Here is a 51,930-nt window from a genome sequence, read left to right as displayed (position 1 = left end):
GTCCGAGTTCAGTTATATAAGATGTGAAGCCGTTAAAAAAACGAACGAAAAATAGGAGACTGACGAGGTGTTCGATGAACACAAGGAAGTCTATCTTTTTTCCGAGGTTTTAGGCTGAACTCAATTACCCAAGATACGAGAGCGTTTGACACGAGGACACTCGTTCTACCTGCTCCAACAATCTCTTCCTAGATTGGGTTGACGAAAACTTCGTTTTCTTTATTTCCAACCTTCACCAGTCTATTCCTAGACTGGTGAAGCAAATAGAACTCTGTTCTTTCTTGTTTTAAGGGAACAGGCTAAAAACCTCCACTGGAGCTTTTTACTCAGCAAGGTGAATGAACGACGTCAGAATTTGATTTTTGACGAGTATTAATACATTAAACGCCCTGTCAATAAGGGCGTTTTAATTATTTATAGGCGTATGATATTGTTTTTTTGACTGCTGTCTGAGATGTGCTATAATAAGAGCATGAAAAATAGAATGAATGAACTTGTAAAACAGCTTAATCAGTATGCAGATGCCTATTATCGTTTGGATAGTCCGCTTGTTTCAGACGCGGAATATGACAAGCTATACCGCGACTTAGTTGAACTAGAGACTGCCCATCCTGATTTGGTCTTACCAAATAGTCCCAGTCACCGTGTGGGAGGCAAGGTCTTGGAGGGATTCAGCAAATACCAGCACCAGTATCCCTTGTATAGTTTACAGGACGCTTTTTCTTTTGAAGAATTAGCGGCATTTGACCGCCGCGTCCGCAAGGAATTTCCTCATGTGACCTATATCTGTGAATTAAAAATTGATGGCTTATCGATTTCTCTAACCTATGAAGCAGGACACTTGGTCGTGGGAGCGACCCGTGGTGATGGAAGCATTGGCGAAAATATCACCGAAAACCTCAAGCGAGTGCAGGATATTCCGCTGACCCTACCAGAGCCTCTAGACATCACTGTTCGTGGGGAGTGTTACATGCCCAAGGCTTCATTTGGCAGGGTGAACCAGATTCGCCAAGAAGCAGGTGAGGTCGAATTTGCCAATCCCCGAAATGCGGCAGCAGGAACCCTGCGCCAATTGGATACGCGGATCGTTGCCAAACGTGGTCTAGCAACGTTTTTGTACCAAGAAGCTAGTCCGACAGAAGCGGACAGCCAGTCCCACGTACTGGAAAAATTGACCAAACTTGGATTTGTGACCAATCAGGACTACTATTTGGCAGACACGATGGAAGATGTCTGGCATTTTATTGAGGACTTGGCAGGTCGGAGACAAAACCTGCCCTACGACATTGATGGCGTTGTGATTAAGGTCAATAACCTAGCGGTTCAGGAAGAACTAGGCTTTACCGTTAAAGCACCGCGTTGGGCGATTGCCTATAAATTCCCTGCCGAGGAAAAAGAAGCGGAGATTCTTTCTGTTGACTGGACAGTCGGGCGGACAGGCGTTGTGACACCAACCGCTAATCTAACCCCCGTTCAGCTGGCAGGCACAACGGTAAGTCGGGCAACCTTGCACAATGTCGATTACATTGCAGACAAGGATATTCGCCTGCATGATACGGTCATTGTCTATAAGGCGGGGGATATTATCCCTGCTGTCTTGTCTGTTGTTGAAGCAAAACGTGACCAGCAAGAGCCCCTGCTCATTCCGACAGCATGTCCAAGTTGTGGCAGCGAGTTGCGCCACTATGAGGACGAGGTAGCCCTGCGCTGTATCAATCCGCTCTGCCCTGCTCAATTAAAGAGTAAGCTAGAGCATTTTGCAAGTCGTGATGCCATGAACATTGCAGGGCTTGGCCCGTCAATCGTAGAAAAGCTCTTTTCAGCCAATCTAGTCCATGATGTGGCAGATATCTATCAGCTATCTATCGAGGATTTATTGACCTTGGAGGGCTTCAAGGAAAAATCGGCAACCAAGCTCTACCAAGCCATTCAAGCATCAAAAAGCAATTCAGCAGAACGCCTCTTATTTGGTCTCGGTATCCGCCATGTAGGGAGCAAGGCCAGTAAGATCGTCCTTGAAAACTTTGTGACTGTTCCAAGGCTGGCGGAAGCAAGCCTTGAGGAAATTGCTGTCTTAGACGGTATCGGAGCAGTGATTGCCGAGTCCTTGACCACCTATTTTGGAAGCGAGGGAGCCAAAACCCTGCTAGCAGAATTAGAAGCCTCGGACGTTAACCTCTCCTATCTGGGGCAGAAAGTTTCATCAGACGCACAGCTGGCTGGTATGACCATTGTCTTGACTGGGAAATTAGAACGCCTCAAGCGAAGCGAAGCCAAGGCCAAACTGGAGAGCTTAGGAGCTAATGTGGCAGGCTCGGTCTCCAAAAAAACAGACCTTGTCGTGGCAGGAAGTGATGCTGGAAGTAAGTTAGCCAAGGCGCAGGAATTGGGGATTGAAGTACGAGATGAAGCCTGGTTAGAAAGTTTATAGGTGCAACAGATGGAACGAAGAAAACGAGCACGATTGATTTACAATCCTGTTTCTGGACAGGAAATCATGAAGAAAAATGTAGCAGACGTTTTGCATATTTTAGAAGGGTTTGGCTATGAAACGTCAGCTTTTCAGACAAGTCCTGAACCAGATTCCGCAAAAAATGAAGCGACGAGAGTAGCCAAGGCAGGGGTGGATCTGATTATTGCGGCAGGAGGTGACGGGACGATCAACGAAGTCGTCAATGGCATTGCCTTTCTTCCAGAACGCCCGCAAATGGCGATTATCCCGACTGGAACGACCAATGACTACGCCCGTGCCTTGAAGATTCCACGGGGCAATCCGATTGAAGCTGCCAAGGTGATTGGAAAACAGCAGACCGTTCTTATGGACATCGGTCTTGCTAAAAATCAAGCAGCTGGCGAGAGCTACTTTATCAATATTGCAGCAGCTGGAACCTTGACCGAGTTGACGTACAGTGTTCCGAGCCAACTCAAGACCATCTTTGGTTACCTAGCCTATGTCGTAAAGGGGGCAGAGCTATTACCGCAGGTGCAATTTACACCCGTTCGTGTGACACATGACCAAGGAGTATTTGAGGGAAAAATTTCAATGATTTTCGTTGCCCTGACCAATTCGATCGGTGGTTTTGAACAGATTGTTCCAGACGCTAAGCTAGACGACGGTATGTTTACCCTGATCATGGTCAAGACAGGAAACCTCTTTGAAATCCTACATCTGATTCGTCTCGTTATTGATGGTGGTAAGCATGTCGATAGCGATAAGATCGAGTATATCAAGACGCGGCAGTTAACTGTCGAATCCTTGGACAGCAACAATCGGATGATGTTGAATCTCGATGGTGAGTACGGAGGAGATGCCCCTGTTGAATTGGTCAATCTTGCCAATCACATTGCATTTTTTGCAGATACGGATAAGGTGGCTGACGAGGCCATTACTCTTGATATGGAGGATACCAGTCGAGAAGACATGACCAAACGATTTATTGAAGAGACAGATCATCTGGAAGATACTATTAAATAGGAAGAAAAGGTGTAAAATCTTTTCTTTTTTTCTAGACACTCCAAGCGAAAAACGTTTTCAACTACTGTCTTTTCTTGACAAAAGCATTTTTTAGGAGTATCCTATCATGGTATAAAAATTTTAAAGGAGAATTAAAAAATGGATGTATCTGCATTAGCTTTAGGTATTGCCTGTTTAGGTGTTAGTGTTGGTGAGGGACTTCTGGTTGCTAGCTATCTTAGCTCAACAGCACGTCAGCCTGAACTACAAAGCAAACTAATGACAGGAGTATTCATGGGCGTTGCCTTTATCGAGGGGACCTTCTTCGTAACCCTAGCGATGACACTTTTCTTGCGTGGATAAGGAATGCCTCAGAATCATTAGAAAGGGGGAGTAATCGTGGAAGGAACTGCAGCTCCAACTATTACTCTAGGTCCTGTAACCTTTGATGTAACCATGATCATTGTCACAATGGTTACTATCACCAGTATATTTTTACTTGTATTTTGGGCAAGTCGCAATATGACATTGAAACCAAAGGGGAAGCAAAATGTTTTGGAATATGTCTATGAGCTAACCATGAACTTTACCAAGGGAAATTTGGGCGATACAGAATCAAAAAGGTACGCTCTTTATTTCTTTGTTCTGTTCTTATTCCTCTTGGTGGCGAATAACCTCGGCTTGATGACCAAGCTAGAGTCATCAGAAGGTGTGAACTTTTGGACTTCTCCAACTTCTAATATGGCATACGACTTCGGACTAGCCATCATGGCAGTTGTCTTCTGCCATGTAGAAGGTGTGCGCCGCCAAGGATTGAAAAATTACTTAAAAGCATTTGTGACCCCTTGGGCGATGGCTCCGATGAATATTCTGGAAGAAGTGACCAACGTAGCTTCTCTTGCACTTCGTTTGTACGGAAATATCTTTGCCGGTGAAATTCTAGTGACCCTCTTGGTACAGATGTCGCAAAAAAGTGCATTTGCTTATCCAATCGCCTTCCTACTGAATGTCATCTGGACTGGTTTTTCAGTCTTTATTTCCTGCTTGCAAGCCTACGTGTTTGTCATGCTGGTTTCGATGTATTTGAACAAGAAAATTCAAGTTGAAGGTGAATAGGAAAGGATTAGGTATTCATGATTACAGGACTAAGTATAAACAGTACCATGCTTGGTAATTTTATTCTAGTAACGGCTTCATTTGCCGTATTGATTGTGGCGATTCGCCTTTTTGCTTGGGATAAGATTACAGGTATTTTTGAAGAACGTGCTGCTAAAATTTCAAGCGACATTGATGCTGCCGAAGAAAAATTGGCAGAAGCCTCAAGTCTTGTCGACCAAAGAGAGCAAGAGTTGGCGCAAGGTCGTATAGAGGGACAAAAGATTGTTCAAGATGCTGTTGATCGGGCAAAATTAGAGAAAAAACGCATGTTAGAACAAGCTAAAGTGGAAATCGAAGCCTTGAAGAAGAAGGCGGATTTAGAAATTGAAGCAGAGAAGCGTGAAGCTCAAGAGAAATTGCATGTTCAAGTCGCGGATTTAGCGGTCGATTTGGCAAGTAAAATTATCTTGGAAGACTTGGATCAGCAGGCACATAGCGAGTTGATTAACCGCTATCTTGATAGGCTAGGAGAAGAATAATGAATGCTAGAGAAACTGCCCTAGTGCAAAAATATGCTCAATCATTCGTTGATAAGGTATATGATCGTGAGGATATCTGGACGATTTATGACCAAATCTCGGCTATTCTCACAGTGATTCATGATAGTAAATTAAATCGAATTCTCTTATCCGCAACGGTTTCTCAAGCCGAGAAGGCGGAATTTGTTCATGCCATTCGTCAGTCGACCTACCGTCAAGTCAATGATTTGATCGAAGCCGTAGCGCGAGACGGACATGCCGACTTGCTCGTTGAGACACTAGAAGCAACCCTGATCTTGATTAGCAAGAGCAAGCAGGAGTTTGATGCGCATGTCGTGTCTGTTTACCCATTAACAGATGAACAAAAAGAAAGAGTGCGCCAGCTAGTGGAGAGCCGTTTTTCATTGAAAGTTCGCAATATTGTAGAAGAAATTGACAAAGAGGTACTCGGTGGCTTTATCATTACGGTTAACCACAAGGTGCTTGATGCCAGTGTGCGGACGCAATTGAAAGAAATTCGAAATAGACTTTAGAAAATAGAAAGTGGTGTTCTTTTGGTGATTAATGCACAAGAAATTAGCGCTTTACTAAAACAACAAATTGAAGGGTTCCAACCTGATTTTGACTATACCGAGACAGGGGTCGTGACCTATATTGGTGACGGAATCGCCCGTGCCCACGGTCTGGATAATGCCATGAGTGGAGAGCTTCTTGTTTTTGAAAATGGCACGATCGGAATGGCACAGAATCTGGAAACCGTGGATGTGGGGATTATTATTCTAGGTCCCTTTACCGATATTCGAGAAGGTTCTGTTGTGCGCCGGACAGGAAAAATCATGGAAGTGCCAGTCGGTCAATCCTTGATTGGTCGTGTGGTCAATCCGCTTGGACAGCCGGTAGACGGACTCGGTGAAATTCGGACAAGTAAAACAAGACCGATTGAGTATCCAGCGCCGGGTGTAATGCAGCGGAAATCTGTGAATGAACCCCTGCAAACAGGCTTGAAGGCCATTGATGCCCTCGTGCCAATCGGTCGTGGTCAGCGGGAACTGATTATCGGAGACCGTCAGACAGGGAAAACCTCGCTTGCGATTGATACGATCTTGAACCAGAAGGATCAGGATATGATTTGTATCTATGTAGCAATTGGACAGAAAGAATCAACCGTGCGTACTCAGGTAGAAACACTTCGCCAGTACGGGGCTCTTGATTACACAATCGTGGTGACAGCTTCAGCCTCTCAACCATCGCCTTTGCTATTTTTAGCACCCTATGCAGGTGTTGCCATGGCAGAAGAATTTATGTATGAGGGCAAGCATGTCTTGATTGTCTATGATGATTTGTCCAAACAAGCGGTAGCCTACCGTGAACTATCCCTGCTTCTTCGTCGTCCACCCGGTCGTGAGGCGTATCCGGGAGATGTCTTTTACCTACACAGTCGTTTGTTAGAGCGCTCTGCAAAGGTATCAGATGAATTAGGGGGTGGATCCATTACTGCCCTACCATTTATTGAAACCCAGGCAGGGGATATTTCAGCCTATATCGCAACCAACGTTATCTCCATCACAGATGGACAAATTTTCTTGAAAGATGATTTGTTCAACTCAGGGATTCGTCCAGCCATTGATGCCGGATCTTCCGTATCCCGTGTCGGTGGTTCAGCCCAAATCAAGGCCATGAAAAAAGTAGCAGGGACGCTTCGGATTGACCTTGCCTCTTACCGTGAATTGGAGGCCTTTACCCAGTTTGGTTCGGATCTAGATGCAGCAACGCAGGCTAAGTTGAACCGCGGGCGTCGGACAGTTGAAGTTTTGAAGCAGCCGCTTCACAAGCCATTGCCAGTTGAGAAACAGGTTTTGATTCTTTATGCCTTGACCAATGGCTTCTTGGACTCTGTACCAATCGACGATATTTTGACCTTTGAAGCAGAACTGTATGCTTACTTTGACTTGCACCATGACAATCTTTTAGATACTATCCGTATCACAAAAGACTTGCCAAATACAGACGACTTGGATGCTGCGATTCAGGAATTCAAAGATCAGTCTGTCTTTAAGTAAAGGAGAAGTGTTATGGCAGGTTCTCTCAATGAAATTAAAACAAAAATTGCCTCTACAAAGAAAACCAGTCAAATCACAGGTGCTATGCAGATGGTATCAGCTGCCAAGCTAGCCAAGTCAGAGCAGTTGGCTAAATCTTTTCAAATTTATGCCAGCAAGGTTCGAAAAATCACGACGGATTTGCTTCGTGGCGAATTGATAAAGGGTTCGACCAATCCGATGCTGATTCGGAGACCGATCCAAAAATCAGGTTATATCGTGATTACCTCTGATAGTGGCTTAAAAGGTAGCTACAATGCAATGATTTTAAAAGCAGTGATGGAAATGATTGAACAGGACCATGCGAGCAAGGACGAGTATGAAATCATTGCGATTGGTGGAATGGGGGCAGATTTCTTTCGGGCGCGCGGTATTCAGCCCATCTTTGAATTAAGCGGTCTAGCAGATAATCCAAGTTTTGACGATGTTCAGAAAATCATTTCAAAATCGGTGGAGATGTACAAGAATGAAATCTTTGATGAATTGTATGTCTGCTACAATCACCATATCAATAGTTTGAGCCGCCAAGTTCGGGTACAGCAGATGTTGCCCGTAGAAGACTTGGATCACAATGAAGCAGATGGCTATACGGCTACCTTTGAATTAGAGCCAAGTCGGGAAGCGATTTTGGGGCAACTCTTGACCCAGTATGCTGAATCGACGATTTACGGTGCGATTTTGGATGCCAAAACAGCTGAAAATGCGGCGGGTATGATCGCCATGCAGACAGCGACAGACAATGCTAAATCAGCCATTGATAATTTGACCATCCGTTACAATCGCGCCCGTCAGGCAGCCATTACGCAAGAAATTACAGAGATTGTTGCAGGAGCAAGCGCCCTTGAATAATGAGTGGCAATACTCAATAAACATCAAAATAGATGAGCTTAGCGCAACTAATTTCCCCACTATCTGGGATAGTGGAAGATTAGAAGTAAAACGAGTGTCCTCGTGTTATAGTCATTTAGTTTATATTTTTATTACTTCGTTAACTCGTCTTGCTGTACTATTGAGAAAAGTTATACTTTTCTTATCTATCACTTGAAATAGTTATCAACTATTTCAACTACCTGCGACTCGTTGCCTAGTACTAAAAATAAACTAAACGGCTATAACAGCTCTCGTATCTTGTGGAATTGAATTCGAGCTACAACTCACTGACAAAGCAAGCGTAGTCAGAAAGTTGAGTACCCCTAGATAAGACACAGTAGGCATCTGATTGTCGCTACCACGCCAATCTAGTTGCCTTTGTGGGGGTCTCACAACGAAGCTATTCGCTTCTGTTCAGCCGCCTATTTTGTCTAGGAGTTGCTTCCACAGTCTAGGGATAGACTGTGGAAGGTTGGAAATAAAACGAGTGCAACTCGTGTCAAACAAACAGTCTAGGAATAGACTGTGGAAGGTTGGAAATGAAACGAGTGTCCTCGTGTCAAGAAGAAGCTTTTATATCTTGTGTAATTGAATTCGGACTACGAGCTGTGCAAAAAAGATAGTTTTTCCTAGAACTTGAAGTTCTTCGTCAAAACTCCTATTTTTGCTTTGCTCGCTTAACGTCCTCATATCTTAATAAAGGAGAAAAAATGAGTTCAGGCAAAATTACTCAGGTTGTTGGTCCGGTCGTTGATGTGGCATTTTCGGCTGACGATAAACTTCCTGAGATCAACAATGCACTTGTCGTTTATAAGAACGATGAATCAAAACAAAAAGTCGTACTTGAAGTTGCCTTGGAGCTAGGTGATGGTGTCGTTAGAACCATTGCCATGGAATCAACAGACGGCTTGACTCGTGGCATGGAAGTGCTAGACACTGGACGTCCAATTTCTGTCCCGGTTGGGAAAGAAACGCTGGGTCGTGTCTTCAATGTCCTAGGTGATACCATTGACCTAGAAGCACCCTTTGACGAGTCGGTAGAACGCCAGCCGATTCATAAAAAAGCTCCGACCTTTGATGAATTGTCAACGGCAACAGAAATTTTAGAAACAGGAATTAAGGTTATTGACCTCTTGGCTCCCTATTTGAAAGGTGGTAAGGTTGGTCTCTTTGGTGGTGCGGGAGTTGGTAAAACCGTCCTCATCCAAGAACTGATCCACAATATCGCTCAAGAACACGGTGGCATCTCTGTATTTACCGGTGTTGGAGAACGAACCCGTGAAGGAAATGACCTTTACTGGGAGATGAAAGAATCTGGCGTTATCGAAAAGACAGCTATGGTCTTTGGTCAGATGAATGAGCCACCGGGAGCTCGGATGCGGGTTGCCTTGACCGGACTGACCATTGCGGAGTACTTCCGTGATGTGGAAGGTCAGGACGTGCTCTTGTTTATCGATAATATCTTCCGTTTCACGCAGGCTGGTTCAGAAGTATCTGCCCTCCTTGGACGGATGCCATCAGCCGTTGGTTATCAACCGACCTTGGCGACTGAAATGGGACAATTGCAGGAGCGGATTACCTCAACCAAGAAAGGTTCGGTTACCTCTATCCAAGCGATCTACGTCCCAGCTGATGACTATACCGATCCAGCGCCAGCAACAGCCTTCGCCCACTTGGATTCGACCACCAACTTGGAACGGAAGTTGACCCAGTTGGGAATTTATCCAGCCGTAGATCCCCTTGCTTCCAGCTCTCGTGCCCTCGCACCTGAAGTCGTAGGAGAAGAGCACTATGCGGTCGCTATGGAGGTCAAACGCGTCTTGCAACGTTACCAAGAATTACAGGATATTATTGCCATCTTGGGTATGGATGAATTGTCTGAAGAGGAAAAGACCTTGGTTGGTCGCGCTCGTCGGATTCAATTCTTCCTATCACAGAACTTCAACGTTGCTGAGCAGTTTACTGGCATGCCAGGTTCTTATGTACCGGTTGCAGAAACGGTGCGTGGCTTTAAAGAAATCTTGGATGGGAAGCATGACCAGTTACCAGAAGATGCCTTCCGTAATGTAGGATCTATTGATGACGTGATTGCAAAAGCAGCCAAAATGGGATTTTAGAGGTGTTTTATGGCACAAATGACAGTCCAAATTGTAACGCCAGATGGTATTCGTTATGATCACCATGCGGCTTTCGTACTGGTTCGGACAACAGAAGGTGAGCTAGGAATCTATCCGGGACACGTTGAGCTGATTGCTGTTCTGGCGATTGATGAAATCAAGGTGCGCCGGATTGATGATGAAAACCATGTAGACTGGATTGCAGTCAATGGTGGGATTATCGAAGTTTCTAAAGACCTGATTACCATTGTTTCGGATTCAGCAGAACGGGCGCGTGATATTGATGTCAGTCGTGCGGAACGAGCGAAACTCCGTGCGGAAAAAGCTCTGGAAGAAGCCCAAAATGCCCATAATATTGACATGGAAAAACGGGCAGCCATTGCCTTGCAACGCGCGATTAACCGAATCCGTGTCGGGAATAAGTAAGAGTAGACTGACTAGTCAACATCATCCCTACACACATCAAAAGCAAACAGTTGGTTTTTGGAGAGTAGAAAGAGAAGAGAGGTTAGGAAATAGCCTCTTTTTCCTCGTTGTCGAACTACGGTATTTTTTTTGAAATTTTTGGTATAATAGAAACATGGTTTTATCATTAGTAACGATTTGTAGCCATCTCTTGTTTATTTACCTAGCTCATCATCTGCTACTGTCAGTAGTAGACTGGTCGAAATGGTTAAAAGGGACGGCGGAGCAACAGCGAAATATTCAACTCTTTATGATATTTTTAGCGATTGCCTTGGGCTACTTGGTATCGGCTTTCTTTTTGGATCTTTTATCCATCGGCCGAAACATAGCGGAAGTCTTTCGCTAGGACTATTATACTCAGAGAAAATCAAAAATGGACGCTCGTCAACTATATGGAGATAGTGGAAGATGGGAAATGGGATTAGCGTAGCTAATTTCCTCGCACAGGATCATTTTGGCTTTCAAGAGTCTTATACATGTATTTAGACTTGTTGCGAAAAGACAGTCGATTAGAAAATAGAATTAAAGGAACGATCAATGGATAAAATTATTGTTAGAGGTGGAAAGATGCGTCTGGAAGGTCAAGTGGTTATTGAAGGGGCTAAGAATGCAGTATTGCCCTTGCTAGCGGCTACTATTCTAGCCAGTGAGGGGCAGTCACGACTATCGAATGTCCCCATCTTATCAGATGTTTTTACCATGAATCATGTGGTGAGTGGTTTAGGTGCTAGCGTTGCCTTTCACCAAGAGGAAAATGAGATTATCGTTGATGCCAGAGGGGATCTTGGCAGCGAAGCGCCCTATAAGTATGTCAATCAAATGCGGGCTTCTATCGTAGTTTTGGGTCCTATTTTGGCGCGCAATGGCTACGCCAAGGTATCTATGCCCGGTGGCTGTACCATTGGTAGTCGGCCGATTGACTTACATTTAAAAGGTCTGGAAGCCATGGGTGCCAGTATTCATCAGCGGGCTGGTTATATTGAAGCGCGTGCAGAACGTTTGCAAGGGGCTCATCTCTATATGGATTTTCCAAGTGTAGGGGCAACGCAGAACTTGATGATGGCAGCAACTCTGGCTGAGGGGACGACCGTGATTGAAAATGCGGCGCGTGAACCAGAAATTGTTGATTTGGCTATTTTCCTAAACAAAATGGGAGCAAGAGTGAAGGGGGCAGGTACGGAGACGATTACGATTAAAGGTGTTTCGGTACTACATGGTGCTGATCACCAAGTCGTTCAAGACCGTATTGAGGCAGGAACCTTTATGGTGGCAGCTGCCATGACGGGTGGGAATGTCCTGATCAAGGATGCCATTTGGGAGCACAATCGTCCCTTGATTTCTAAAATGCAGGAAATGGGTGTCGAGGTGAGCGAGGAAGAAGCAGGTATTCGTATCCGTTCATCCGTTGAAAGATTGAAGCCGGTGACAGTTAAAACCCTACCCCATCCAGGGTTTCCGACGGATATGCAGGCTCAATTTACAGCCCTCATGGCGGTGGCTAAGGGTGAGTCAACCATGATTGAGACTGTGTTTGAAAATCGCTTCCAACATTTGGAAGAATTGCGCCGCATGGATTTGCACTCTGATATTCTGCGTGATACAGCTATTATTACAGGGGGAAATCCACTTCAGGGAGCAGAAGTCATGTCCACAGACTTGAGAGCCAGTGCAGCCTTGATTCTGACAGGATTAGTCGCAGAAGGTGTTACAACGGTTGGGAAACTGACACATCTTGATCGTGGCTACTATCATTTCCATGAAAAGCTAGCGGCTCTAGGGGCAGATATCGAACGTATCGAGGGAGAGGGAGAAGACTAATGGATCAGAAAGAAAGTCTACGCTTTATCAGCAACCAATTATTGTTGATCCTCCTTATTGTTCTTTTAGCGCTCATCATGTTTGCGATTGGCCTGATGGTTGGTTATGGCGTGATTGGCGACGGGGACAATATCTGGGCTATTTTATCTGCCGAAAAATGGCAGGAATTGATCGGAAAGTTTACAGGAAAGTAGGAGCGAGCGAGAAGATTGGGAAGAGTTCTTGCTTCTATCGGGCTGTTGAAGGCAGAGTTTAAAAGGCAAAAGCTGCTGACATCAGCTGATGAGAATCCACTCAACCTAAACGATCCAAAAACATTGAGAGGCGAGGATATTTGTTCTAGCCTCTTTACTCGAATCTCAATAGGAGAATTATGGCAAAGAAAAAAAGAAAAAAGCAGAGTATTAGTCTGGTCAGTTTTCTGCTTACCCTTTCACTGATCGTAGGAGGCTATTTTCTAACAGAGAATCCAACTCAAGTCGCACATGAGCAGGTCACAAGGACGGGAAGTAATGCCCACGTGCCTCCAGAGGAGTTGGCTAGTTCTGTTTTGACCGATACGGTAAGAAAACAGCTAGGTACAGATGTCGTCTATAATGGAGCGGGTGCCTTTATCGTCAATGGGAATCGAACCAAACTTGATGCTTCTGTGGCAAGCAAGCCCTATGCGGAGAATAAGACCAAGACTGCACAGGGTAAAATAGTTCCAACAGTGGGGAATGCCCTATTAAGCAAGGCAACCCGTCAGTATCAAAAGCGTGAAGAGACCGGAAATGGGACCACTAGCTGGAAGCCTGCGGGCTGGCATCAGCTCACAAATTTAGAAGGTGAGTACAATCACGCTGTTGACAGAGGGCACCTGCTAGCCTATTCCTTGGTCGGTGGGCTGAAAGGCTATGATGCCTCTACCAGCAATCCTAAAAATATAGCTGTTCAGACTGCTTGGTCTAATCAATCCAATCGCCACGATGCAACAGGGCAGAACTATTTTGAAACTCAGGTGCGTAGAGCCCTCGATCAAAACAAACGAGTGCGGTATCGTGTGACCCTGATTTATCAATCCGCAGAAGACTTGGTGCCTGTCGGCAGTCACTTGGAAGCCAAGGCAGCAGATGGCAGTCTTGAGTTCAACGTCTTTGTCCCCAACGTACAACAAGGCATAACGATCGACTATTACAGTGGGAAAATTAAGATACGAGAGCGTTAAGCGAGCAAAGCAAAAATAGGAGTTTTGACGCAGAACTTCAAGTTCTAGGAAAAACTATCTTTTTTGCACAGCTCGTAGCTCGAGTTCAGTTACATAAGATACAAAGCCCGTAAAAAACTCAAAGCGCACTCCTTTATGTAATAACAGTCACTTCCCTGACTGTTATTACTGTACCTGTAAAGCAGGCATAGCCTGCAACAGCTACGGCAAACTAGGAAATCTGACGCAGACACTAGATAGTTTGCTTCACAAACTTCTATTTCCCGCCTCTAAAGGTATCCTATACCTTTAGAGCTAGGAAGATTTATACCTAAAGGTAGCCATACCTGTAATCAGCTAAAGCTGAAACAGTTATGTCTCTTTTTCGCACAGAGTTTAGGGCGTGTTCAGTTAAGATACGAGGACGTTAAAAAAGCGACAGAAAATTAGGAAACATGACGAAGAAGTGTAGCTTCTAGGAATGTTTATCTATTTTCCGAGCTTTTAGTCCGAGTTCAGTTACATAAGATACAAAGCCCGTAAAAAACTCAAAGCGCACTCCTTTATGTAATAACAGTCACTTCCCTGACTGTTATTACTGTACCTGTAAAGCAGGCATAGCCTGCAACAGCTACGGCAAACTAGGAAATCTGACGCAGACACTAGATAGTTTGCTTCACAAACTTCTATTTCCCGCCTCTAAAGGTATCCTATACCTTTAGAGCTAGGAAGATTTATACCTAAAGGTAGCCATACCTGTAATCAGCTAAAGCTGAAACAGTTATGTCTCTTTTTCGCACAGAGTTTAGGGCGTGTTCAGTTAAGATACGAGGACGTTAAAAGCACACAGTGAAAATAGGAGTATTTATACCTAAAGGTAGCCACATCTGTAACTAGCTAAAGCTAGAACATCTGTGTCTCTTTTTTCCGAGCTTTTAGTCCGAGTTCAATTCCAAGTTACGAGAGTGTTTGACACGAGGACACTCGTTTTATCTCCCACCTTCAACAGTCTATCCCCAGACTGTTGAAGCGAGCAAAGCATACCCCCTTTATGTAATAACAGTCACTTCCCTGACTGTTATTACCATATCCGTAAGTGGACATAGTCCACAACAGCTACGGCAAACTAGGAGTTTTGACGCAGAACCTAGAGGGGAGTTTGCTTCGCAAACTTCTATTTCCCGTCTCTAAAGGTATCCCATACCTTTAGAGCTAGGAAGATTTGTACCTAAAGGTAGCCGTATGACTATAAAACCAGCCCTTGCAAAGCAAGGGCTGGTCAATTGCTTAGATTAGTATCTAATGGTATATGCAGTGGTGTGAGAAAGGCTAGAAATTAATCTTTACTCAATTTGAAAGCATCTTTTATCGATGCTTTTTATTTATTTTATCTGCATAGTCACAAAGCAGCAAACCGGTACTTAATAAAAGACCTCCAAATAGTAAATCTCCTTTTAATACATAATATGCTGCAAGTAATTCAATGAGAATTCCTACCAAGGATAAAATATCAAAAAAAGAATGTTTCATAGCTACACGCCCATAAAATAATCATCAAAACCTAGTGCACCTAAAGGACTAATTGTTCTAGCTAATTGTCCTCTAAGCATAGGAGCCATTCCCAAATAAACTGCTTTTGTCATACCTAATCTTATTTCACATTGACGCGCAACATATCTTCCTAACTCATAATTAGCCTTACCTAAAGTAATTGCTCCAATGGCTATTCCAATTACTGCACTTATCGAAATACTTCTATCTTCACCGACAGGTGCTATCATATTATTGAGCAATAAAGCTTGTTCATCATCAGAAAGTTCATTATTACGTGCCCTTCTTAGTATTTCTTCAGAAAGACCAAAATGAGGTTCAAATGAAGAAACATATGTTTCCGAAGTAACAACATCTTGATGAACAACCTCGTTAGCATATACAGCCATAGCGCTAGAAGAAATCATCGGAAAAATAGTTATTACCGCAACTAAAATTGTAAAACATTTCATTTTCAAATTTTTCATCATTCTTTCCTTCTTTATTTTTAATCGACTCCCAAAGCTACAACCCAACAAATAACCTCCTTTCTAACATAATCTTAGTTTTAACATCTCCAATATACCATAAATATATTTTAATACAAGTCTATTTTTTAAAAAATATTTATGTTATAATGGAATAGTTGGAGCTTTAAGTGTTGAAACCAAAGATTCTAAGATAAAAAAGGTGGGAGGATTGTAAAGTCCTCCTACCTTTTTATAATAATCAGATGAATTTAGCCTATTTTTTGAAAAAAATGCTAGTTTTGGCGAAAAAAGCGGAAAAATCGTTGACAAAACATCAGATGAATTATACAATAAAGATACAACAAAAGCGCTTTCAAAAAATGTTGTAGAATCATTAAAGAAAACAGGAGATTTTCCCATGGATAAAACAGTTGAACAAAGAACAGCTGATGTTACCTACAACCGTGCGAAAATGTGGCAGATTATTTTATTTGCTATGAACAATACCTCAACCAATATTTATTTGGTTGCCTTTAGTTTTGTAACGTATTTTTCAACGGGTGTCCTTGGCCTAGCCGTGCTTTTTGTAAGTCAGTTGATGGGCTATATTCGGATATTTGATGGCTTTATTGACCCTGCAATCGGTGTTTTAATTGATAAGACCGATACGAAATTCGGGAAGTATCGTCCCATTTTGATTTTGGGAAATGTGATTACTGCCCTATCATTTGTCTTCTTGTTTAATATTCATCATTTTGGAAGTGCGTTAACCATGCCCCTGTTTGTCGCTGCCTTGCTTGTCCATAAGATTGGTTATTCCTTGCAGCAGACCATAACCAAGGCAGGTCAAACAGCCTTGACAAATGATCCCAAACAACGTCCGCTGTTTAATGTGGTTGATGGGATTATGACAGCTGTACTATTTTCCGGAAGTCAGATTATCATTTCGAGCTTCCTAGTTCCAAAACATGGTGGCTTTACAGAAAGTTTCTTCACGGAATTGATGCTAGGTGTCATTTTGATCTCGGCAGTCTTAGCAATTCTTGCGGTTATCGGAATCTGGCAGAAAGATAATAAAAAATTCTTTGGTCTGGGAGAGGAAAAAACACAAAAAACAGCCCTTAAAGACTACTGGAAAATTATCAAGGGGAACCGCCCCTTGCAAGTCTTGTCTCTCTCAGCGGCTCTTGTCAAATTCGTTACGCAGTTGCTTAGTGATTCGGTTGTCATTGTGATGTTGTTTGGGATTTTATTTGGAAATTACGCCCTTTCAGGAGCGATTTCGGGTCTGATGGTCATTCCAAATATTCTGGTTATCGTTTCAGCAGCAAGCATTGCTCGGACAAAGGGCTTGCGTAGAGCCTATGTGACCTGTTTACAAATTGGGATTGTAGTGATGTTATTGCTAGGAGCCTTGCTTTACTTTGGTGATATTAAATCCCTTGACCTCGCCAAATGGAACCTCTACACGATTGCCTTTGTTGTCCTGTATGCTTTGCGCTACTTTGCGACAGCACCTGCTGGTCTGGTCTTGACTATGGGGGCAGATATTTCCGACTATGAAACATCTGTTTCCGGTCGCTATGTGTCTGGGATGATTGGAACCATCTTCTCCTTGACGGATTCGATTGCTTCTTCATTTGCCCCAATGGTAGTTGGATTTGTCTTAGCAGGCATTGGCTTTGCAAAAGAATACCCAACCGCTGATACACCTCTAACCCCAAGTTTGAAAGGTGCGATTATTGCCCTGCTAGTCTTTATTCCAGTAGCCATGCTTGTCATTTCATTGATTTTGATGAAGTTCTACAAGCTGGATCAAGTGACAATGGCACAGGTTCAAGAAAAAATCCATGTCATGAAAGCAGCCAAAGACGAAGAACGCGTCAAAGCAATTGGGAAAAATGTACCGCTGTCAGATATGGACTATGTAGATATAACACAGTATGAAATATAAGATACGAGGGCGTAAGCAACTCCTAGACAAAATAGGCGGCCGAACAGAAGCGGTTCGCTTCGTAGTGAGACCCCCACAAAGGCAACTAGATTGGCGTGTTAGCGCCAATCAGATGCCTACTGTGATATTTATCAATTTACTAAACTTTTTGACTACGCTTTGTCAGTGAGTTGTAGCCCGAGTTCAGTTATATAAGATACAAAGCCCGTTAAGAACTCAAAGCGAAAATAGCAAATTTGACGCAGAAACTTTAGTTTCGAGGAGAATTTGTACCTAAAGGTAGCCCCACCTGTAAGCAACTAAAATTGCAACAGTTGCGTCTCTTTTTCGCACAGAGTTTAGGGCGTGTTCAATTTCAAGATACAAAGGGCGTAAAAAGCGACCATACCACATCTACACAAGAAACAAGCCCGCAACAGCTACGGCAAACTAGCAAATCTGACGCAGAACCTTTGGATAAGAGTTCGCCGTGCTCCCTCTTCTTATAGAAATAGGAGGAAAGAATGAAAAAAATCGTAGGATTAGGAGAGATATTACTACGCCTCTCTCCTCCAAATTATCAGACAATGGTTCAAGCAAGTCGTTTAGAATGTCAGTTTGGCGGGTCGGAATTAAATGTCTTGGCAACCTTAGCCCAGCTAGGACATGCTACGTCCTTGATTTCCGCAATTCCGGATAATGAACTGGGAAAGATGGCGGAGCATTTTTTATTTGCCCGTCAGATTTGTCAGGACTATCTCATCAAAAGGGCAGGACGTTTGGGGCTGTATTATTACCAGAAAGGATTTTCTGTCCGAGCCAGTCAAGTCATCTATGATCGGGATTTTTCATCTTTTTCCCGCTCAAGCTATGACGACTATCACTTCGATCATGTGTTTGATCAGGTGGACTGGTTCCATGTCAGTGGGATTACGGCAGCGCTGAATGAGGCAACCTACGACTTGACCTATCGCTTGATGACCTTAGCGAGGGAAAAAGGAGTGAAGATTTCCCTAGATCTCAATTATCGGGCAACCTTATGGGCTTCCTTTCAAGAGGCACGGGAACGCCTTTCTCCTCTGGTGCAACTAGCTAATATCTGTATTGGACTAGAACCGATCCTCTTGCTGGATGAACAGGGGCGCGATCTGAAAGATGAGTTGCAGCTACTGCCTCCCTATGATGATCGAGCTAGTTTGAGAAAAGTGTTAGCAGCCATTGAGGAGCGCTATCAGCTGGATGGGATTGCCTTTACCCAAAGGGAGATGGGCTATTCAAATCAATACCAACTCAAGGCCTTTTTATACCAGAATGGTAGCCTATACGAAACAGATAAGGAGACGATTCAAGTTTTGGATAGGGTTGGAACGGGTGATGCCTTTACGGCAGGCATTATCCACGGCTGTGTCAATGAGCTAGCTAGTCAAAAAGTAGTAGAGATTGCCATGGCAAGTTTTGTCTTTAAGCATACCATTGAGGGGGATGTTAATGTGATGACGCCGTCTGATATTGACCGATTGCTCGCGCATGAATCCTATGAAATCAAAAGGTGATTTTCCCTATAACCACATTTGACGCTGGAAATGCTAGCTAGAGCAAGACCGATTGCTCATCACTAGAAATAGAAAGAAGGTAGAATATGTTATATCCGATCAATACAAAAACTAGAAGAGTGCAGAGTTTGAATGGTGTCTGGCGCTTCAAGCAAGGGAGTGGCGATCCGCAAGTCGCTTTGGACAACAATGAAGTTATGGTAGTACCAACCTCTTTCAATGACGTGCTAGTAGACAAAGAGAAGCGTTCCTATATTGGGGACAGCTGGTATGAGACAGATTGCGTAGTTCCGAAAGTGGGAGACCAGGAAGAATGGGTACTGCGCTTTGGCTCTGTCACCCATCATGCGACTGTCTATGTGAATGGCATTCTCCTTGGAGAGCATAGGGGTGGGTTTACACCATTTGAGTTGGTCGTTCCAGCAAGATTCTATCAGGAAGAAAGTATCCGGTTAACCGTTTGCGTCAACAACGAATTGAATAATAGAACCTTGCCGGTTGGAAATCTGATGGAAGAAGTCCAAGAAGATGGATCTATTCGGAAAAGAATGCTGGAGAATTTTGATTTTTATAATTATGCAGGTATTCATCGAAATGTCCATCTCTTTACACGTCCGAAAAACCATATCCGAGATATTGTGATTACCAGTCAGCTATCAGATGATTTGTCGGAAGCCTCCGTAGAGGTGATGGTCGAGACGGTAGAGGCAGTGGATACCGTTCGGATTCAGATTTTTGACGAAGAAAAACAAGAGGTTGCGGAGCTAGAAAATGGTCGGGTTACTCTTAAACAGCCACGCCTCTGGGAGGTCTTGGACGCTTATCTGTACACTGCGCGTGTAGAATTGTGGGCAGATGGTCAGCTCCTTGATACCTATACAGAACCTTTTGGTATCCGTAGTGTCACTGTGAAAGATGGGCAGTTTTTCATTAACCACAAACCCTTCTACTTTAAGGGCTTTGGCAAGCACGAAGATACCTATATCAACGGACGCGGGCTGAATGAAGCAGCCAATCTGATGGATTTGAATTTACTAAAAGCGATCGGTGCTAACTCCTTTAGGACATCACACTACCCCTATTCTGAAGAGATGATGCGCTTAGCAGACCGCATGGGGATTGTCGTCATTGACGAAGTTCCAGCAGTCGGTCTGTTCCAACAATTTAGCGCAGCCTTGGATTTGATGGGAGAAAATAAGGAACGACAGAACACATGGGAAGTAATGCAGACAAAGGCTGCCCATGAACAGGTCATTGATGAGCTAATAAAGCGAGATAAGAACCACCCGTCAGTGGTCATGTGGGTGGTGGCAAATGAGCCAGCCAGTCATGAAACAGGAGCGAGAGCCTATTTCAAACCATTGATTGAGCGCATGAGAGATAGCGATCCACAACGCCGTCCTGTTACACTGGTCAATATTATGGTCGCGACACCCGATAAGGACGAGGTGATGGATCTGGTTGATGTGATTTCCTTAAACCGCTACTACGGCTGGTATGTACATCATGGCGATTTGGCAAAAGCAGAGCAGGGGCTAAGCGCTGAATTAAAGCAGTGGCAAGACCTATACCCAGACAAACCTATTTTAGTAACGGAGTATGGTGCGGATACCTTACCAGGTTTGCAGTCAATGTGGGATATTCCCTATACAGAGAGTTACCAAATAGATTACTATGAAATGAATCATCGGGTATTTGATACAGTTCCCAATCTGGTGGGAGAGCAGGTCTGGAATTTTGCGGATTTTGAGACCAATGTCATGCTGATTCGAGTGAAGGGAAATCACAAGGGACTCTTCTCAAGGAATCGTGAACCAAAACAGGTGGTCCGTGAATTTAAAAAACGCTGGACTGCTATTCCTAACTACCATTATAAGTCAAAATAAGCTATAATGAGGGTGGGACAGAAATCAGTAATGATACTTTAAAAAATCTTTTCAAACGTGGTCGGTCTTGGCTTGCCTTACCAAGGCTTACTTCTTAACTTGTTCTTTGGGGTTTAGTGAGTATAAAGTCTAGATTTCGTTGTCTTTCCCACAAGGTTAAGAGGGCTTATCGGCGAGAGATAGTGATCGTCCATAAACCAACGATTCTGAGTTTTAATGGTTGGATTTTGGTATCCAGTAGTGCTCATTTGATGCTGGAACACTAGATTAAACGAATCAAGCTGTAAAATAGACCGAAGTGGGGATTTTTTCCAGTCTCAAGGAGGAATAGGAATGTCAAAACCTTTGGTTGAAAAAACAGCAGATCGCTTATTGGAGTTAATTTTGGAACGTGGCTATGTTGTAGGAGATAAGCTACCCAATGAGTATGAATTGGCGCAGGATTTGGAAGTTGGGCGTTCGACGATTCGAGAAGCTGTTCGGAGCCTAGCAACACGCAATATTTTAGAGGTGCGTCAGGGATCAGGAACCTATATCAGTTCTAAAAAGGGAGTTTCCGAGGATCCTCTAGGCTTCTCTCTGGTTCGAGATCGTATCAAATTAACGACGGATTTGTTTGAATTGCGCTATCTTCTGGAGCCTCGAATTGCCGAGAGAGTAGCACAGTTTGCCTCTGATGAGGACATTGCCCGCTTGGAAGAGGTCGTGGATGCTATCGAAGATGCCGTTCATCGTGGTGATGAAGCCCACTTGGAACTTGATGTCCAGTTCCATAGCATGTTAGCAGAGATGAGTGGCAATATTGCCATGATGAGTTTGATACCGGTTATCAATCAGTCCATTCATCTGATCAATGAAAATTATACAAATCGTCAGATGAAATCAGAGAGCCTAAAAGCCCACCGCAATATTTTGTCAGCAATCCAGAACCGGCATCCAGTAGCGGCGTATGATAGCATGATAGCCCATATAGTCGCTGTCAGACAGAGTGTTTTGACGGAATGGTTTGATAAAGATTTAACGCTTCATGGTTTAAATCCAAAAGAAAAATAGGATAAAAGATAAGTCTTCAAGTAAGGATTGAGGACTTATCTTATTTTTTTATGATCTTTTTCTTGACAAATCATCAGATGAATTATATACTGTAATCATAGTGATAGCGTTTTCTGGTGAAAGGAGAAACCATGTTACAACAGTTAAAAGAAAATTACTTTTTCGCAGTCATTCGCGGAAAAGATGAGAATGACGCGCTAGAGATTGCTCGGCATGCCATTCTTGGTGGAATAAAAAATATAGAAATAACCTTTTCAACTCCCAATGCAGCTAAGGTCATCCATGATTTGAACCAAGAGTTCTCAGATGATTTGTCTGTTATCGTGGGTGCAGGGACAGTGATGTCGACTGCTTTGGCTCAAGAGGCTATTGAGGCAGGAGCCCAATTCTTGGTCAGCCCACACTTTTCTAAAGCGATCCAAGCAGTAGCAGCAGAACACGAGGTTCTGTATTTCCCAGGATGTGCAACGGCAACGGAAATCGTATCTGCCCAGACAGCAGGGTGTCCGATTATCAAGCTCTTCCCTGGAGGGGTCTTGGGACCGAATTTTATCAAAGACATTCATGGGCCCATTCCAGAGGTCAATCTGATGCCATCAGGTGGCGTTTCGGTTACCAACGTTGCGGCTTGGAAAAAGGCAGGCGCGTGTGCCGTTGGAATTGGTTCAGCCCTTGCGAGCAAGGTGGCTGATGCTGGTTATAGGAGTGTGACAGAGATTGCCCAGTCCTTTGTAAAAGCAGTGGAGGAGTGATATGACCTTTAATGATGCTTCTTTTATGTTGAAAAATCAACCTGCTCATCGCTTGTATGAGCAAATCAAGGATCTGCCTATCTATGACTTTCACTGTCACTTAGACCCGAAAGAGATCTATCAGGATCAGGTCTATGACAATATTGTGGATTTATGGCTGGGTGGTGACCACTATAAATGGCGCTTGATGCGGGCGAACGGAATTTCAGAAGAAGAAATTACAGGATCAGCTTCCAAGCTTGCCAAGTTCAAGGCGTGGGCAAAGACAGTCAGCAGGGCTTATGGCAATCCGCTCTACCATTGGAGCCATTTAGAATTAAAGCAGGTTTTTGGAGTGAGCGAGCTTCTGACTGAGGAAAATGCAGAAGAGCTATATGAACGCTTAAATACCTTTTTACGAGAAGAACAGATCAGTCCCAGAAAGCTGATTAAGGCTGCCAAGGTGGCATTTATCGGCACAACTGACCATCCCTTGGATGACTTGGAATGGCATCAACGCTTAGCAGCTGATACCAGCTTTGAGACGGTTGTAGCACCGACCTTCCGACCAGATGAAGCCTTTATTGAACACCGGAATTTTAAAGATTTTGTCCATCTTTTGGAACAAAAAACAAAGCGGACGATTGACAGTTTTGCTAGCTTGGTTGCTGCTTTAGGAGATCGGGTTGCCTATTTCGCCCAAGCAGGTTGCTTGGCAAGCGATATTAGTTTTACCGAGATTTGCTTTGAACTGGCAAGTAAAGAGGAGTTGGACGATTTGCTGCAGGCTGCCTTGGCGGGGCAGACACTGCGTATCTCTGATATTCGAAAATGGCAGACAGCAGTCTTTGTGGAATTGTGCCGCCTCTACAAGCAGTATGGTCTTGTGACACAGGTGCATTTTGGCGCTCTGCGCAATAATCATACGGGCTTGTTCGAGCGCCTCGGTGCAGATGTTGGAGTGGATTCGATCGGAGATCAGATAGCCCTCACTAGCCATCTTAATCAGCTTTTGGATCATCTAGTACAGACAGATAGTCTGCCAAAGATGATTTGGTATAACCTAAATCCGACCTACAATATTCCCCTAGCCAATACCCTAGCTAATTTCCAAGCCAATGAACAAGAGCATAAAAGCCAGCTGCAATTTGGAGCAGGCTGGTGGTTTAACGATACAAAGCTGGGCATGATTGACCAGATGAACGCCTATGCAGAGCAGGGAATGCTAGCGAATTTTGTCGGCATGCTGACGGACTCACGGAGTTTCTTGTCCTACCAGCGGCACGACTACTTTAGAAGAATCTTGGCTTCATACCTTGGGCAATGGATAGTAGATGAGGAAGTGCCAGAAGACTATCAGGAGTTAGGACAGGTGGCAGAAGCTATTTCTTACTATAATGCGAAACAATTTTTTGAAAAATAATGAGGTAATAAGATGAAAATGTCTTTTCGTTGGTACGGGAAAAAAGATCCTGTGACCCTAGCAGAAATCAAAGCAATTCCCGGCATGCAGGGAATTGTGACAGCGGTTTATGATGTTCCAGTTGGTCAGGCATGGCCCTTGGAAAAACTGCTAGAATTGAAAAAAATGGTAGAAGATGCCGGTCTTGAAATCACTGTGATTGAATCGATCCCAGTGCATGAAGACATCAAGCAGGGGAAAGCCAATCGTGATGCCTTGATTGAAAATTATAAGACCTCCATCAAAAACGTTGGTCTTGCTGGGATTCCAGTCGTATGTTACAATTTTATGCCAGTTTTTGACTGGACCCGCTCTGATTTGCATCACCCTCTTCCTGATGGCTCCACCTCCCTCGCCTTTCTGAAAGAAGACTTGGCAGGAGTTGACCCTGTGGCAGATGATTTGAACTTGCCGGGATGGGATTCTTCTTATTCTAAGGATGAAATGAAAGCGATTATTGAAAATTACCGCCAGAATATTTCTGAAGAAGACCTCTGGGAAAATCTAGCTTACTTTATTCAAGCGATTATGCCGACCGCAGAAGCTGCTGGTGTGAAGATGGCGATTCACCCAGATGACCCCCCGTATGGTATCTTTGGACTTCCACGTATTATAACTGGTCAAAAGGCAGTAGAGCGTTTCCTTGATCTATATGATTCGCCGACTAATGGTATCACCATGTGTGTAGGATCTTACGCTTCTGATCCTAAAAATGATGTCCTTGCGCTGACTGAATATGCCTTGAAGCGTAACCGTATCAACTTTATGCATACCCGCAATGTCACGGCAGGAGATTGGGGCTTCCAAGAAACCGCCCATCTATCCCAGGCAGGTGATATTGATATGAACGGAGTTGTGAAATTGCTCGTTGCCCATGATTGGCAGGGAGCCCTGCGTCCTGACCATGGTCGTAGGATCTGGGGAGACCAGACCCAGACACCGGGCTACGGGCTTTACGACCGAGCTTTAGGGGCGACTTATTTCAATGGCCTCTATGAAGCCAATATGATAGCAGCAGGCAAGGTGCCGGATTTTGGGATTCGGGCTAAGACCCTAGGGAAAAAATAGGAGGTAGACAGATGACAAAAGTGATTGAATTTAAGGATAAGGTTGTCGTGATTACAGGCGCTGGAGGTGTCCTCTGTGGCTACTTGGCAAAAGAATTTGCTAAGGCGGGTGCCAAGGTTGCCCTCCTTGATTTGAATGAAGCAGCTGCTCAGGTCTTTGTGGATGAGATTGAAGCAGCAGGCGGTGTAGCAAAAGCCTACAAATCAAATGTCTTATCCAAGGAGAATCTGGAAGAAGTCCGTAGACAAGTATTGGCAGACTTAGGTCCTACCGACATCTTGGTCAACGGTGCTGGAGGGAACAATCCCAAGGCAACCACCGATAATGAATTTCACGAAGTGGGCTTACCGAGTGAGACCAAGACCTTCTTTGATTTAGATGAAGCGGGTATCAATTTTGTCTTTAACTTGAACTACCTTGGAACCCTGCTTCCTACTCAAGTTTTCGCGCAGGATATGATCGATCGTAAAGGGGCAAATATCATCAATATTTCGAGTATGAACGCCTTTACACCGCTGACAAAAATTCCAGCCTACTCAGGCGCCAAAGCAGCGATTAGCAATTTCACCCAGTGGTTGGCTGTGCATTTTTCAAAGGTCGGTATCCGTTGCAATGCGATCGCACCGGGCTTCCTCGTCACCAATCAGAATCGTGGGCTACTCTTTGATGAGACAGGGCAACCAACTGCGCGTGCCAATAAAATCTTGACCAATACCCCAATGGGGCGCTTTGGCGAGGCAGAAGAATTGGTCGGTGGTGTTTTCTTCCTAGCAGATGAAAACCTCGCTAGCTTTGTAAATGGAGTAGTTCTCCCTATTGACGGTGGTTTCTCGGCCTATTCTGGAGTATAAGTATGAAAGCAGACTATGTATTTTGTATCGATTCAGATGGCTGTGCCATGGATACCATGACCTATAAGCACCAGTTGTTTTTTGGCCCCTTGGCAGCAGATGTCTTTGAGATTGCAGATCGGAAAGCCTTTCTGGCAGAGTGGAACCATGTCAATCTCTATTCCAAAAGGAGGGGGATCAACCGTTTTGTTGGTCTAGTGACCGGTCTCAAATCTGCCGGTATGACAGGGATTGAGCAATTGGAGGCTTGGGTGGAGACGACTTCTTCCTTGTCCAATGCTTCCTTGGAAAAGGCCTTAGAAGCTACACCATCAGACGACCTCCAAAAGGCTCTGGACTGGTCTTTGCAGGTCAACCAGTCCATTAAAGACTATGACGGAGCAGTTCTCGCATTTGAGGAAGTACGAGAAACGCTGGCATTTCTAAAAACCAAAGGCAAGGTCTTCGTTGTCTCATCTGCTAATAAAGAGGCAGTGCTAGAAGAATGGCAAGACCAAGGCTTGCTGGAGTTTGTAGATGACCTCTATTGCCAAGACCGAGGCAAAAAAGAAGATGTCCTTGCTCATTTAATAGAAGAGGGATATGACCGTCATCAGATGTTGATGATTGGAGATTCACCGGGAGACTTGAAAGCTGCCGAACAAAACGGTGTGCACTTTTACCCAATATTGGTTGGAGCAGAAAAGACTTCCTGGGAACAACTACTACACACCTACAGCCAACGCTTCTTGAACAAGGAGTGGACGAAAGAATTAGAAGGGGCATTGGCAGCCCAATTTTGGGAAAATCTAGAGGACTAGAATAATTCTCATATACTCAATGAAAATCAACAAGAGGGAGAAAGGAAGTTCACTCCTTTCTAATTTCAAGGGAGCAGGCTGAAAACCTCTATCGGAGTTTTTCAAAGTGTATCACTCATCGAAACAAGTTGACAACTATACAAGACGAGTGAACGAAGGAATAAAAATAGAAATGAACGGACGATATAGTTGTTTAGTTTACTTTTAGTACTAGCTCAAACAGTCTGGGGAGAGACTGTTTGAGGTGGGAAATAAAGAAAACAAAGTTTTCGTTAAAAGTCGCAGGTAGTTGTCTAGTTGATAACTAGACAAGTGATAGATAAGAAAAGTGTAACTTTTCTCAATAGTACAACTCAAGATACGAGAGCGTTAAGCAACTCCTAGACAAAATAGGAAATACGACGAAGAAGCTAGTGAGAGTTTGCTTCGCAAACTTCTATTTCCCGCCTCTAAAGGTATGCTATACCTTTAGAGCTAGGAGTATTTATCTTTTTGTCAGTGAGTTGTAGCTCAAGTTCAATTATACAAGATACAAGGGCGTTAGACGAGCAAAGCAAAAATAGGAGTTTTGACGAGTGAAAAGCTCCAGTGGAGGTTTTCAGCCTATTTCCTAAAGAACCATCATCAGCTAAAACTGAAACAGTTATCGCTCTTTTTTGCACAGCTCGTAGCCCGAGTTCAATTATACAAGACGAGTGAACGAAGGAATAAAAATAGAAATGAACGGACGATATCAACCTAGACAGAGAAGGAGGACATAGCATGGCAAGATTAGTTGATTTAAGTAAAAAGCCCTACAATTTAGATAGGGATCAAATTGATTGGGTAGAAAGGACACTCACCGAACTTTCAGATGAGGAGAAAATTGGGCAGTTATTTGTCAATCTCTTCTTCTTCGGCGGTGATGCCTTCAGCGGAAATACATTGACGAATAAGGAGATTATTGAGAAATACCATATCGGTGGTGCTCGTTATATGAATGGCAGTCCCGAACAAGTACAAGGCTTGATCAATGAGTTGCAGGCATCTTCTAAAGTGCCACTCTTGGTAGCTGCCAACTGTGACTCTGGTGGTGATGGTGCAGTCAAGGGAGGAACCTACATTTCCTCAGGTGCTCAATCAGAAGCAAGTCGTGATACCCGTGTACCATACTTGGCAGGTCTGGTTTCTGCGCGTGAAGAGACAGCCCTCGGTGTCAATGTCAATTTCGACCCATGTGTGGACATCTTGGAGAACTGGCGTAATACCATTGTCAATACCCGCTCTTACGGGACAACTGCAGAGGCTGTGATCCGCTACACCAGCGCTTACTTGGATGGACTGACAGCAGAGCGGGAAGTGATCCAATGTATCAAGCATTTCCCGGGTGACGGGACAGAAGAGCGTGACCAACACTTAGTGCTTGGTGTGAATGAACTCTCTCCAGAAGCATGGGAGGCTTCCTTTGGTCAGGTCTATCGCCACCATATTGAGCGTGGAGTAGAAATGATCATGGCGGGACACATTGCCCTTCCTTATTATCAACAGCAGCTCAACCCCGCCCTCAAAGATGAGGACATCCTACCAGCAACCTTGGCGCCAGAATTGATTGACGGGCTTTTAAAGACCAATCTTGATTTCAACGGCTTAGTCATTACAGATGCGAGCCACATGCTGGGAATGACAGCGGCAATGCGCCGGGAAGACTATGTTCCTGCTGCGATTGCTGCGGGTTGCGACATGTTCTTATTCTTCAATAATATGGAGGAAGACTTCCACTTTATGCTCAATGGCTATCGCAAGGGGATTATCTCCGAAGAGCGCTTGAATGATGCCGTCCGTCGGATTTTAGGTCTAAAGGCGAAGCTAAATCTCCACATCAAGCAGGCAGAAGGAAGGCTCCTTAAAGATGCCGAAGAACTCGCAATAATCGGTTGTGAAGAACATCTAGCATGGCAGAGAGAAGCCGCGGACAAGTCGATTACTCTTCTAAAAGATACGCAGGCAAACCTACCGATTAACCCAGAAAAGCATCGCCGTATCCGCCTCTACTATCTCGAGGGAGAAAAAGGTGGCATTATGGATGCGAGCAATGAGGTTGTCGATCACCTCAAGGCAGCCTTGGAGCGAAGAGGTTATGAAGTCACAGTCAATGACGGAGATAGCCGGATCAAAGGGGCGACCCTGACCTACCGTGATGAAGTTGATTTGGCACTGACTGTCGCAAATGTTGTCGGATACGGTGCGCAAAACAATTACCGTATTCAATGGAAGACAGCCATGGCAAATGAAGTCCCTTGGTACGTGCATGAAGTCCCGACAGTATTTGTCTCTTTCAACTATACGACCCACCTCCATGATGTCACAATGGTCAAAACTGCCATCAATGCCTACCACCATAACCCCAATACGATCGAAGCCCTCCTTGACAAACTAGAAGGAAAGGCTGATTTCCACGGTGTTCCGAATGAACACGTTTGGGCTAAGAAGTGGCAAGCGAAATTATAGAAGGTGGAAGAAAGCTGTCTCCACTTTCAGCCTTCTTCCGCAAAGAAACGAGAAGCTCTAGCACTCATACGAGTGTTAGAGTTTTTTTGTTCTTTCCTTTATTTTAACAACAAAATATACGCATAAGCATTTATATTTAAGCCCTTTGATATACTACATATATCAAAGGTTTGACTTACAGTCAAACCTTATAACTAACAGTCTTTAAAAAATATCACAAGAATAACCACAATATATTTGTTTAATTAACTAATATAATATATCAATATGTGAAATTGGGATTCGCTACCAAATGACATATATTGATATATTATATATACAGTATCGGTTTTTAGGCGCTTTGAAAGAGACGGTTAGTTGCTGAATTAGGAATAGGAGGAGAAAAGATGCAAAAAAATGAAGCATATGTTTAGAAATATGTGTTTTCCAGATACCTAATAGTAGGTAAAAGGGCTAGTCATAGCCGTTTAGTTTATTTTTTGTACTATCGAAACGAATCGCAGATAACTGGAGTACAGTAAGACGAGTTAACGAAGTAATAAAGATGCAAACTAAATGACGATATTCTTAGAAAAGATGAAGAAGTATTAGCTGAAGGGAGGAAAGTAGTCTTGGAAAAAAGAAACAATTTTTATGAGAGCTATACGTTTATCTGTAAAAAATGTGGATGCCAAGTAGTGACACAAAGCGGAATTCTTGATAGGCGAACAGTATTTTGTAGTAGTATTTGTAGCCGACGTTATTGGAGACATTCTGAACGACGAACGGGATCTCATAAAGGAGAGATAGCTAGTGACAGTTGTGATTAGTTTTTACCTGACTGCTTTATAGTTAGAGTGCATACTTCTTGTTGTTTCTAAATGACTGAATAATATAAATCAATTTACATTAAAATAGTATTCTATGTATGTTTTTTTGCATGTTCAAGGACAGTTTTTCCAAGATCTATTCCTTATACCATGTTTTTCATAACATACTTTTTAAAAGTGAAATAGCTATAATATCTAACATTTCAAGGAGAAAAAAATGGCTGAGTTGAAAGGAACATTATTTTTTGGGTATTCAAAATCTTCTGTTCATCGGGTTTTGAATGCTCAACGCAGAGAGCATGACAATGAGTTGAGTCGGCAACGAGGAGACTATGAAAAAAAGATTCATGACTTGGAGGAGTTAAATGCGACCTTTAAACGGACAATAGAACGCTATCAGGAAAAAGAACTCTTTATTTCCGAAGCTTTGACAGAAGCCAAACGAATTTCCAGAGACATTTTGACGGATTCGGAGGTCAAGGCGGAAGAATTAATTCGTCTAACAAAAGAGAATCTTAGCGATCGTGTACGCAATACGGAGGTCAAGTTACAAGAGTTAGAAGAAGCACGGCGGAGAATTGTAACTCATGAAGAGTTTATGAAAGTTGAACTGCGCCAGCTGCTCAATCGACATATGGAAATGGTAGATCATATTGAGTTAGCGGACTTGCATGAACATGATTCCGAATTAAATACCATTCTAGAAAATAGTCGAAAAGTACTCTATCTAACCAAACAGATGGCAAATGAATCTGATAAGAGTTTGACAACTTCTTCAGAGCAGGTAGAAAACAACAAGGGCAATGAAGAAGATACGGGAGAAATTCCTCTCTATTCGTTTGGATCTAAATAGGAGCAGATGCTGATGTCGGATTTAAATCAAAGATTTCAAGAGCTGTTAGAAATGAAAGGGTTCCCTCTTAAAGTGAGAGAAGAGGAGGAAGCGGTAGTCTACAAAGGTCGACTATTAATTTTCGAGGATCATCAAATAGAATTTGCCCTATCTATTTCAAAGGGAGAATCAGAGTGTATATGCCAGATTGTCTTTAACCATCTGGCATATCTCCCCCATAGGGATGAGCGTTCTCTCTGGCTGGAGGGGATCAATGCGCTCAATCTCCAACACGGTCTTTATTACTATTTTGCGCTGGATGAAGAAAGTCGAGTTTTTGCGCGGCATGTAACCAGAGTTTCAGGAGATATAGAAGACCTATTCTACATTCTTAGTAAGGGAGGCTATATTGTTGAGCGCTCTCTAACGTTTTTAACAGATTATATACTAAACCATAAAGGAACGATGAAGTAATGAGTAAAAAACAAAGAAATAAAAAACGCTTGCGTTTGGAACAGAGACGACTGAAAGCAGTTGTTGCAGCAGCGGCTATCGGAACGACAGTAGGTGTCGGAACACCTCTTCATGCAGAAGAAGTGCCTCTTAGTAATGTTGGTACAGAACAAGTAGATCCGAGTGTAGCAGAAAAAGAAGCATTGATGGCTGAGGAAAGCTCGGCAGAAGCTGAGGTATCAGAAAAAACGGTTTCAACTGAAGAGCCGATAGAGACGACCCTTGTAGATAAAGCGAGCTTAGCACAGACATTAGATACCTTAAATGCATTGATTGAACAAAGTGCAAATACAGATACCAGTGATAAAACAGCAGAGAGTGTGGCAAGTTATGAGGCAGTCCTTGCGTTAGCTAGACAAGAGCAAGAAAAAGCAACGACTCTCATCACAAACCTTGCTGCGAACCAAGCAGAGGTAGATAGTCAAAATCATGCATTGATAGCAGCGATTTCCGACCTATCTCAAGCCCGTGCAGCCTTGGTTGTAGTCCCACCTGCTGTGGAAACAGAGGCAAAAAGTGAAGCAACTACGACACCAGCCAATGAGACCCCTGCGTCTGCTCCAGCTATAGAAATAGCACCTGCAGAGCGTACGGTTACCCTGCCTTATAAAGTGGTCTATAAAGATGTCGAAACAGGTGAGACGCTAGCGTCAGAAAATCACATGGCGACAGTCACTACAACAGATGCAGTAGCAGAAACCAAGGTGACAGAGGTGGCAAGTGAGATTGCAGGCTATGAGTTAGCTCCGAATCAGAACCCAGCAGTTGTCTTTACTGCCCGTGAAAATGAGCGTAACGTTCTGAACTTTAACCTTATAGCAGACAAGCAAGCAAATGAGGCTGTGGTAAATCAGGGCAAACCTGCTTTCCGTGCGAGTACAGCGGTGGATAATGATAAACCATATATTACCATTGAGCGGTATTGGGGAACTGGTGATCGGAGTTATGTTGAGATGACTTCAACTAAAAATGGAGATACGGTTGAACTCATCTATAAAACGGGTCTTACTCGCATTACTTCCGATGAGGTAGAGTTGACAGAAGACGCGAAAAAATTAGGCTTGACCTATGATCCTGTAGCCAACTATATTCGTGGAAATGTAGAGCTGGGCGTAGCTCTAGCAGTTGGAAATTACCAGATTGGACTCGTTTCAAAGAGTGATCCGACTGTTAAGGCGACTGCACTCTGGAAAGTGCAGAGTCACAAAGGCTTTGTACCGAGAGTAGATGCTACGTACACTGGAGTGTCAGGAGAGGACTTACCTAGAAGTACATCCTATGATGTAACAGGTCCGTCGGTATGGATCGGTTCCGGTAGTTACGATAATTTTGAGAGGTATGTGAAAGAGGGAAGTTTTCAAAGTACTGATGGAGAGAGGGTACAAGTTGGTAGGGAGTTTAGTGATGGTCACAATCAGCCAGCTACAAATCTTCGTTATCACGATTTGAAGGTAACAACGACACCTTTTGGCTATTATATAGAACGTGGAACTATTGAAAATGCGACTTCTACTACCCAGCAGTATCAAGCACGTTTCTCGCTTCTAGGTTTGGATGATTTAAGTACATTTTCAAAGCAGCTCACGATTGCTGAGTTTAAGCAAACAGGAGGGTCAGCAGGTGTTGAGCTAGAATTTATTGATAGGAGCGAGCTTTACCCAGCAAATACTTATTGGACACTGACAGGGAATACTCCTGAAGGAAGATATGCTGATGCCACGCATGAAACACCCTACTTGGTTAACTTCAAAAAGCTTCCTGATTTAGCAGGTAACTATTATGTGACCTTCCAAGTGACAGATAATCTAGGTTTAACGAAAGATTTTCGGATTGATTTTACAACCATTGAACGTTCACAAAATGGTGCTCTAACCAATGCAGACATCAAGTTTGAAGGAAATAAAGACTACACATTAGATGAACCAACCAAGGTACGTGTGCCGATTAGTTCGGAAGAACAAGAACTCGGTGTTATTACCAAAAATAAAGAGAACGCTACGCTCAAACCGGTTCGTTTCCCTGACGGAACGGAACTCACTGCCGATGGACGTTTGGTGAAAAAAGCAGGGGCGGAATTGTTACCGGGGAAATATACCTTTGATGTCGGGGTCATCGATGGACACTTTGGAGATAATGCTCCGATTCGTACCTTTGAGTTTGAAGTGGTAGATGCTATCAACCCGATTTCACATCAAGTCTGGAAAGAGGGGGAGCCAATTACGGCGATTCCTATTTCTATGAAAAAGAATACTCCATTGGCAGAAATAAAGGTCATCCCAAGTGACGGAGATACTTTTGCAGTACTTTCCGCCAACAATACAGATAGAACGATCGTTGGCTATGGCGTGACGCGTACAACGGAACATAAGACAGCTCGTGTGGAAGCTAAGTACCTAAATGCCAATGGCGAAACGGTAACAGTGGTGGCAAATTTCACCTATGAAGTTCAGCCAGGAGAAGAGACAGGGCTAGAATTAGATGTTACCAATGCCAACCAGACAGTTGTAGAAGGTAGCCGTTGGGAAAATATGGTGATTACCCATACAGAAGGAGCTACCCTAACAGTTGATAGCTCTAAACTGCCAGCTGGTACGCGCTATAATGCTCGGACGAAGACCATTTCTGGTCGGGGCTTGTATGAGGGAACCTATAAAATTCCGATTACAGTAGAAAAAGATGGTAAGTCCTTGACCAAAATGGTGAATCTGACTGTGACACCAGGTGAATTTGTCGTTGCTCCAGTAGATGAAACTGTCCAAGTTCTTGACAGCTTCAATTATAGGTGGGACTTGCCTGAAAACTATCGTATTTCTTACGCAAAGAAACAAGGAGAATGGGATATCGAACCTCAACCTTTTGAGATTCCTGGTATTTCTATTCGTGATTTGAAGCTTAATGGAACTCCGACTAAGGCAACAACCTATGAAACCCAAGTTACTGTGATTCGGGTACGCGCAGATGGTACGAAACAATCAGCTAATACAACCTTTAAATTGACCGTTACACCACTTCCCCACATTATTGAAGTCAGCAACGATAACCAGACGATTACTCGAGGAGACAGTATTATACCTATGGTAGTGACTGGAACAGCGCAAGCTACCAGAACCCTTGATACTGACGAAAGATTTGGATTTCCAAAAGGTTTAATCTATGATTCTGAAACAGGTATAATTAGTGGCATACCTGAGAAAGCTGGGACATATAGGTTTACTATTCTTTCAAAAGTTCACAAAGATTTAACAGGGGAAAGCTATTATGATGATGCTAAGTATAGTCAGATACGGAAAACAGTGACGATAACAGTCTTACCTAAACCACTAGAAATTGTTGCTCCTGATCGTGAAGTGACCGTTCTTTCTCCGATTGAGCCGATTATCATCAGTCATACAGATGGAAGTATTTTGGATGAAAGCTTTGTTCAATATTTACCGGAAGGTTTGACCTATGATTCTGCTACTAAGACCATCAGTGGAACTCCTACTCGAGCTGGAAAGTATAGAGTTTACCTCTCTGCCAACTATGAGGGCAATGTTCAAGAGGCTACAGAAAAAATGTTCACAATCAAAGTAAATCCACTTCCTGCTAGTATTGAAGTCAGCAATAACGGTCAAACCGTTCAGCTAGGTGAGCCAATTAAGGCTGCTCTTGTGACGAATAGTGAACATTCTTCTATTGTTGGACGCTATTTATCTACAGCATTGAACGAGGAGGATCTGGTAGATTACATCGCTAAAGAATATGGTCTATCCTATGATCCAGCTACGAAGACGATTAGCGGTACGCCGAAACAGGCAGGAACCCACCGTATCCGCCTTAGTGCACAAAACCCTGATGAACTTGGTAGAGCGTCTGCAGAAACAGTATTTGAGTTTACTGTTTTACCAGATTCGCCAATTTCATTGAAGGTGACAAATGATAGACAGTTTATCCTACTGGGAGATAGTGTTCGTACATTACAAATCACAAATAGTGATAATACAAGCTTGACCGTGGATGAGGCGACGTTACCAGAAGGTTTAGTGTATGATGCAGCTACTAAACAGATTACAGGTACTCCAAGCCAGACTGGAAGATACGATTTTGTAGTCACTGCGACCAGCCAAGATGGTAGTAAAACATTAACCCACACGGTATCAATTGATGTGATAAAACTGCCTAAGAAGGACGATGAAAAAGTTCAGTCAGCTGATCCACGTATCAATCCAGTGATTGAAGGAACAAGGACTGTTTCAGGTACAGGTGTGCCAAGTGCGACGGTAACTGTCACTTTGCCAGACGGCAGCATGCAAACGGCAATGGTCGGTGAAAACGGTATTTGGTCTATTGAAAGTACAACGCCGTTTGTCAAAGGCCAGTCTGTAACCGCTAAACAAACGGAAGCTGATAAGTCACCAAGTGATGCGATTAACACGACAGCTGTTCCAGAGATTACCAAAGGCGACAAGGGCGAAAAAGGTGATACCGGCGCCCAAGGCGAGAAGGGCGAGAAAGGTGATACCGGCGCCCAAGGCGACAAGGGTGATAAAGGTGATACCGGCGCCCAAGGCGAGAAGGGTGATAAAGGCGATACTGGCGCCCAAGGCGAGAAGGGCGATAAAGGCGATACTGGCGCCCAAGGCGAAAAGGGTGATAAAGGTGATACCGGCGCCCAAGGCGAAAAGGGCGATAAAGGTGATACTGGCGCCCAAGGCGAAAAGGGTGATAAAGGCGACACTGGAGCCAACGGTCAAGACGGTCGCGATGGTGTAGATGGCAAGTCACCAAGTGTGGTCACCGAACGCGGTAAGGGTACTAACCCAGCAGGCGAAGAGGTTGACGGTACATGGGTTATCACTAGAGATGGTGACGGTACCGAACTCTCTCGTACTTTCGTACCAGACGGTAAGAAAGGCGATAAGGGAGACCAAGGCGACAAAGGCGCAGACGGTGCAAATGGTCGTGACGGTGTAGATGGCAAGTCACCGACTGTTGAAGCAGTACCAGGCAAAGACACGGAAGGTCACACAGGTATTTGGGTGATTATCCGTGATGGTAATGGTGATGAAGTTAGCCGTGAATTTGTTCGTGATGGTATTGACGGTAAGTCTCCGACAGTTAAAACTGAATCAGGTAAGAACACGGATGGTCATACAGGTATTTGGGTCATTGTCATAGATAGTAATGGCAATGAAGTCAGCCGAGACTTTGTCCGTGATGGAAAAGATGGTAAGGATGGAAAAGACGGGGTATGTACTTGTATCAATAAACCAATACCAAAAGATCCGAACAAGCCAGACAGTGGAGAAACAAATAAACCGAATGAGGGTAATCCAAACAAGCCAGACGGTGAAGAAACAAATAAACCGAATGAGGGTAATCCGAACAAGCCAGACGGTGGAGAAACAAATAAACCGAATGAAGGTAGTCCGAACAAACCAGACGGTGGAGAAACAAATAAACCGAATGAGGGTAATCCGAACAAACCAGATGGTGGAGAAACAAATAAACCGAATGAAGGTAATCCGAACAAACCAGATGGTGGAAAAACAAATAAACCAGGTGAAGGTGATCCACATAAACCAAGTCTACCAGTTTCAGAGGAACGAAAGACTTCTACACCAAACATGCTTCCAATAACGACATTTGGTTCTTCAATGAATAGCACAACACCTCAAAGAACAGCAGTTTCGCCTGTACAGTTACCAAATACAGGTACCGAAACAATGCCATTCTTGAACCTACTAGCCTTTGCAAGCCTAGGCTTAGCAGGAGTGATTCTTTCTAAAAATAGAAAAAAAGAAGAGTAGTGAATAGACTGAATACAGCATAGTTTTCATAGGCTGTATTTGGTATATACTGTTATTGAAAGTGTTTTTTAGTGCATACTGGAGACGTTTGGGGAAGAAACAATATTGTTCTATATGCCATATCCGTTTTAAAAGACGGCACAGTTATTAGATAAGGAGACGATTGTGAAAAAAACTTCGTTTGATTGGAATAAAGTTAAAAAGTATGCGATTCGCAAATTTTCTGTTGGAGTAGCTTCTGTCACGATTGGTGCTATACTCATTCCAAATGCGGCAGCTATTTCATATGTGTATGCAGAAACACAGCAGGTAACAGCTCGGGATATTTTTGACCTTGAGGGACGAGTAAAGTCAAACCTGAATTTCTTTACAACTCCAACTCCAAGTTATGAGAGTATTGAGGCAACGATTGCGACGATTCGCGATAAGGCAGCGAGTACGAATATTAATCCTAATGATTATACGAGTGAGAGTTATAATGCTTATGTAGCTGCTTTAGCCCAGGCAACGACCTTGGCTGATTCTCTTGAACTTGCAGTATCAAAGGGACGTGCGATTCAGGAGCTAGCCCCAGGTTATTTCTCTGAAATATCTGGTTTGATTGATGCGAAGCGTGCAGATATGGCATATAATACGGTTACCCAAGAGGAGAAAGTTGCGATTTATAACCGTTTGCAGGAAATGTTTGCCGTGGTCAATTACCAGACCGAGTTTGGAAATATTGCCAACACTCCTGTGATTGATACAGCTGTAAATGCCTTGAATAGAGCGGTGAAAAGCTTATCCCCGACGATTGCAAAAGAATTAGAGCCAGAATTCCAAAATCCTGTTTCAGAGAATTTAAAGATATCAGTTGTTAACTTTGATAGTTTGACGGACAGTGAGCTAGCGAAAATTAATCAGCTTTTGGATGAGACATATTATATTGGTGAGTATGCCCATACCCTAACGTATGAGGGACGGAATCTCATCATTACCTATACAGATGATGGTTCACGTACAATTTTACCTATTGAAGCTGTTGCAATTGCACGTACTGTAACTCCACAGCCATCACAGCCTGTTGTTGAGACGCGAGAAGAAAGCCATACCGTCCCAGTTTCCTATAAGACAGTCCGCCGTCCTAATGCCGATATGCTAGAGGGAGAGGAAAGAGTTGTTCAACAGGGTCACAACGGTGAACGTACCATAGTAGAGACGGTAACCTTGACAGATGGTCAAGAAACCAGCCGTGTAGAGAAATCAAATACTATCACCACCGAGGCGGTAGACGAGATTATCGAGTATGGCACTAAGCAAGCACCAGTCGTTGAGACGCGAGAAGAAAGTCATACCGTCCCAGTTTCCTATAAGACAGTCCGCCGTCCTAATGCCGATATGCTAGAGGGAGAGGAAAGAGTTGTTCAACAGGGTCACAACGGTGAACGTACCATAGTAGAGACGGTAACCTTGACAGATGGTCAAGAAACCAGCCGTGTAGAGAAATCAAATACTATCACCATCGAGGCAGTAGACGAGATTATCGAGTACGGCACCAAGCAAGCACCAGTCGTTGAGACGCGAGAAGAAAGTCGCACGGAACCTGTGGCATACAAGACAGTCCGCCGTCCCAATGATACCCTAGCTGTGGGCTTTGAGCAAGTGATTCAACAAGGTCAAAATGGTGTCCGTACCATAGTAGAGACGGTAACCTTGACAGACGGTCGTGAGACCAGTCGTGTGGAGAAATCAAACACTATCACCACCGAGGCGGTAGATGAGATTATCGAGTACGGCACCAAGCAAGCTCCAGTCGTTGAGACGCGAGAAGAAAGTCGCACGGAACCTGTGGCATACAAGACAGTCCGCCGTCCTAATGATACCCTAGCTGTGGGCTTCGAGCAAGTTGTTCAACAAGGTCACAATGGTGTTCGTACCATAGTAGAGACGGTAACCCTGACAGACGGTCGTGAAACCAGCCGTGTAGAGAAATCAAATACTATCACCACCGAGGCGGTAGACGAGATTATCGAGTACGGCACCAAGCAAGCTCCAGTCGTTGAGACGCGAGAAGAAAGTCATACCGTCCCAGTTTCCTATAAGACAGTCCGCCGTTCTAATGCCGATATGCTAGAGGGAGAGGAAAGAGTTGTTCAACAAGGTCACAATGGTGTTCGTACCATAGTAGAGACGGTAACCTTGACAGACGGTCGTGAGACCAGTCGTGTGGAGAAATCAAACACTATCACCACCGAGGCGGTAGACGAGATTATCGAGTACGGCACGAAGAAAGCACCTGTTGGCGGGTCAAAAGATGGGACAAGTTATGACTCGAATAAGAAAAATCATTTTTTATCAATTGATGATAAAGTGGAAGAAGAACCTCAACTCATTCAAAAAGATCAACATCATCAAAAAATTCTCCCTCAAACAGGAGAGATCTCTCAACTATTTCTTCCGCTGACGACTTTTATGATTGTGACTGCTTCTGCTGTCATTGATTTAAAGCTTAGAACTAGAAAAAATAATCGAGATGTTTAAAAGCAATCTGAAGATTAAAACCACACTTTGTCAAGAGAATTTAGGGAACTTGAACTCAAGTTATAAGTCTTTAACAAAAAGATAATTACTTAGAAATGTAAGAATTCTTTGGTCTAGGAATTGTTTAACGCTCTCGTTTCTTAATATGTTTTAATTTTCTTTGACTATCAATTTAATTATGGAGGAAATTTATGTATCCAAAACGAAAACAAATATTTTCAATACGGAAGTTCTCGGTAGGTGTCTGTTCAGTTCTTCTTGCTAGTGCTCTTGTGAGCCCGATGTCTCCGCTTGGACAGGCTGTATTTGGGAAAATAGTCGTCTATGCTGCGGAAGAACAAGTTACTACTCAAGTGACGGGTAAAGTTAAGATATGGGATAATGCAGATGCACGTCAATTTAATACAGGATTATTGACAGGTTCACAAGGTTCTACGCCTAATGGACAAACAGAGCTTAGAGGCTATACAAGTGTTCCAGTGAAACTACTGGATGCGTCAGGAAATGTAATTCAAGAGATCAATTCAGGAGTCGGTGGTACCATGGGGGATTTTGCTTTTGATGAAGTCGGAGATGGTACCTACTATATCGAAATAGGAACGACAAATATTGTCGGTATTCCACATGAGGTCTTGGATTTACCGGCCTTGCAGGAATTTGGAGTACCTTTCCAAAATGCCAATCGCTCAAAACCTATCATTGTTGAAAATGGTCAAGTAAGGGTGCAGGGTCAAGTGAAAATTGATAAATATGGAAATCCAGCGATAGATGATGCAGGAAATACAACACCAGTTAGCACAGTGTTATTTGCAGTTGTTCGTCAGCCATACGCTTTGAGACTACATACAGATGCAGGTACCTATGTATTAAATGGTGCAGATGGGAATCCAATAGATTTTGGTCAAAATCTAACCCTATTTGAAGGTGGTCTGCATTACTTTGAACAAGAAGGAAATAAATTTGCAACCTTACATGGTGTGCTGTTCAATGACAAACTAAATAATTTGATCAATATCCTAATAGAACCTGCATTGAGTGATGCCGAAAAAGCTTATGGTTATCAATTTGTTGGTTGGCGTATTGATGATTCCATGAAAGAAAAATATCCTGAGTTGGCTAATCAATTGTTTACGGCAGAAGAAGCATTGAATATCAGCGCAAAAGGTGATATTGATTTGCGAGCAACATTTGCTGTACCAGAGCATACAGTGACATTCGCGACAGATATAGAAAAAGGCTTGATTCGTGATGGAGCGGCGGTATCCGTTAAGGTAGAAGGTAATACGAGAAAAATTGCTACTATTGCAAATAATACTTTGCCAGAGCCTGTCGCAAAAGAAGGGTATGAGTTTGTTGGTTGGTATGTTGACCCGACAACGAATGTAGTGGATAAGGATACCATTTTGAATACCGTAGTGAATAGAAATCTTGTGTACTATGCAAAATACCGCCCAGTTGCACAAGAAGTGACATCAGCACCAATCATCAATCCAGTTGTAGAAGGTAGCGAAACAGTAACTGGTGTAGGTGTTGCTGGTGCAACGGTAACACTAACCTTCCCAGATGGTAGTACAGTAGATGTCGTAGTGGGTGACGATAATACTTGGTCTGCTACTGGACCAATCCCATTGACAGTTGGTCAAGTCGTTTCTGCCAAACAGCTAGCCCAAGGAAAATCTCCAAGTAACTCAATAGAGGTAACGGTTGTTCCTAAGACAGTGGAAGTATCAGCGAATCCAATTATCCACGCGATGTCTGTAGAAGATGTAGCAGTTACGGGTAAGGGGATTCCAAGTGCGACGATTATTGTAACATTCAAAGATCAAAGTCAAGTAACAACAACTGTTGGAGCTGATGGAACCTGGGCTGTACAAGTACCAGATACGGCAACACTTGAAAAAGGTGACAATGTGTCTGTAACACAGACTGAACTTGGTAAAGAAGTTAGCGCAGCAGTTGATGGAACAGTTCTTGCTCCAAGTGAAAAAGGTGACAAAGGCGATCCAGGCGACAAAGGTGACAAGGGCGACAAGGGTGACAAAGGCGATCCAGGCGACAAAGGTGACAAGGGCGACAAGGGTGACAAAGGCGATCCAGGCGACAAAGGCGATCCAGGTGACAAGGGCGACAAAGGCGATCCAGGCGACAAAGGCGATAAAGGCGACCCCGGCGACAAGGGTGACCCCGGTGACAAGGGCGACAAAGGCGATCCAGGTGACAAGGGCGATAAATGTGACCAATGTGAAAAGCAAGATAAATGTGATAAGTGTGATAATGCTAGCACAGATAGCGGAGGTAGAAAAGGAGCCAATGATTCTGGTGGAAACTCTGAATCAACTACTATCAAACCTAGAACCACTCTTCCTAAGACCGGTGTAGCAACTTCAAATCTTGCACTTGCAGGGCTTGTAACCTTTGGTACTTTACTTGGATATGGATTCTTTAACAAGAAAAAATCAAAAGATGAAGATTAAATAATTCATTGATATTATTCTTAATCATAGTCATTTAGTTTATTTCATTACTTCGTTAACTTGTCTTAGAATGAAGTAAAAGGGATTAGAAGAGGGGAGAAATATTGAGGATAGTAAAGTTTGTTACATGTATATTTTACGCGTTGTTTATTGCAGTTGCTACCTTTCAAACAGTAAGTGCAACAGATGTAACGAATAGCATTGTCGTTTCTAATTTGAAATACTCTGGTCTACCAAATAATCAAACAGGTAGTTTAGAAACAATGTTAGTAGATTTTAATTTTGAAGGTGAATGGGATGCTTCTAGTTTAGGAGCCAGCATTCAGCCTGGGGATTTTTTTACAGTTCCTTTCAATTCAAAGGATAGTAAGATTGTCCTAAACAATGGCAGTTATGCATTGCTAAATATTGATGGAACGCAATTGGGAACCTTATCGACGAGTAGAAATACTGGTTTGCTCACCTTTACATTTTCTAATGATATTGCAGGGTTAGAGAATGTGAGAGGGACATTTAAGGTAAAAGCTTCTGCGCGTGTAAGTCGTGGAGAAAACCACTTCACTTTCCCTGATGGTAGCCAACATACTGTGAATTATACAGAAGGGAGTTCATGGTCTAGAGAACCCGTTATCAATGGTGAAAATATATATAAAAGTGTGGAGAAGTATATTCAGGCAAGCGGAGCTCCGCCAGAATTGATTCAAAAATTACTAGCAGGGGAAATATCAATAGGGGAATATAAGGCGGCGTTAGCACAGTATTCAACTACTTCAATGCTTTGGAAGGTACGTATTAATCGTTCTGGTGGTGATTACGGTACAAGTAATGTGACAATTAGAGATAGCTTGAACTTGACTAATGGAGTTGTTCTTCCATACAAAGAGGATAGCTTTGAACTCAATGAGGTGATTTATAGTGGAACGACACCTACAGTTGTAAAAAGAATAAAGATTACAACAGATGAGGCTGAGTTTATCTCTTCTGCTGAAGATACTGCTTTGTTGATTTTAAAGGACGGAAAAACAGCATTTGAATTAAATCTGGGAAATAATGTTGGTACAAAGAGTTATGAGTTGACTTATAAGACAGATGTTCCAGAGGGAGGCTATTCGATTTCTAATGGTATCACCTTGTATAAAAATCAAAGAGCAATGCTTACTCATCGCTCTATTACAACAGGTGATCAAACAACAGAGAATACCAGTACGACTACAAATGCAAGTCATTCAGAACAAGCAGTTGGTGGCACCATTACGGGTGATTTAAGAGCCCGTATTCGCATTACAAAATACGATGCTGAAGATGCAGCTGTATTATTGGCTGGAGCAAGTTTTAAAATTGCCAAAACAAGTGATCCTTCGGCAGTCATTCAGACACTGACAACCAACAAAAAAGGAGTTGCCCTATCTAATAAATTGGAACCAGGGGAGTATTTCGTCACAGAGACAACTTCTCCGATGGGCTATCGCATAGATAGTATTTCTAAAAAAGTAATCGTTTCAGAGACGGGCTTAACCTATCTGTCTGTTGCGAATACAAAAGGAGAAACTGATACTCCTCCAGCGACCACCGAAGTTTCAGGTACCAAGACCTGGGTTGATAATGAGAATCAAGATGGCAAACGTCCAGAGAAACTGGTTGTCAAACTCTTCAAAACTGTTGGAGGACAGACCACAGAGGTGGAGACCAAAGAGATTACCTCGCAAAATGATTGGAAGTACAGCTTTACCAATCTTCCACAATTTGAAAATGGACAAGCCATTAACTATACGATTGATGAAGACGTTCCAGATGGCTATACCAAGACAGTGGAAGGTTATCATTTGACCAATACTTATGAAGTTGAAAAAACATCCATTGCCGTGAATAAGGTATGGGAAGATACCAACAATCAAGATGGCAAACGTCCAGAACAGGTATCTGTTCAGCTTTACGCTGACGGTCAGGCTGTTGAGGGCAAGCTATTGATGCTTAACGAGGTCAATAATTGGAGAGGAAGTTTTGACGGTCTGAATAAGTATAAGGCTGGTAAAGTGATTGCTTATACTCTTCAGGAGGTTGCAGTTCCAGCAGGTTACCAATCCAGAACGACAGGTGATATGGTAAACGGATTTACCATCACCAATAGCTATTCCCCAGCGACCACCGAAGTTTCAGGTACCAAGACCTGGGTTGATAATGAGGATCAAGATGGCAAGCGTCCAGAGAAACTGGTTGTCAAACTCTTCAAAACTGTTGGAGGACAGACCACAGAGGTGGAGACCAAAGAGATCACCTCGCAAAATGATTGGAAGTACAGCTTTACCAATCTTCCGCAATTTGAAAATGGACAAGTCATTAACTATACGATTGATGAAGACGTTCCAGATGGCTATACCAAGACGGTGGAAGGTTATCATTTGACCAATACTTATAGCCCAGAGGTGACAGAAGTATCAGGGACTAAGAATTGGGATGATGCCAATAATCAGGATGGTAAGCGTCCAGATTCGATTACAGTTCATCTTCTTGCTAATGGTCAAAAGGTAGCGAGTAAGACAGTGACAGCGGCAGATAATTGGAGCTATCACTTTGGCAATCTTGCGAAATACACGGCTGGACAATTGGTCACTTATGCAATTGTCGAGGAAGCAGTTTCAAGCTATCAAGCCAGAGTGGATGGCTATGATTTGACCAACAGTTATTCACCAGAAATGATTGATATTACTGTTCATAAGAATTGGGAAGATGGAGATAACCAAGACGGTAAGCGTCCAAGCTCCATTACTGTTCACCTGCTTGCCAATGGGGAACGTGTTGATAGCCAAATGCTTCAGCCAGATGCAATTGGCAACTGGAGTATACGTTTTACCAACAAGCCAAAATATGCCAATGGACAAGCCATTCGCTATACTGTTGAAGAAGTAGCAGTAGAGGAGTATAGCACGAAGATTGAGGATTTCACTATCACAAATAGTTATACACCAAAAGAAATCAGCTACCAAGTGACTAAAAAGTGGGCAGATAAGGGGAACCAAGACGGTAAGCGTCCAAACTCTATCACGGTTCAGCTTTATAAGTCTGTGGCAGGCGGTGAGCCAGTCGCAGTGATCGGTAAGACCCTGACGCTGACAGCCGCAGACCAGACGAATGCAGATAAATGGATCGGAAGTTTCACAAAACTGCCACAGTTTGAAAAAGGTCAGGAAATTACCTACTCTGTTCGTGAAGATGAAGCGACTTTGGCTATATTAGCAGAAATTGGCTATCTAGCTAAAGTAGAGGGACAAGAGATTGTCAATTCTCGTAGTCCTGAGATGATTCGCCTGAGTGGAAGCAAGGTTTGGGACGATGCCAACGATCAGGATGGTAAACGTCCAGCCAGTATTGTCCTAGTCGTGAAAGATGGTCAGGGAACTGAGGTGGAGCGTATCACGGTCACACCAGATGAAACAGGTCGTTGGTCCTTTGAATCAAAAGACCTTCCAAAGTATGCTGCTGGGAAAGAAGTTTCTTATAGTGTGGAAGAACTTGTAACGGCAGAGTATACTGCTAGCATTACAGCGACAGACAACAAGTATACGATTACAAATAGCTATACACCGAAGAAAATTAGTATCAAGGGTTCCAAGATCTGGAATGATGCCAATAATAAGGACGGTATTCGCCCAAGTAGTATTACGGTACATCTTTTTGCGAATGGTGTTGATACAGGAAAAACTGCAACTGTCTCTGAAGCAACTGGCTGGAATTATAGCTTTGAGGAGTTAGATCAGTATCAGAATGGTCAATCCATTCAGTATACAGTTCAGGAAGATGAAGTATCAGGTTATACCACCCAGATTGAAGGGACATTGATTATCAACAGCCATGTTCCGAAAGAACTCACTCCTGTTCCTAAGGAGCAATTAACAGATTCTAAGAATCCTCCAATAGAGGATAAGAGTGGTAAATCAAAGCCTAAGAAGAGCTTACCAGCTACCAACAGCAACATGAGTCTAGGACTGATTGCTCTCGGATTGATGCTATTAGTTGAATTGGGGATCTATGTGATGAAGAGACAGAAGTAGATTCACGCCAAATGTATGAAGAAAATATAGCTTTCAGAAATCAGACTTTCAACATGTAAACTCATTTTTAGCTCTAAATTTATGTTATAATCCTAACAGGGCTAAAGAAATGATGACGAAAAATGTAAAATAGCTGAAAGCGTATTGAAAAAATGCATGTAACTAGAAAATGGTTACATGCATTTTCTTCATGCGTACGGCGTGGTGATAGATGATTGAAGTATTGCTAAATCCTGCTGTTTTTGCTAGAATAGAAGTAATTGAATAGAAGTCTGCGAGACTAGTACATCTAGGGAAACTGTTCAGGGAGATGAGCCGTGACTGAAAGCTCATTCGGTGAAAATAGGTCGAATTCACTCGCATAAGGGCTTAGAAATAAAGATTTGCAGCATGCAAATGAAAACGGATGGTACCGCGTGACAACGCTCCGGTTGGGTGTGGTCATGCGTTTTTATTTTGGAGGAACTATGTCAACAATTGAACAACAATTAGCTGAATTAAAACAATCAACGCTTGATGAGTTGCAAAAGATTCGTCATGAAAATGCGAAAGATTTGCAGGACTTACGGGTTGCTGTACTTGGAAAAAAAGGTTCTTTGACCGATTTATTGAAAGGCTTAAAAGACCTGTCGAACGAGATGAAGCCGATTATCGGAAAGCAGGTCAATGAAGTCCGTGATGTCTTGACCAAGGCATTTGAAGAAAGAGTTGCGCTGGTAGAAGCCGAAAAAATTCGGGCGCAACTCGCTCAAGAATCGATTGACGTGACCTTACCAGGACGCCCTGTTCGCCAAGGCTACCGCCATGTCTTGACCCAGACTAGCGAGGAAATTGAAGATATTTTCCTAGGTATGGGCTTCCAGATTGTCGATGGTTTTGAAGTGGAAAAAGACTATTACAATTTTGAGCGGATGAACCTCCCCAAAGATCATCCAGCTCGCGATATGCAAGATACTTTCTATATTACTGAAGAAATCTTGATGCGGACTCACACCAGTCCCGTCCAAGCGCGGACCATGGATCAGCATGACTTTTCAAAGGGTGCGCTCAAGATGATTTCACCGGGGCGTGTATTCCGTCGCGATACTGATGATGCTACCCACAGCCACCAATTCCATCAGATTGAGGGCTTGGTGGTTGGAAAAAATGTTTCCATGAGCGACTTAAAAGGTACGCTGGAGATGATTATCAAGAAAATGTTTGGAGCAGATCGTCAGATTCGTCTACGTCCTTCTTATTTCCCATTTACAGAGCCCTCTGTTGAGGTTGATGTATCCTGCTTCAAGTGTGGGGGTGAGGGTTGCAATGTCTGTAAGAAGACAGGTTGGATTGAAATTTTGGGGGCTGGAATGGTACATCCCCATGTTCTTGAAATGAGCGGTATTGATCCAACTGAATACTCTGGTTTTGCCTTTGGGCTTGGTCAGGAGCGGATTGCCATGCTCCGTTATGGTATCAATGACATTCGTGGTTTCTATCAAGGTGACATGCGCTTTTCCGAGCAATTCAAATAAGGTGTTCAGATGATTGTTGAAATTGAGAAAAAAGATCTTCCCTTGCTTAGGGAAATAGCGATACAGACTTTTGGAGAAACCTTTGGCGAATTTATCAAGGAGGCAGATTTGGAGTATTTTTATACTCATGATTTAGCTCTTGAGACATTGGAAAAAGAATGGCATCATCAAGAGTCTGCCCACTATTTTGCTCTCCATGAGGGAAAGCCGGTTGGCTTTCTAAAGGTTAACTGGGGTCAAGCCCAGACCGAACATGAGTTAGAAGATGCCTTTGAAATTCAACGGATTTATGTCTTAAAATCCCACCAAGGCTACGGTCTTGGTAAGGCCTTGTTTGAATTTGCCCTAGATCAAGCGAGAGAAGCTGGTTTTACTTGGGCTTGGCTAGGAGTTTGGGAGAAGAATGTGAAAGCGCAACAGTTTTATTTCAAGTATGGATTTGAACGCTTTAGTCAGCACGAGTACGTGACAGGAGAAACAGTGGATATTGACTGGCTCCTTAAAAAGCGGATAACGGAAGAAAAATGAGGAAGTAAGATGTTAGTAAGTTATAAATGGTTAAAAGAATTAGTGGACATTGAGGTGCCGAGCAAGGATCTGGCTGAAAAAATGTCTACGACAGGGATTGAGGTAGAAGGTGTGGCCTCTCCTGCAGCAGGTCTATCAAAAATCGTAGTGGGAGAAGTCCTTTCTTGTGAAGATGTACCAGAGACGCACCTCCATGTCTGCCAAGTGGATGTGGGCGAAGAAGCTCCACGCCAAATCGTCTGCGGGGCACCAAATGTCCGAGCAGGTATCAAGGTCATGGTGGCGCTTCCCGGCGCACGCATTGCAGATAATTATAAGATTAAAAAAGGAAAAATCCGTGGCTTGGAATCGCTCGGCATGATCTGTTCCCTCGGTGAGCTTGGTATTTCAGATTCGGTTGTTCCAAAAGAGTTTGCAGACGGGATCCAGATCTTACCAGCAGATGCGGTTAATGGTGAGGAAGTATTCTCCTATCTTGATTTGGATGACGAAGTGATCGAACTATCGATTACCCCAAACCGTGCGGATGCTCTTTCCATGCGTGGGGTGGCTCATGAAGTCGCAGCGATTTATGACAAGGCGGTTCGCTTTACAGAGTTCCCACTGGTTGAAACAGAGAAAAAAGCCAGTGATGTGATCGAGGTTGCGATTGAGTCCCGGAAAGTGAGAACCTATCGTGCACGTGTGATTGAAAATGTCACTATCGCCCCAAGTCCCCAGTGGTTGCAAAACCTGTTGATGAATGCAGGGATCCGTCCGATTAACAATGTCGTTGATGTGACCAACTATATTCTGCTTTATTTTGGGCAACCAATGCATGCTTTTGACTTGGATAAATTTGAAGGAAGAGCGATTGTGGCGCGTGATGCGCGAGACGGAGAAGGCTTGGTGACCTTGGACGAGGTAGAGCGCGAATTGGTGGCAGACGACATTGTGATTGCCGTTGCAGATAAGCCTGTTGCTCTCGGTGGTGTCATGGGGGGCGCAGCGACAGAGATTGATAACCAGTCTAAAAATATCGTTTTAGAAGCTGCCCTTTTTGATGGAAAATCAATCCGGAAAACATCCGGTCGTTTGAATCTCCGTTCCGAATCGTCTTCTCGTTTTGAAAAAGGGATTAACGTGGCAGATATTGCCGCAGCAATGGATGCCGCTGCGAGCATGATTGCAGAGTTAGCAGGTGGTCAAGTCCTAGCAGGTGTCGTTTCAGCAGGAGAAGTAGAGACTAGCCCGATCCCTGTTTCTACCAGTCTTGACTATGTCAACCGCTCACTAGGAACCAAGCTCGTATACAGCGATATTACAGATATTTTCCACCGCTTGGGCATGGAAATTGCGGGTGATGAGGGAAGTTTCACCGTTCAGGTTCCCCGTCGCCGTTGGGATATTCGGATTCCAGCAGACTTAGTAGAAGAAATTGCGCGGATCTATGGCTACGACAAGCTCCCGACAACCCTGCCAAAAGAAGACGGGACGGCAGGCGAATTGACGACCAGCCAGAAGCTCCGCCGTCAAATTCGGACGGTTGCTGAGGGGGCAGGTTTGAGTGAGATCATTACCTACGCTTTGACAACTCCTGAAAAGGCTGTTGCATTTAACCTAACTCCAACCACTGTGACAGAATTGATGTGGCCGATGACGGTGGATCGTTCTGCCCTTCGTCAAAACATGATTTCAGGCATGCTGGAAACTGTTGCCTATAATGTAGCCCGTAAAAATAAGGATCTGGCCTTGTATGAAATCGGAAAAGTTTTTGAACAGTCAGGGGATCCAAGTCAAGATTTACCACAAGAAATAACGAAATTTGCTCTTGCTTTGACAGGTTTAGTGGTAGAAAAAGATTTCCAAACAAGAGCAGTTCCTGTTGATTTTTTCCATGCAAAAGGGATTTTAGAAGCCCTATTTGCTAAGTATTCCCTGCAAGTAGATTATGTGGCGACTGGTCACCTTGCAGCCCTTCATCCAGGACGGACTGCCCAGATTGAACTCGCTGGTCAGGTGATTGGTTTTGTGGGACAGGTGCATCCACAACTGGCTAAAGACTACGGTATTCCAGAAACCTATGTGGCAGAGGTGAATATGGATGCGATTGAGGCAGCCCTTCAGCCTGCTGAGACCTTTGTTGAGATTTCAAAATTCCCAGCCGTTAGCCGTGATATTGCTTTCTTGGTAGATGATGAGATCCAGCACCAAGCAATTCTTGATGCGATTGCCTCTGCCAATGTCAAACGCCTCACGAAAGTTAGCCTCTTTGATATTTACACCGGTAGCAATATAGAAGCAGGTAAAAAATCAATGGCCTACAATTTGACCTTCCAAAATCCTCAAGATAGCCTGACAGATGAGGAAGTAGCTAAGTATATGGAAAAAATATCAGTGGCTCTTGGTCAATTAGGCGCAGAAATTCGATAGTATGATGAAGCAAACAGAAATATACCAAAAATATTTTAAGGAAGGTCGATTGGTGACCATTCCTAAAAAAGAAAAAGCAAAGTTGCAGTTATTTGCCTATTTTCAGGAAGCCTTAGCTGAACAAGGTCAGACATTTACTGAAAAAGAAATCAATGACTTTTTTCATCGCTACTATGATGATACCGCTATTTTACGGCGCTACTTGGTTGATTATGGCTTTTTGAAACGTGATTCTTATGGACGAACTTATACAATAGGAGAGAGAAATGGATAGTTGGGCTAAACTATATGAAGTTGCTAAGCAAGAGTATGCCCCACAGGAAGTGACACCTTTTGTCTACGCCCGTCATGTAGTGGCTGCCTGTGAGGCAGAAGATGGTCAGATTTTTAGTGGATTTTGTATGGAGGCGACAGCAGGTGTTTTTCATTTGTGTGCAGAACGTGCTGCTGCCTTTAATATGTATCAAACATCTGGTCAAACCAGCATCAAGCGGATGATAGCCTTTCGTGATCAACCTCCTTATGGAGGAGGTTCAGGTATGCCATGTGGTGCCTGTCGGGAATTTTTACTGCAATTGTCACTTAAAAATCAAGATATGGAAATCATGCTAGACTATGCTCGAGGTGAGGTGGTTACTCTAAAAGAACTCATGCCCTACTGGTGGGGGACAGAACGCTATCAGAATGAAACTGATGAAGTGGAATAGCCCTTTCAAGTGTAAGGGATGAGCCACAAAGTGTATCCGAGGGTAACACTTGTGTGACGACTTCCTATATCTATCATTTTTAGTAAAACAAGAAAAAACTTGGGGAAACCTAAGTTTTTTCTATATTAGACTTGTTCGGTAACCAAATGTGATATACTATTTGTATGGAAACCATGTATGAAAAAGCTCAAAAACTCAGTTCAGAGAACTTCAAACTTCTCATAGGTGTTCAAAAAGAGACCTTTCAAGAAATGCTTACCTGTCTCAATGTAGCTTACCAACGTCAACATCGTCAAGGAGGTCGTCCACGCAA

At 43.4% G+C, this 51,930-nt stretch carries 36 protein-coding genes and 1 pseudogene; 36 read left to right on the top strand and 1 reads right to left on the bottom strand.

Features of this window, described 5'->3' with window-relative positions:
• The first annotated feature begins 472 nt into the window (after nt 1-472).
• From ligA to BU200_RS03845, 14 genes are all read left to right on the top strand, one after another.
• Nucleotides 473-2,431 carry an NAD-dependent DNA ligase LigA gene (ligA, locus tag BU200_RS03910; protein ID WP_075098922.1) on the top strand — a complete coding sequence of 653 codons (1,959 nt, stop codon included), beginning with the start codon at nt 473-475 and terminating at the stop codon, nt 2,429-2,431.
• A 9-nt stretch (nt 2,432-2,440) separates the two neighbouring features.
• Nucleotides 2,441-3,475: a diacylglycerol kinase family lipid kinase gene (locus BU200_RS03905; protein ID WP_075098921.1), complete on the top strand. Its 1,035-nt coding sequence runs from the start codon at nt 2,441-2,443 to the stop codon at nt 3,473-3,475.
• Nucleotides 3,476-3,613: 138 nt separating this feature from the next.
• Nucleotides 3,614-3,817 carry a F0F1 ATP synthase subunit C gene (locus BU200_RS03900; protein WP_075098920.1) on the top strand — a complete coding sequence of 68 codons (204 nt, stop codon included), beginning with the start codon at nt 3,614-3,616 and terminating at the stop codon, nt 3,815-3,817.
• 36 nt (nt 3,818-3,853) lie between these two features.
• Entirely contained in the window at nt 3,854-4,570 is a 717-nt protein-coding gene (atpB, locus tag BU200_RS03895) for a F0F1 ATP synthase subunit A (RefSeq protein ID WP_075098919.1), read from the top strand.
• A gap of 17 nt (nt 4,571-4,587) precedes the next feature.
• Nucleotides 4,588-5,091: a F0F1 ATP synthase subunit B gene (atpF, locus tag BU200_RS03890; protein WP_075098918.1), complete on the top strand. Its 504-nt coding sequence runs from the start codon at nt 4,588-4,590 to the stop codon at nt 5,089-5,091.
• Nucleotides 5,091-5,624, top strand: coding sequence for a F0F1 ATP synthase subunit delta (locus BU200_RS03885; protein WP_075098917.1), 534 nt, complete (start codon nt 5,091-5,093; stop codon nt 5,622-5,624). Before atpF ends, BU200_RS03885 begins: the two co-directional genes overlap by 1 nt.
• A gap of 21 nt (nt 5,625-5,645) precedes the next feature.
• Nucleotides 5,646-7,151: a F0F1 ATP synthase subunit alpha gene (atpA, locus tag BU200_RS03880; protein ID WP_075098916.1), complete on the top strand. Its 1,506-nt coding sequence runs from the start codon at nt 5,646-5,648 to the stop codon at nt 7,149-7,151.
• 12 nt (nt 7,152-7,163) lie between these two features.
• On the top strand, nt 7,164-8,039 hold the full coding sequence (locus tag BU200_RS03875) for a F0F1 ATP synthase subunit gamma (RefSeq protein ID WP_075098915.1): 876 nt from the start codon (nt 7,164-7,166) through the stop codon (nt 8,037-8,039).
• Between the two features lie 731 nt (nt 8,040-8,770).
• Nucleotides 8,771-10,177: a F0F1 ATP synthase subunit beta gene (gene atpD, locus BU200_RS03870; protein WP_075098914.1), complete on the top strand. Its 1,407-nt coding sequence runs from the start codon at nt 8,771-8,773 to the stop codon at nt 10,175-10,177.
• 9 nt (nt 10,178-10,186) lie between these two features.
• Nucleotides 10,187-10,603: a F0F1 ATP synthase subunit epsilon gene (locus BU200_RS03865; RefSeq protein ID WP_075098913.1), complete on the top strand. Its 417-nt coding sequence runs from the start codon at nt 10,187-10,189 to the stop codon at nt 10,601-10,603.
• A 154-nt stretch (nt 10,604-10,757) separates the two neighbouring features.
• On the top strand, nt 10,758-10,988 hold the full coding sequence (locus tag BU200_RS03860; protein WP_075098912.1) for a DUF1146 family protein: 231 nt from the start codon (nt 10,758-10,760) through the stop codon (nt 10,986-10,988).
• Nucleotides 10,989-11,179: 191 nt separating this feature from the next.
• Nucleotides 11,180-12,460: a UDP-N-acetylglucosamine 1-carboxyvinyltransferase gene (gene murA, locus BU200_RS03855; RefSeq protein ID WP_075098911.1), complete on the top strand. Its 1,281-nt coding sequence runs from the start codon at nt 11,180-11,182 to the stop codon at nt 12,458-12,460.
• The gene (locus tag BU200_RS03850; RefSeq protein WP_075098910.1) at nt 12,460-12,654 is read left to right on the top strand and encodes a DNA-directed RNA polymerase subunit beta; all 195 of its coding nucleotides are present in this window, start codon (nt 12,460-12,462) and stop codon (nt 12,652-12,654) included. The genes murA and BU200_RS03850 overlap by 1 nt, the downstream gene beginning before the upstream one ends.
• Before the next feature lie 179 nt (nt 12,655-12,833).
• Nucleotides 12,834-13,667, top strand: coding sequence for a DNA/RNA non-specific endonuclease (locus BU200_RS03845; protein WP_075098909.1), 834 nt, complete (start codon nt 12,834-12,836; stop codon nt 13,665-13,667).
• A gap of 1,511 nt (nt 13,668-15,178) precedes the next feature.
• On the opposite strand, the gene BU200_RS03840 is transcribed toward BU200_RS03845, so the two are convergent.
• Nucleotides 15,179-15,667 (bottom strand): hypothetical protein, encoded by a 489-nt coding sequence (locus BU200_RS03840; protein WP_142237020.1) that lies wholly within the window; start codon nt 15,665-15,667, stop codon nt 15,179-15,181.
• 397 nt (nt 15,668-16,064) lie between these two features.
• Here BU200_RS03840 and BU200_RS03830 point away from each other — a divergent pair, with 397 nt between their 5' ends.
• From BU200_RS03830 to BU200_RS11225, 22 genes and pseudogenes are all read left to right on the top strand, one after another.
• Nucleotides 16,065-17,600 carry an MFS transporter gene (locus BU200_RS03830; protein WP_075098906.1) on the top strand — a complete coding sequence of 512 codons (1,536 nt, stop codon included), beginning with the start codon at nt 16,065-16,067 and terminating at the stop codon, nt 17,598-17,600.
• Between the two features lie 503 nt (nt 17,601-18,103).
• Nucleotides 18,104-19,132, top strand: coding sequence for a sugar kinase (locus BU200_RS03825; RefSeq protein WP_075098905.1), 1,029 nt, complete (start codon nt 18,104-18,106; stop codon nt 19,130-19,132).
• A gap of 86 nt (nt 19,133-19,218) precedes the next feature.
• Complete coding sequence (uidA, locus tag BU200_RS03820) at nt 19,219-21,018, top strand: beta-glucuronidase (RefSeq protein ID WP_075098904.1); 1,800 nt, start codon at nt 19,219-19,221, stop codon at nt 21,016-21,018.
• Between the two features lie 333 nt (nt 21,019-21,351).
• On the top strand, nt 21,352-22,071 hold the full coding sequence (locus BU200_RS03815; RefSeq protein WP_075098903.1) for a FadR/GntR family transcriptional regulator: 720 nt from the start codon (nt 21,352-21,354) through the stop codon (nt 22,069-22,071).
• A gap of 131 nt (nt 22,072-22,202) precedes the next feature.
• The gene (locus tag BU200_RS03810; protein WP_075098902.1) at nt 22,203-22,823 is read left to right on the top strand and encodes a bifunctional 4-hydroxy-2-oxoglutarate aldolase/2-dehydro-3-deoxy-phosphogluconate aldolase; all 621 of its coding nucleotides are present in this window, start codon (nt 22,203-22,205) and stop codon (nt 22,821-22,823) included.
• A 1-nt stretch (nt 22,824) separates the two neighbouring features.
• Nucleotides 22,825-24,225: a glucuronate isomerase gene (uxaC, locus tag BU200_RS03805; RefSeq protein ID WP_075098901.1), complete on the top strand. Its 1,401-nt coding sequence runs from the start codon at nt 22,825-22,827 to the stop codon at nt 24,223-24,225.
• Between the two features lie 12 nt (nt 24,226-24,237).
• Complete coding sequence (uxuA, locus tag BU200_RS03800; RefSeq protein WP_075098900.1) at nt 24,238-25,332, top strand: mannonate dehydratase; 1,095 nt, start codon at nt 24,238-24,240, stop codon at nt 25,330-25,332.
• An 11-nt stretch (nt 25,333-25,343) separates the two neighbouring features.
• Nucleotides 25,344-26,183: an SDR family oxidoreductase gene (locus BU200_RS03795; protein ID WP_075098899.1), complete on the top strand. Its 840-nt coding sequence runs from the start codon at nt 25,344-25,346 to the stop codon at nt 26,181-26,183.
• A 2-nt stretch (nt 26,184-26,185) separates the two neighbouring features.
• Nucleotides 26,186-26,983 carry an HAD family hydrolase gene (locus BU200_RS03790; RefSeq protein ID WP_075098898.1) on the top strand — a complete coding sequence of 266 codons (798 nt, stop codon included), beginning with the start codon at nt 26,186-26,188 and terminating at the stop codon, nt 26,981-26,983.
• Between the two features lie 762 nt (nt 26,984-27,745).
• Nucleotides 27,746-29,470: a glycoside hydrolase family 3 protein gene (locus BU200_RS03785; RefSeq protein ID WP_075098897.1), complete on the top strand. Its 1,725-nt coding sequence runs from the start codon at nt 27,746-27,748 to the stop codon at nt 29,468-29,470.
• 1,026 nt (nt 29,471-30,496) lie between these two features.
• Nucleotides 30,497-31,132 carry a hypothetical protein gene (locus BU200_RS03780; RefSeq protein ID WP_075098896.1) on the top strand — a complete coding sequence of 212 codons (636 nt, stop codon included), beginning with the start codon at nt 30,497-30,499 and terminating at the stop codon, nt 31,130-31,132.
• A gap of 12 nt (nt 31,133-31,144) precedes the next feature.
• Complete coding sequence (locus BU200_RS03775; protein WP_075098895.1) at nt 31,145-31,585, top strand: hypothetical protein; 441 nt, start codon at nt 31,145-31,147, stop codon at nt 31,583-31,585.
• Nucleotides 31,585-37,413, top strand: coding sequence for a putative Ig domain-containing protein (locus tag BU200_RS03770; protein WP_075098894.1), 5,829 nt, complete (start codon nt 31,585-31,587; stop codon nt 37,411-37,413). The genes BU200_RS03775 and BU200_RS03770 overlap by 1 nt, the downstream gene beginning before the upstream one ends.
• Nucleotides 37,414-37,578: 165 nt before the next feature.
• Complete coding sequence (locus BU200_RS03765; protein WP_075098893.1) at nt 37,579-39,933, top strand: G5 domain-containing protein; 2,355 nt, start codon at nt 37,579-37,581, stop codon at nt 39,931-39,933.
• 191 nt (nt 39,934-40,124) lie between these two features.
• On the top strand, nt 40,125-42,407 hold the full coding sequence (locus BU200_RS10620) for an Ig-like domain-containing protein (RefSeq protein ID WP_083609352.1): 2,283 nt from the start codon (nt 40,125-40,127) through the stop codon (nt 42,405-42,407).
• A 143-nt stretch (nt 42,408-42,550) separates the two neighbouring features.
• On the top strand, nt 42,551-46,456 hold the full coding sequence (locus tag BU200_RS10615) for a Cna B-type domain-containing protein (protein ID WP_083609351.1): 3,906 nt from the start codon (nt 42,551-42,553) through the stop codon (nt 46,454-46,456).
• Nucleotides 46,457-46,923: 467 nt separating this feature from the next.
• Nucleotides 46,924-47,970: a phenylalanine--tRNA ligase subunit alpha gene (pheS, locus tag BU200_RS03740; RefSeq protein WP_075098892.1), complete on the top strand. Its 1,047-nt coding sequence runs from the start codon at nt 46,924-46,926 to the stop codon at nt 47,968-47,970.
• Between the two features lie 9 nt (nt 47,971-47,979).
• A complete protein-coding gene (locus BU200_RS03735; protein WP_075098891.1) occupies nt 47,980-48,498 on the top strand; it encodes a GNAT family N-acetyltransferase in 519 nt (172 codons plus the stop codon).
• A 9-nt stretch (nt 48,499-48,507) separates the two neighbouring features.
• Nucleotides 48,508-50,910 carry a phenylalanine--tRNA ligase subunit beta gene (gene pheT, locus BU200_RS03730; RefSeq protein WP_075098890.1) on the top strand — a complete coding sequence of 801 codons (2,403 nt, stop codon included), beginning with the start codon at nt 48,508-48,510 and terminating at the stop codon, nt 50,908-50,910.
• Between the two features lie 4 nt (nt 50,911-50,914).
• On the top strand, nt 50,915-51,184 hold the full coding sequence (locus tag BU200_RS03725) for a DUF2087 domain-containing protein (RefSeq protein WP_075098923.1): 270 nt from the start codon (nt 50,915-50,917) through the stop codon (nt 51,182-51,184).
• Nucleotides 51,177-51,617 carry a cytidine deaminase family protein gene (locus BU200_RS03720; RefSeq protein ID WP_075098889.1) on the top strand — a complete coding sequence of 147 codons (441 nt, stop codon included), beginning with the start codon at nt 51,177-51,179 and terminating at the stop codon, nt 51,615-51,617. Before BU200_RS03725 ends, BU200_RS03720 begins: the two co-directional genes overlap by 8 nt.
• Before the next feature lie 164 nt (nt 51,618-51,781).
• Nucleotides 51,782-51,930: pseudogene (locus BU200_RS11225) on the top strand (IS5/IS1182 family transposase); the annotation flags it as partial.

Origin of the sequence: Streptococcus acidominimus (genome assembly GCF_001921825.1) — a bacterium.
Classification (GTDB): domain Bacteria; phylum Bacillota; class Bacilli; order Lactobacillales; family Streptococcaceae; genus Streptococcus; species Streptococcus acidominimus.
This window is presented reverse-complemented; position numbering and strand designations above follow the sequence as displayed.

Excerpts from the sequence above, each read along its gene's own strand:
- ligA (WP_075098922.1), top strand. The coding sequence starts at position 473 with ATGAAAAATAGAATGAATGAACTTGTAAAACAGCTTAATCAGTATGCA.
- BU200_RS03905 (WP_075098921.1), top strand. The coding sequence starts at position 2,441 with ATGGAACGAAGAAAACGAGCACGATTGATTTACAATCCTGTTTCTGGA.
- BU200_RS03900 (WP_075098920.1), top strand. The coding sequence starts at position 3,614 with ATGGATGTATCTGCATTAGCTTTAGGTATTGCCTGTTTAGGTGTTAGT.
- atpF (WP_075098918.1), top strand. The coding sequence starts at position 4,588 with ATGATTACAGGACTAAGTATAAACAGTACCATGCTTGGTAATTTTATT.
- BU200_RS03885 (WP_075098917.1), top strand. The coding sequence starts at position 5,091 with ATGAATGCTAGAGAAACTGCCCTAGTGCAAAAATATGCTCAATCATTC.
- BU200_RS03875 (WP_075098915.1), top strand. The coding sequence starts at position 7,164 with ATGGCAGGTTCTCTCAATGAAATTAAAACAAAAATTGCCTCTACAAAG.
- atpD (WP_075098914.1), top strand. The coding sequence starts at position 8,771 with ATGAGTTCAGGCAAAATTACTCAGGTTGTTGGTCCGGTCGTTGATGTG.
- BU200_RS03865 (WP_075098913.1), top strand. The coding sequence starts at position 10,187 with ATGGCACAAATGACAGTCCAAATTGTAACGCCAGATGGTATTCGTTAT.
- BU200_RS03860 (WP_075098912.1), top strand. The coding sequence starts at position 10,758 with ATGGTTTTATCATTAGTAACGATTTGTAGCCATCTCTTGTTTATTTAC.
- murA (WP_075098911.1), top strand. The coding sequence starts at position 11,180 with ATGGATAAAATTATTGTTAGAGGTGGAAAGATGCGTCTGGAAGGTCAA.
- BU200_RS03850 (WP_075098910.1), top strand. The coding sequence starts at position 12,460 with ATGGATCAGAAAGAAAGTCTACGCTTTATCAGCAACCAATTATTGTTG.
- BU200_RS03845 (WP_075098909.1), top strand. The coding sequence starts at position 12,834 with ATGGCAAAGAAAAAAAGAAAAAAGCAGAGTATTAGTCTGGTCAGTTTT.
- BU200_RS03840 (WP_142237020.1), bottom strand. The coding sequence starts at position 15,667 with ATGATGAAAAATTTGAAAATGAAATGTTTTACAATTTTAGTTGCGGTA.
- BU200_RS03830 (WP_075098906.1), top strand. The coding sequence starts at position 16,065 with ATGGATAAAACAGTTGAACAAAGAACAGCTGATGTTACCTACAACCGT.
- BU200_RS03825 (WP_075098905.1), top strand. The coding sequence starts at position 18,104 with ATGAAAAAAATCGTAGGATTAGGAGAGATATTACTACGCCTCTCTCCT.
- uidA (WP_075098904.1), top strand. The coding sequence starts at position 19,219 with ATGTTATATCCGATCAATACAAAAACTAGAAGAGTGCAGAGTTTGAAT.
- BU200_RS03815 (WP_075098903.1), top strand. The coding sequence starts at position 21,352 with ATGTCAAAACCTTTGGTTGAAAAAACAGCAGATCGCTTATTGGAGTTA.
- BU200_RS03810 (WP_075098902.1), top strand. The coding sequence starts at position 22,203 with ATGTTACAACAGTTAAAAGAAAATTACTTTTTCGCAGTCATTCGCGGA.
- uxaC (WP_075098901.1), top strand. The coding sequence starts at position 22,825 with ATGACCTTTAATGATGCTTCTTTTATGTTGAAAAATCAACCTGCTCAT.
- uxuA (WP_075098900.1), top strand. The coding sequence starts at position 24,238 with ATGAAAATGTCTTTTCGTTGGTACGGGAAAAAAGATCCTGTGACCCTA.
- BU200_RS03795 (WP_075098899.1), top strand. The coding sequence starts at position 25,344 with ATGACAAAAGTGATTGAATTTAAGGATAAGGTTGTCGTGATTACAGGC.
- BU200_RS03790 (WP_075098898.1), top strand. The coding sequence starts at position 26,186 with ATGAAAGCAGACTATGTATTTTGTATCGATTCAGATGGCTGTGCCATG.
- BU200_RS03785 (WP_075098897.1), top strand. The coding sequence starts at position 27,746 with ATGGCAAGATTAGTTGATTTAAGTAAAAAGCCCTACAATTTAGATAGG.
- BU200_RS03780 (WP_075098896.1), top strand. The coding sequence starts at position 30,497 with ATGGCTGAGTTGAAAGGAACATTATTTTTTGGGTATTCAAAATCTTCT.
- BU200_RS03775 (WP_075098895.1), top strand. The coding sequence starts at position 31,145 with ATGTCGGATTTAAATCAAAGATTTCAAGAGCTGTTAGAAATGAAAGGG.
- BU200_RS03770 (WP_075098894.1), top strand. The coding sequence starts at position 31,585 with ATGAGTAAAAAACAAAGAAATAAAAAACGCTTGCGTTTGGAACAGAGA.
- BU200_RS10620 (WP_083609352.1), top strand. The coding sequence starts at position 40,125 with ATGTATCCAAAACGAAAACAAATATTTTCAATACGGAAGTTCTCGGTA.
- pheS (WP_075098892.1), top strand. The coding sequence starts at position 46,924 with ATGTCAACAATTGAACAACAATTAGCTGAATTAAAACAATCAACGCTT.
- BU200_RS03735 (WP_075098891.1), top strand. The coding sequence starts at position 47,980 with ATGATTGTTGAAATTGAGAAAAAAGATCTTCCCTTGCTTAGGGAAATA.
- pheT (WP_075098890.1), top strand. The coding sequence starts at position 48,508 with ATGTTAGTAAGTTATAAATGGTTAAAAGAATTAGTGGACATTGAGGTG.
- BU200_RS03725 (WP_075098923.1), top strand. The coding sequence starts at position 50,915 with ATGAAGCAAACAGAAATATACCAAAAATATTTTAAGGAAGGTCGATTG.
- BU200_RS03720 (WP_075098889.1), top strand. The coding sequence starts at position 51,177 with ATGGATAGTTGGGCTAAACTATATGAAGTTGCTAAGCAAGAGTATGCC.